The 57,671-nt window shown below is 45.5% G+C and carries 59 protein-coding genes and 5 tRNA genes (2 of these 64 cut by a window edge); 25 read left to right on the top strand and 39 right to left on the bottom strand.

The annotated features are described in order from the left end of the window. The 25 genes from rpoC to D2V93_RS00810 all read right to left on the bottom strand — a co-directional run. Window positions 1-1,310 carry the 5' end (the start) of a DNA-directed RNA polymerase subunit beta' gene (gene rpoC, locus D2V93_RS00935; protein ID WP_072879632.1) on the bottom strand. It extends 2,989 nt beyond the left edge of the window, so only the first 1,310 of its 4,299 coding nucleotides appear in the window; the start codon lies at window positions 1,308-1,310; its stop codon lies off the left edge, out of view. 36 nt (window positions 1,311-1,346) lie between these two features. Then, window positions 1,347-5,156, bottom strand: coding sequence for a DNA-directed RNA polymerase subunit beta (rpoB, locus tag D2V93_RS00930; RefSeq protein WP_072879630.1), 3,810 nt, complete (start codon window positions 5,154-5,156; stop codon window positions 1,347-1,349). Between the two features lie 128 nt (window positions 5,157-5,284). After that, a complete protein-coding gene (gene rplL, locus D2V93_RS00925) occupies window positions 5,285-5,665 on the bottom strand; it encodes a 50S ribosomal protein L7/L12 (protein WP_072879628.1) in 381 nt (126 codons plus the stop codon). 52 nt (window positions 5,666-5,717) lie between these two features. After that, complete coding sequence (rplJ, locus tag D2V93_RS00920; protein WP_119618004.1) at window positions 5,718-6,233, bottom strand: 50S ribosomal protein L10; 516 nt, start codon at window positions 6,231-6,233, stop codon at window positions 5,718-5,720. A gap of 27 nt (window positions 6,234-6,260) precedes the next feature. Further along, window positions 6,261-6,950 (bottom strand): 50S ribosomal protein L1, encoded by a 690-nt coding sequence (rplA, locus tag D2V93_RS00915; protein WP_119618003.1) that lies wholly within the window; start codon window positions 6,948-6,950, stop codon window positions 6,261-6,263. A 20-nt stretch (window positions 6,951-6,970) separates the two neighbouring features. Beyond that, window positions 6,971-7,408 (bottom strand): 50S ribosomal protein L11, encoded by a 438-nt coding sequence (gene rplK / locus D2V93_RS00910; RefSeq protein ID WP_072879621.1) that lies wholly within the window; start codon window positions 7,406-7,408, stop codon window positions 6,971-6,973. Between the two features lie 68 nt (window positions 7,409-7,476). Beyond that, a complete protein-coding gene (gene nusG / locus D2V93_RS00905; protein WP_072879619.1) occupies window positions 7,477-8,028 on the bottom strand; it encodes a transcription termination/antitermination protein NusG in 552 nt (183 codons plus the stop codon). Window positions 8,029-8,036: 8 nt separating this feature from the next. After that, window positions 8,037-8,225 carry a preprotein translocase subunit SecE gene (gene secE / locus D2V93_RS00900; protein WP_151891081.1) on the bottom strand — a complete coding sequence of 63 codons (189 nt, stop codon included), beginning with the start codon at window positions 8,223-8,225 and terminating at the stop codon, window positions 8,037-8,039. A gap of 88 nt (window positions 8,226-8,313) precedes the next feature. Beyond that, window positions 8,314-8,386, bottom strand: a tRNA-Trp gene (locus D2V93_RS00895). Between the two features lie 67 nt (window positions 8,387-8,453). Next, window positions 8,454-9,641, bottom strand: coding sequence for an elongation factor Tu (gene tuf, locus D2V93_RS00890; protein ID WP_072879615.1), 1,188 nt, complete (start codon window positions 9,639-9,641; stop codon window positions 8,454-8,456). Between the two features lie 48 nt (window positions 9,642-9,689). Then, window positions 9,690-9,761 (bottom strand) — tRNA-Thr (locus D2V93_RS00885). An 89-nt stretch (window positions 9,762-9,850) separates the two neighbouring features. Beyond that, window positions 9,851-9,923: transfer RNA gene (locus D2V93_RS00880), tRNA-Gly, on the bottom strand. An 81-nt stretch (window positions 9,924-10,004) separates the two neighbouring features. Beyond that, window positions 10,005-10,087, bottom strand: a tRNA-Tyr gene (locus D2V93_RS00875). A gap of 22 nt (window positions 10,088-10,109) precedes the next feature. After that, window positions 10,110-10,183 (bottom strand) — tRNA-Thr (locus D2V93_RS00870). A gap of 102 nt (window positions 10,184-10,285) precedes the next feature. Next, complete coding sequence (gene hpf, locus D2V93_RS00865; RefSeq protein ID WP_072879613.1) at window positions 10,286-10,588, bottom strand: ribosome hibernation-promoting factor, HPF/YfiA family; 303 nt, start codon at window positions 10,586-10,588, stop codon at window positions 10,286-10,288. Window positions 10,589-10,645: 57 nt separating this feature from the next. Further along, on the bottom strand, window positions 10,646-11,536 hold the full coding sequence (locus tag D2V93_RS00860) for a tyrosine-type recombinase/integrase (protein ID WP_072879611.1): 891 nt from the start codon (window positions 11,534-11,536) through the stop codon (window positions 10,646-10,648). Between the two features lie 97 nt (window positions 11,537-11,633). Continuing rightward, window positions 11,634-11,828: a 30S ribosomal protein S21 gene (rpsU, locus tag D2V93_RS00855; protein ID WP_072879609.1), complete on the bottom strand. Its 195-nt coding sequence runs from the start codon at window positions 11,826-11,828 to the stop codon at window positions 11,634-11,636. 71 nt (window positions 11,829-11,899) lie between these two features. Then, entirely contained in the window at window positions 11,900-13,039 is a 1,140-nt protein-coding gene (locus D2V93_RS00850; RefSeq protein ID WP_119618013.1) for an acyl-CoA dehydrogenase family protein, read from the bottom strand. 34 nt (window positions 13,040-13,073) lie between these two features. Next, window positions 13,074-13,931, bottom strand: a complete 858-nt coding sequence (locus tag D2V93_RS00845) for a ComEA family DNA-binding protein (protein ID WP_119618001.1) — start codon at window positions 13,929-13,931, stop codon at window positions 13,074-13,076. Window positions 13,932-13,947: 16 nt separating this feature from the next. Next, the gene (locus tag D2V93_RS00840) at window positions 13,948-16,011 is read right to left on the bottom strand and encodes an amino acid carrier protein (protein ID WP_072879604.1); all 2,064 of its coding nucleotides are present in this window, start codon (window positions 16,009-16,011) and stop codon (window positions 13,948-13,950) included. A gap of 206 nt (window positions 16,012-16,217) precedes the next feature. Continuing rightward, window positions 16,218-16,445, bottom strand: a complete 228-nt coding sequence (locus D2V93_RS00830) for a PspC domain-containing protein (RefSeq protein ID WP_014033469.1) — start codon at window positions 16,443-16,445, stop codon at window positions 16,218-16,220. Between the two features lie 8 nt (window positions 16,446-16,453). Continuing rightward, window positions 16,454-17,734, bottom strand: coding sequence for a DUF2851 family protein (locus D2V93_RS00825; RefSeq protein WP_119617999.1), 1,281 nt, complete (start codon window positions 17,732-17,734; stop codon window positions 16,454-16,456). Between the two features lie 21 nt (window positions 17,735-17,755). Next, window positions 17,756-18,067: a rhodanese-like domain-containing protein gene (locus tag D2V93_RS00820; RefSeq protein WP_119617998.1), complete on the bottom strand. Its 312-nt coding sequence runs from the start codon at window positions 18,065-18,067 to the stop codon at window positions 17,756-17,758. 84 nt (window positions 18,068-18,151) lie between these two features. Further along, window positions 18,152-18,775, bottom strand: a complete 624-nt coding sequence (locus D2V93_RS00815; protein WP_119617997.1) for a thioredoxin family protein — start codon at window positions 18,773-18,775, stop codon at window positions 18,152-18,154. 5 nt (window positions 18,776-18,780) lie between these two features. Beyond that, window positions 18,781-19,323, bottom strand: a complete 543-nt coding sequence (locus D2V93_RS00810; RefSeq protein ID WP_119617996.1) for a TlpA disulfide reductase family protein — start codon at window positions 19,321-19,323, stop codon at window positions 18,781-18,783. 134 nt (window positions 19,324-19,457) lie between these two features. On the opposite strand from D2V93_RS00810, the gene D2V93_RS00805 reads away from it, so the two are divergent. From D2V93_RS00805 to D2V93_RS00755, 11 genes are all read left to right on the top strand, one after another. Continuing rightward, window positions 19,458-19,904, top strand: coding sequence for a MarR family winged helix-turn-helix transcriptional regulator (locus tag D2V93_RS00805; protein WP_072879593.1), 447 nt, complete (start codon window positions 19,458-19,460; stop codon window positions 19,902-19,904). Between the two features lie 5 nt (window positions 19,905-19,909). Beyond that, the gene (locus D2V93_RS00800; protein WP_119617995.1) at window positions 19,910-20,542 is read left to right on the top strand and encodes an NAD(P)H-dependent oxidoreductase; all 633 of its coding nucleotides are present in this window, start codon (window positions 19,910-19,912) and stop codon (window positions 20,540-20,542) included. A 37-nt stretch (window positions 20,543-20,579) separates the two neighbouring features. Then, the gene (locus D2V93_RS00795; protein WP_119617994.1) at window positions 20,580-21,152 is read left to right on the top strand and encodes a YceI family protein; all 573 of its coding nucleotides are present in this window, start codon (window positions 20,580-20,582) and stop codon (window positions 21,150-21,152) included. Between the two features lie 238 nt (window positions 21,153-21,390). Next, window positions 21,391-22,788, top strand: coding sequence for an anthranilate synthase component I family protein (locus D2V93_RS00790; RefSeq protein ID WP_119617993.1), 1,398 nt, complete (start codon window positions 21,391-21,393; stop codon window positions 22,786-22,788). 2 nt (window positions 22,789-22,790) lie between these two features. Further along, entirely contained in the window at window positions 22,791-23,357 is a 567-nt protein-coding gene (locus tag D2V93_RS00785; protein ID WP_119617992.1) for an anthranilate synthase component II, read from the top strand. A 134-nt stretch (window positions 23,358-23,491) separates the two neighbouring features. Continuing rightward, window positions 23,492-24,487 (top strand): anthranilate phosphoribosyltransferase, encoded by a 996-nt coding sequence (gene trpD, locus D2V93_RS00780; protein WP_119617991.1) that lies wholly within the window; start codon window positions 23,492-23,494, stop codon window positions 24,485-24,487. 201 nt (window positions 24,488-24,688) lie between these two features. Further along, window positions 24,689-25,474 carry an indole-3-glycerol phosphate synthase TrpC gene (trpC, locus tag D2V93_RS00775; RefSeq protein WP_119617990.1) on the top strand — a complete coding sequence of 262 codons (786 nt, stop codon included), beginning with the start codon at window positions 24,689-24,691 and terminating at the stop codon, window positions 25,472-25,474. A gap of 151 nt (window positions 25,475-25,625) precedes the next feature. Continuing rightward, on the top strand, window positions 25,626-26,318 hold the full coding sequence (locus D2V93_RS00770; protein WP_119617989.1) for a phosphoribosylanthranilate isomerase: 693 nt from the start codon (window positions 25,626-25,628) through the stop codon (window positions 26,316-26,318). A gap of 2 nt (window positions 26,319-26,320) precedes the next feature. Continuing rightward, entirely contained in the window at window positions 26,321-27,502 is a 1,182-nt protein-coding gene (trpB, locus tag D2V93_RS00765; protein ID WP_119617988.1) for a tryptophan synthase subunit beta, read from the top strand. Window positions 27,503-27,583: 81 nt separating this feature from the next. Then, on the top strand, window positions 27,584-28,345 hold the full coding sequence (gene trpA / locus D2V93_RS00760; protein ID WP_119617987.1) for a tryptophan synthase subunit alpha: 762 nt from the start codon (window positions 27,584-27,586) through the stop codon (window positions 28,343-28,345). A 34-nt stretch (window positions 28,346-28,379) separates the two neighbouring features. Next, on the top strand, window positions 28,380-29,876 hold the full coding sequence (locus D2V93_RS00755; RefSeq protein ID WP_119617986.1) for a M20/M25/M40 family metallo-hydrolase: 1,497 nt from the start codon (window positions 28,380-28,382) through the stop codon (window positions 29,874-29,876). 68 nt (window positions 29,877-29,944) lie between these two features. Here the strand turns inward: D2V93_RS00755 and D2V93_RS18580 are convergent, their stop codons facing one another. From D2V93_RS18580 to D2V93_RS00730, 6 genes are all read right to left on the bottom strand, one after another. After that, a complete protein-coding gene (locus D2V93_RS18580; RefSeq protein ID WP_177190117.1) occupies window positions 29,945-30,115 on the bottom strand; it encodes a hypothetical protein in 171 nt (56 codons plus the stop codon). Between the two features lie 94 nt (window positions 30,116-30,209). Beyond that, window positions 30,210-30,920: a uracil-DNA glycosylase family protein gene (locus D2V93_RS00750; RefSeq protein ID WP_090336667.1), complete on the bottom strand. Its 711-nt coding sequence runs from the start codon at window positions 30,918-30,920 to the stop codon at window positions 30,210-30,212. Between the two features lie 11 nt (window positions 30,921-30,931). Next, window positions 30,932-33,478 (bottom strand): phosphoenolpyruvate carboxylase, encoded by a 2,547-nt coding sequence (locus tag D2V93_RS00745; RefSeq protein ID WP_119617985.1) that lies wholly within the window; start codon window positions 33,476-33,478, stop codon window positions 30,932-30,934. 174 nt (window positions 33,479-33,652) lie between these two features. Next, window positions 33,653-34,414, bottom strand: coding sequence for a peroxide stress protein YaaA (gene yaaA, locus D2V93_RS00740; RefSeq protein WP_119617984.1), 762 nt, complete (start codon window positions 34,412-34,414; stop codon window positions 33,653-33,655). Window positions 34,415-34,578: 164 nt separating this feature from the next. Continuing rightward, a complete protein-coding gene (locus tag D2V93_RS00735) occupies window positions 34,579-35,607 on the bottom strand; it encodes an RluA family pseudouridine synthase (RefSeq protein WP_072879563.1) in 1,029 nt (342 codons plus the stop codon). 2 nt (window positions 35,608-35,609) lie between these two features. Then, window positions 35,610-36,197 (bottom strand): PASTA domain-containing protein, encoded by a 588-nt coding sequence (locus D2V93_RS00730; RefSeq protein WP_072879561.1) that lies wholly within the window; start codon window positions 36,195-36,197, stop codon window positions 35,610-35,612. A gap of 80 nt (window positions 36,198-36,277) precedes the next feature. On the opposite strand from D2V93_RS00730, the gene D2V93_RS00725 reads away from it, so the two are divergent. The 5 genes from D2V93_RS00725 (at window position 36,278) to D2V93_RS00705 (ending at window position 42,010) form a co-directional block, all read left to right on the top strand. Next, the gene (locus tag D2V93_RS00725) at window positions 36,278-37,252 is read left to right on the top strand and encodes a D-alanine--D-alanine ligase (RefSeq protein ID WP_119617983.1); all 975 of its coding nucleotides are present in this window, start codon (window positions 36,278-36,280) and stop codon (window positions 37,250-37,252) included. 32 nt (window positions 37,253-37,284) lie between these two features. After that, window positions 37,285-37,743, top strand: coding sequence for a pantetheine-phosphate adenylyltransferase (gene coaD / locus D2V93_RS00720; protein ID WP_119617982.1), 459 nt, complete (start codon window positions 37,285-37,287; stop codon window positions 37,741-37,743). Window positions 37,744-37,966: 223 nt separating this feature from the next. After that, window positions 37,967-39,760, top strand: a complete 1,794-nt coding sequence (locus D2V93_RS00715) for a PAS domain-containing sensor histidine kinase (protein WP_245978026.1) — start codon at window positions 37,967-37,969, stop codon at window positions 39,758-39,760. Beyond that, window positions 39,744-40,157 (top strand): response regulator, encoded by a 414-nt coding sequence (locus D2V93_RS00710; protein WP_072879553.1) that lies wholly within the window; start codon window positions 39,744-39,746, stop codon window positions 40,155-40,157. The genes D2V93_RS00715 and D2V93_RS00710 overlap by 17 nt, the downstream gene beginning before the upstream one ends. Before the next feature lie 77 nt (window positions 40,158-40,234). Further along, window positions 40,235-42,010: a M14 family metallopeptidase gene (locus D2V93_RS00705; protein ID WP_119617980.1), complete on the top strand. Its 1,776-nt coding sequence runs from the start codon at window positions 40,235-40,237 to the stop codon at window positions 42,008-42,010. Here D2V93_RS00705 and D2V93_RS00700 read toward each other — a convergent pair. Beyond that, window positions 42,000-42,599, bottom strand: coding sequence for an NUDIX hydrolase (locus D2V93_RS00700; RefSeq protein ID WP_119617979.1), 600 nt, complete (start codon window positions 42,597-42,599; stop codon window positions 42,000-42,002). The two genes, D2V93_RS00705 and D2V93_RS00700, sit on opposite strands and share 11 nt — an antisense overlap. Before the next feature lie 7 nt (window positions 42,600-42,606). Between D2V93_RS00700 and pyrE the strand changes: the two genes are divergently transcribed. Together pyrE and D2V93_RS00690 are read left to right on the top strand one after the other, a co-directional pair. Next, window positions 42,607-43,245, top strand: coding sequence for an orotate phosphoribosyltransferase (gene pyrE, locus D2V93_RS00695; protein ID WP_072879547.1), 639 nt, complete (start codon window positions 42,607-42,609; stop codon window positions 43,243-43,245). A gap of 9 nt (window positions 43,246-43,254) precedes the next feature. Next, window positions 43,255-43,647: an SRPBCC family protein gene (locus D2V93_RS00690; protein ID WP_119617978.1), complete on the top strand. Its 393-nt coding sequence runs from the start codon at window positions 43,255-43,257 to the stop codon at window positions 43,645-43,647. Between the two features lie 103 nt (window positions 43,648-43,750). Here D2V93_RS00690 and D2V93_RS00685 read toward each other — a convergent pair whose 3' ends face one another. Beyond that, the gene (locus tag D2V93_RS00685; protein ID WP_119617977.1) at window positions 43,751-44,497 is read right to left on the bottom strand and encodes a biotin--[acetyl-CoA-carboxylase] ligase; all 747 of its coding nucleotides are present in this window, start codon (window positions 44,495-44,497) and stop codon (window positions 43,751-43,753) included. An 82-nt stretch (window positions 44,498-44,579) separates the two neighbouring features. Here D2V93_RS00685 and rsfS point away from each other — a divergent pair, with 82 nt between their 5' ends. From rsfS to D2V93_RS00655, 6 genes are read left to right on the top strand one after another with little or no spacing between them, the layout of a single operon-like run. Next, window positions 44,580-44,957, top strand: a complete 378-nt coding sequence (gene rsfS, locus D2V93_RS00680; protein WP_072879541.1) for a ribosome silencing factor — start codon at window positions 44,580-44,582, stop codon at window positions 44,955-44,957. 5 nt (window positions 44,958-44,962) lie between these two features. Beyond that, window positions 44,963-46,924 (top strand): ATP-dependent zinc metalloprotease FtsH, encoded by a 1,962-nt coding sequence (gene ftsH, locus D2V93_RS00675; protein WP_119617976.1) that lies wholly within the window; start codon window positions 44,963-44,965, stop codon window positions 46,922-46,924. Between the two features lie 40 nt (window positions 46,925-46,964). Further along, the gene (locus D2V93_RS00670; protein ID WP_119617975.1) at window positions 46,965-47,573 is read left to right on the top strand and encodes an LUD domain-containing protein; all 609 of its coding nucleotides are present in this window, start codon (window positions 46,965-46,967) and stop codon (window positions 47,571-47,573) included. A gap of 3 nt (window positions 47,574-47,576) precedes the next feature. Beyond that, complete coding sequence (locus D2V93_RS00665; RefSeq protein ID WP_072879535.1) at window positions 47,577-48,380, top strand: phosphatidate cytidylyltransferase; 804 nt, start codon at window positions 47,577-47,579, stop codon at window positions 48,378-48,380. Continuing rightward, window positions 48,370-49,035, top strand: coding sequence for a phosphatidylserine decarboxylase family protein (locus D2V93_RS00660; protein ID WP_119617974.1), 666 nt, complete (start codon window positions 48,370-48,372; stop codon window positions 49,033-49,035). The genes D2V93_RS00665 and D2V93_RS00660 overlap by 11 nt, the downstream gene beginning before the upstream one ends. After that, window positions 49,028-49,291, top strand: coding sequence for an acyl-CoA-binding protein (locus D2V93_RS00655; protein WP_072879533.1), 264 nt, complete (start codon window positions 49,028-49,030; stop codon window positions 49,289-49,291). The genes D2V93_RS00660 and D2V93_RS00655 overlap by 8 nt, the downstream gene beginning before the upstream one ends. On the opposite strand, the gene D2V93_RS00650 is transcribed toward D2V93_RS00655, so the two are convergent. The 5 genes from D2V93_RS00650 to D2V93_RS00630 all read right to left on the bottom strand — a co-directional run bounded on the left by D2V93_RS00650 (window position 49,288) and on the right by D2V93_RS00630 (window position 56,619). Further along, complete coding sequence (locus tag D2V93_RS00650) at window positions 49,288-50,556, bottom strand: sterol desaturase family protein (RefSeq protein WP_119617973.1); 1,269 nt, start codon at window positions 50,554-50,556, stop codon at window positions 49,288-49,290. The genes D2V93_RS00655 and D2V93_RS00650 overlap by 4 nt on opposite strands. Window positions 50,557-50,609: 53 nt before the next feature. Then, window positions 50,610-51,443: a sugar phosphate nucleotidyltransferase gene (locus D2V93_RS00645; protein ID WP_119617972.1), complete on the bottom strand. Its 834-nt coding sequence runs from the start codon at window positions 51,441-51,443 to the stop codon at window positions 50,610-50,612. Window positions 51,444-51,448: 5 nt separating this feature from the next. Next, entirely contained in the window at window positions 51,449-52,501 is a 1,053-nt protein-coding gene (locus D2V93_RS00640) for a GHMP family kinase ATP-binding protein (protein ID WP_119617971.1), read from the bottom strand. Between the two features lie 7 nt (window positions 52,502-52,508). After that, on the bottom strand, window positions 52,509-53,897 hold the full coding sequence (locus D2V93_RS00635) for a Gfo/Idh/MocA family protein (protein WP_119617970.1): 1,389 nt from the start codon (window positions 53,895-53,897) through the stop codon (window positions 52,509-52,511). A 97-nt stretch (window positions 53,898-53,994) separates the two neighbouring features. Further along, window positions 53,995-56,619 (bottom strand): valine--tRNA ligase, encoded by a 2,625-nt coding sequence (locus tag D2V93_RS00630; protein WP_119617969.1) that lies wholly within the window; start codon window positions 56,617-56,619, stop codon window positions 53,995-53,997. Window positions 56,620-56,816: 197 nt separating this feature from the next. On the opposite strand from D2V93_RS00630, the gene D2V93_RS00625 reads away from it, so the two are divergent. Further along, window positions 56,817-57,203 carry a DUF1573 domain-containing protein gene (locus tag D2V93_RS00625; protein ID WP_409557881.1) on the top strand — a complete coding sequence of 129 codons (387 nt, stop codon included), beginning with the start codon at window positions 56,817-56,819 and terminating at the stop codon, window positions 57,201-57,203. A 56-nt stretch (window positions 57,204-57,259) separates the two neighbouring features. On the opposite strand, the gene D2V93_RS00620 is transcribed toward D2V93_RS00625, so the two are convergent. Continuing rightward, window positions 57,260-57,671 carry the end of an aspartyl protease family protein gene (locus D2V93_RS00620; protein ID WP_119617968.1) on the bottom strand. The gene runs 929 nt beyond the window's last position, so the window shows 412 of its 1,341 coding nt (coding positions 930-1,341); the start codon falls outside the window, past its right edge — the gene reads right to left on this strand; the stop codon is at window positions 57,260-57,262.

The raw sequence follows: 57,671 nt of genomic DNA, 5'->3' as shown, positions 1-57,671 counted from the left end.
GGGTGTCCTTTTAGGACGTTTTCAAGAATATCCCAAACCACGGGCTCCTTCTTGTCTATGATCTTTTTAGCAGATTTAACGGTCTTTACAATACCTCTTTCGATCAACTTACGGATGATGAACGGTTTGTAAAGTTCGGCCGCCATATCTTTTGGAAGACCACATTCGTACAATTTCATTTCCGGTCCAACGACAATCACGGAACGAGCGGAGTAATCCACACGTTTACCCAAAAGGTTTTGACGGAAACGACCTTGCTTACCTTTCAAGGAATCCGAAAGGGATTTCAATGGTCTGTTCGATTCTGTTTTTACCGCAGATGCTTTTCTGGTGTTGTCGAAAAGGGAATCCACAGCTTCCTGAAGCATACGTTTTTCGTTACGCAAGATCACCTCTGGTGCCTTGATCTCCATCAAACGCTTCAAACGGTTGTTACGGATGATCACCCGTCTGTACAAATCGTTCAAATCGGAAGTGGCAAAACGACCACCATCCAACGGCACCAATGGACGTAATTCCGGTGGGATCACGGGAATCACCTTCATGATCATCCACTCTGGGTTGTTCTCACGGTTGTCCTGTGATTCACGCAATGCCTCAACTACCTGAAGACGCTTCAATGCCTCGGTCTTACGCTGCTTTGAGGTCTCGGTATTGGCCTTGTGACGAAGTTCGTACGACAGTTGTTCCAAATCGATTCGGGCCAATAGGTCGATCAAACACTCGGCACCCATTTTGGCGATGAACTTGTTGGGATCGTTCTCTTCCAAGTACTGATTCTCAGATGGAAGTGATTCCAGAATGTTCAAATATTCCTCTTCGGTCAAGAAATCCAATTTATGGATCTCCTCACCTTCTGGACCTTTGGCAATACCGGGCTGGATGACCACATACCTTTCGTAGTAGATGATCATGTCCAACTTTTTGGAAGGTAGTCCCAAAAGGTATCCTATCTTGTTCGGCAATGAACGGAAGTACCAGATGTGCGCTACGGGTACAACAAGATTGATGTGACCCACACGATCTCTACGTACTTTCTTTTCTGTTACCTCTACACCACAACGATCACAAACGATTCCACGGTAACGGATACGCTTATACTTTCCGCAGGCACATTCGTAGTCCTTTACGGGACCGAAAATACGCTCGCAGAACAATCCATCACGCTCGGGCTTGTGCGTTCTATAGTTAATGGTTTCAGGCTTCAACACTTCGCCACGGGACTCGGCCAAAATGGACTCTGGTGAGGCCAATCCGATGGAGATCTTGTTAAACCTTTTTGGTGCGTTATTGTCTTTTATTCTAGCCATAACAATATGGTGATGATATAATTAATGTATAGTGTTCTATTCTTCCAATCTGATATCCAAGCCCAAACCTTTGAGTTCGTGCATCAATACGTTGAAAGATTCCGGTAAACCGGGTTCTGGCATAGTCTCACCTTTTACGATGGATTCATAGGTCTTGGCCCTACCGATAACGTCATCCGACTTCACGGTCAGGATTTCCCTAAGGGTAGCCGAAGCTCCATAGGCTTCCAATGCCCATACCTCCATCTCTCCAAAACGCTGACCACCGAATTGGGCCTTACCACCCAATGGTTGTTGTGTGATCAATGAGTATGGTCCGATGGAACGTGCGTGCATCTTATCGTCCACCATGTGGCCCAATTTCAGCATGTAGATCACACCAACCGTGGCCGCTTGGTCAAAGCGTTGACCGGTTCCACCATCATATAGGTAGGTATGTCCAAATCTTGGAACACCAGCTTTATCGGTAAGTTCGTTGATATCGTCCAAGGTAGCTCCGTCAAAAATTGGGGTACCATATTTCTGGCCCAATTTCAAACCTGCCCAACCCAAAACGGTCTCATAGATCTGACCAATGTTCATCCTTGAAGGTACACCCAGTGGGTTCAATACGATGTCCACAGGGGTTCCGTCTTCCAAGAAAGGCATGTCCTCTTGACGAACGATACGGGCAACGATACCTTTGTTACCGTGACGTCCTGCCATTTTATCACCTACTTTCAACTTACGTTTCTTGGCGATATAGACTTTGGCCAACTTCATGATACCTGCAGGAAGCTCATCCCCTACGGAGATGGTAAACTTATCCCTTCTCAGGTTTCCTTGGATATCGTTCAATTTGATCTTGTAGTTGTGCAACAGATCGGCCACCAAAGCATTGGTATCCTCATCGGTTGTCCAGCTACCTCCTACCAAGTGGGCGAAATCGTCAACGGCGTTCAACATCTTGATGGTGTATTTCTTTCCTTTTGGAAGTACTTCTTCACCCAAATCGTTGATGACACCTTGCGATGTCTTTCCATTGACCAGACCGAACAATTTCTCGATCAGCACATCTTTTAGTTGTTGGAACTTCACTTCGTAGTCCATCTCCAACCTTGAGATCGCTTCTTTATCCTCGGAACGTTTTCTCTTGTCCTTGATGGAACGTGAGAACAATTTCTTGTCGATGACCACACCTCTCAAAGATGGCGATGCCTTCAAGGAAGCATCCTTAACATCACCTGCCTTGTCACCAAATATGGCACGCAAGAGCTTTTCTTCAGGGGTTGGGTCGGATTCTCCTTTTGGAGTGATTTTACCGATCAAGATATCACCAGGCTTCACTTCGGCACCGATACGGATCATACCATATTCGTCCAAATCCCTAGTGGCCTCTTCGGATACGTTGGGGATATCATTGGTCAATTCCTCCGCTCCCAATTTGGTATCCCTTACTTCCAACGCATACTCATCGATGTGCACCGAAGTAAAGATATCCTCGCGAACCACTTTTTCAGAGATCACGATCGCATCCTCGAAGTTGTATCCTTTCCATGGCATGAAGGCTACCTTCATGTTCCTACCCAAGGCCAATTCCCCTTTTTCGGTGGCATATCCTTCACAAAGTACCTGGCCTTTTTTCACCTTGTCTCCTTTTCTTACGATGGGTTTCAAGTTGATGCTGGTACCTTGGTTGGTTTTTCTGAATTTCACCAATTCGTAGGTCTTGGAATCTTCTTCGAAGCTTACCAAGCGCTCTTCCTCGGTTCTGTCATATTTGATGGTGATCTTCTGTGCATCCACATATTCCACAACACCATCTCCCTCTGCATTGATCAATACCCTGGAATCGGTAGCCACTTGTCTTTCCAAACCGGTACCCACGATTGGGGATTCTGGACGCAACAATGGTACGGCCTGGCGCATCATGTTGGACCCCATCAAGGCACGGTTTGCATCATCATGCTCCAAGAATGGGATCAAGGAAGCGGAAATGGATGCAATCTGGTTCGGGGCAACGTCGGTGTAGTTGATCTCCACTGGATCTACCACTGGGAAATCCCCTTCATCACGGGCGATGACCTTCTCCCTGTCAATGGTCCCATCGTCTTTCAATGGAATATTGGCCTGGGCGATCTTCATACCTTCTTCTTCCTCTGCACTCAGGTAGATGTGTTCTTTCACATCGACCTTGCCATCAACAACTTTACGGTATGGGGTTTCCAAGAAGCCCATGCTGTTCACCTTGGCAAATACGGAAAGTGAGGAGATCAAACCAATGTTCGGTCCTTCAGGTGTCTCGATCGGACACAATCTTCCGTAGTGGGTATAGTGAACGTCACGCACCTCGAATCCTGCTCTTTCACGGGAAAGACCACCTGGTCCCAATGCGGACAATCTTCTCTTGTGCGTAATCTCTGCCAACGGGTTGGTCTGGTCCATGAACTGGGACAACTGGTTGGTACCGAAGAAAGAGTTGATCACGGATGACAGGGTCTTCGCGTTGATCAAATCGATCGGGGTGAACACTTCGTTGTCACGGACGTTCATACGCTCGCGGATGGTACGGGCCATACGGGCCAAACCTACACCAAACTGTTGGGACAATTGCTCTCCAACGGTACGTACACGACGGTTGGACAAGTGGTCGATATCATCGATCTCTGCCTTGGAGTTGATCAACTCGATCAAATACTTGATGATCGTGATGATATCTTCTTTGGTAAGGACTTCTTTGTCCATACCGATGTCCAAGCCCAATTTCTTGTTCATTCTGTAACGCCCTACTTCTCCCAAGGAGTAACGCTGGTCGGAGAAGAACAATTTCTCGATAATACCACGAGCGGTCTCCTCATCGGGCGGCTCGGCATTACGCAATTGTCTATAGATGTGCTCTACCGCTTCTTTTTCAGAGTTGGTAGGGTCTTTTTGCAATGTGTTGTGGATGATGGCATAATCCGACTGTGCATTATTCTCCTTGTGAAGCAGAATGGTCTTCACATCGGCGTCAATGATTTCATCGATATGCTCTTTTTCCAAAATGGTATCACGATCTAGGATGATCTCGTTACGCTCGATGGACACTACCTCTCCTGTATCTTCGTCCACGAAATCCTCATGCCATGTGTTCAGCACCCTAGCGGCCAATTTACGGCCCAATACCTTCTTCAATCCTGCTTTGGAAACTTTTACTTCCTCTGAAAGGTCGAAGATTTCAAGGATGTCCTTGTCCCTTTCAAAGCCAATGGCGCGGAAAAGGGTGGTCACCGGTAATTTTTTCTTACGGTCAATATAGGCGTACATTACACCATTGATGTCCGTAGCAAATTCGATCCAAGATCCTTTGAAAGGGATTACCCTGGCCGAATATAGTTTTGTGCCGTTCGCGTGGAACGACTGTCCAAAGAAGACCCCTGGGGATCGGTGCAACTGGGAAACCACCACACGTTCTGCCCCGTTGATCACAAACGTTCCGCTGGGAGTCATGTATGGGATGGTGCCCAAGTACACATCCTGAACTATGGTCTCGAAGTCCTCGTGCTCGGGATCGGTACAGTACAGTTTAAGGCGTGCCTTCAGGGGAACGCTATAGGTGAGTCCACGCTCGATGCATTCTTGGATGGAATATCTGGGTGGATCTATAAAGTAATCCAAAAATTCCAGCACGAACTGGTTTCTGGTATCGGTGATTGGAAAATTCTCCATGAAGGTGTTGTAGAGACCTTCGTTCCCTCTTTCGTCAGATTTGGTTTCAAGTTGGAAAAAGTCTTGAAATGATTTGATCTGAATGTCCAAGAAATCCGGGTATTCCGGTATGTTCTTAGCGGATGCGAAATTAACTCTTTCAATAGTGTTTGTGAACATCTATGGACAAATTTTGAACGTGAATACTATCTGGGTCGGTGTACGGCTTTATACACTCCTTATTAAAATAGGCTAAGGTCTAACCAAAAAATGGAAAGACCTTAACCAAACTTATATGGGAAAAGCTATTATTTAAGCTCAACTTCTGCTCCTGCTTCTTCCAATGATTTTTTGATGCCTTCGGCTTCGTCTTTAGAAATACCTTCCTTAACAGCTTTTGGTGCGCTGTCAACGATGTCCTTAGCTTCTTTCAATCCAAGACCAGTCAATTCTTTGACCAATTTAACCACTGCCAATTTAGAGGCACCGGCTGCCTTAAGGATCACGTCGAATTCGGTTTTTTCCTCAGCGGCCTCAGCATCACCACCAGCGGCACCGCCAGCAGCAACAGCTACTGCAGCAGCAGCAGGCTCGATACCGTATTCGTTCTTAAGGATGTCGGCCAATTCATTTACCTCTTTTACTGTAAGGTTTACCAACTGTTCTGCAAAATCTTTTAAATCTGCCATTTTTCTATCGTTTAATAAAATTTTAAAATATACTTAGTTTATTGTGCGCGAATTATTTCTCAGATAATGTCTTGAGGATTCCAGCCAGTTTGCCACCACCGGACTTAAGTCCAGAGATAACGTTCTTGGCAGGAGACTGCAACAATCCGATGATATCCCCGATGACCTCTTCTTTGGACTTGATGTTCACAAGTGCCTCGAGGTTCTCGTCACCAACGTAGATCGCTTCAGCTATAAAAGCTCCTTTCAACAAAGGTTTATCTGATTTTTTTCTAAAGTCCTTGATAAGTTTCGCAGGTGCGTTCCCTGTTTCGGACAACATCAAAGATGTATTGCCTTTCAACACGGTGGGAAGTTCACCAAATTCCTTATCGGAGGCTTCCATTGCTTTTGCAAGCAAGGTGTTCTTGACCACCGCGAGTTTAATGTTCGCCTTGAAACATGCCCTTCTTAGGTTGGAAGTGGCAACAGCGTCCAATCCGGAGATATCCGCCAAATAAATATTAGCGGCCTCGGCCAACTGTGCAGTCAAATCTTCTATTACGATTGCTTTTTCTTCTCTTGTCATAGTTAAAATATTGAACTACCAGTTAAATTAAACTGCTTTGGGATCCAATTGAACACTGGGACTCATGGTGCTGGACAAGTAGATGCTCTTCATGTACACTCCTTTTGCTGCGGAAGGCTTCAGTTTCACCAAAGTATCTATCAATTCCTTGGCGTTTCCTGCAATCTTGTCCGCAGAGAACGAAGCTTTACCGATAGCGGCATGCACAATTCCAGTTTTGTCCACTTTAAAGTCAATTTTACCGGCCTTCACATCGGATACGGCTTTACCGACCTCCATGGTCACGGTTCCGGTCTTTGGATTGGGCATCAATCCCCTAGGTCCCAATACGCGACCCAATGGACCCAATTTGCCCATAACGCTTGGCATGGTGATGATCACATCCACATCTGTCCAACCGCCTTTGATCTTATCCAAATAATCGTCCAACCCCACAAAGTCGGCTCCAGCTTCTTTAGCTTCTGCCTCTTTGTCCGGGGTCACCAATGCCAAAACTTTTACGTCCTTACCAGTTCCATGGGGAAGGGTAACCACGCCACGCACCATTTGGTTTGCTTTTCGTGGATCTACACCCAAACGAACTGCAATATCAATGGAAGCGTCAAATTTTACATTGGTTATTTCTTTTACCAAAGCTGATGCCTCTTGCAATGAATAGAGTTTGTTCTTCTCTATCTTGGCATGGGCTTCTTTTTGCTTTTTCGTCAATCTTGCCATTTATAAATTGCTTTGAGATTTTAAAAAGGTTTGGTGCCCGATACTTTTAGGCCCATTGATCTGGCAGTACCTGCTACCATGCTCATTGCAGATTCGATGGTGAATGCGTTCAAATCCACCATTTTGTCCTCTGCAATGGTCTTCACTTGGTCCCATGATACGGTACCGTTCTTGACCCTGTTAGGTTCGCCCGATCCTTTTTTAATCTTAGCTGCTTCCATCAATTGAACTGCCGCAGGTGGTGTTTTTACGACAAACTCGAAAGATTTGTCCATGTAGACGGTGATAACAACAGGCAATACCTTGCCCTGTTTGTCCTGCGTACGAGCATTGAACTGCTTGCAGAACTCCATAATGTTAACACCAGCAGCACCTAAGGCGGGTCCAACCGGTGGCGATGGGTTCGCAGCACCTCCCCTAACTTGTAATTTAACTACCTTACTTACTTCTTTTGCCATTGTTTCTAATTAAATTTAAAGTTGTGTCAATTGGAAGCAACACAGCTTTATCTATGTAACAGCTCTTGTTATACTTTTTCTACTTGCATATAGCTGAGCTCCAATGGTGTCTTTCTTCCGAAAATCTTCACCATCACTTCCAGCTTACGCTTTTCTTCATTGATTTTTTCAACGGTTCCATTGAATCCATTGAAAGGTCCATCAATAACCTTGACCGTTTCACCCAACACAAATGGAATGGATACATTGTCCGTGTTTACGGCCAGTTCATCCACTTTTCCTAGCATACGGTTCACCTCTGATTTTCTCAAAGGCACGGGATCACCTCCTTTGGTTTCTCCCAAAAAGCCGATCACATTGGTAATGGAACGGATAATGTGCACCATTTCACCACCCAAATTGGCCTTGATCATGATATAGCCCGGAAAGTAAACCCTCTCCTTGTTGATCTTCTTTCCGTTTCTGATCTGTACGACTTTTTCGGTAGGCACAAGAACTTCATCAAGGTAATCGCCAAAACCATTACGCTCTACCTCTGTTTCAATATAGCCCTTGATCTTGTTTTCCTGACCACTGACCGCTCTTACCACATACCATTTTTTCTCCAGAACCTCAGACATACCGATCGTTATCCTATTAATTTTTCAAAATACAATCTGATCAACTTACTGAACAGGGAATCCACTCCCCACGTTGCCAATGCGAACAAAATTGAAAAAACTGCCACGATGACCATTAGGTTGGAGGCTTTGCCTTTTTCCAACCAAGTAACGTTGTTCTTTAGCTCCTCGAAAGATTCTTTTATGTAAGTGATCATAATCTTCTTTGAATTATCTTGCATGTTTTGGCCTTGCTCAGCACAGACCAGAGAGAGACTTTCAATCCTCATCATGCTTTTTTCTTTGCACGGGAGGAGAGACTCGAACTCCCGACACCTGGTTTTGGAGACCAGTGCTCTACCAACTGAGCTACACCCGTTTATATTTACACTGAAAGGTATCCCGATGGCTCAGGACACCCTTTAGTGCAATATTTTTATATATGATTAATCTAGAATCTCGGTAACCTGACCAGCTCCTACTGTTCTACCACCCTCACGGATAGCGAAACGTAGACCTACGTTCAACGCGATTGGCTGGATCAAATCAACAGTGATTGTCAAGTTGTCACCTGGCATAACCATTTCAACTCCATCAGGAAGGTTGATGTTTCCTGTTACGTCAGTTGTACGAACGTAGAACTGAGGACGGTAGTTGTTATGGAATGGAGTGTGGCGACCACCTTCTTCTTTCTTAAGGATATAGACCTCAGCTTTGAATTTGGCGTGTGGCTTAACGGAACCTGGCTTACAGATTACCATACCTCTTTTGATATCGGATTTTTCGATACCTCTCAAAAGAAGACCAACGTTGTCACCAGCTTCACCTCTGTCCAAAATCTTACGGAACATCTCAACACCAGTGATAGTGGAAGTCAATTTCTCAGCTCCCATACCAATGATCTCTACTGGGTCACCTGTGTTGGCAACACCTGTTTCGATACGACCTGTTGCAACAGTACCACGACCTGTGATAGTGAACACGTCTTCGATAGGCATCAAGAAAGGCTTATCAACATCCCTTTCAGGAAGTTCAATCCAGCTGTCAACAGCATCCATCAACTGCATTACAGTATCCACCCATTTTTGCTCACCGTTCAAGGCACCAAGTGCAGAACCAGCGATAACGGGACCGTTGTCACCATCGTACTCGTAGAAAGAAAGCAATTCCCTTACTTCCATCTCAACAAGCTCCAAAAGCTCCTCATCGTCCACCATGTCAACTTTGTTCAAGAAAACAACGATACGTGGAATACCTACCTGACGACCCAAAAGGATGTGCTCACGGGTTTGTGGCATAGGACCATCGGTTGCAGCAACAACCAAGATGGCACCGTCCATCTGAGCAGCACCGGTAACCATGTTCTTTACGTAATCCGCGTGACCAGGACAGTCAACGTGGGCGTAGTGACGGTTAGCAGTTTGATACTCAACATGTGAAGTATTGATAGTAATACCTCTTTCTTTCTCCTCTGGCGCATTGTCGATGGAGTCAAAGCTTCTCATCTCAGAAAGACCTGCGTTCGCCAATACGGTTGTAATAGCGGCAGTCAATGTAGTTTTACCGTGATCCACGTGTCCAATGGTACCAATATTTAAGTGGGGTTTGGAACGATCGAAAGTTTCCTTTGCCATTTTAAAATAATTTAATTCTTAGTTTATATTAGTGTACAAATCGTTTTGAGCCAATGAGGGGATTTGAACCCCTGACCTCTTCCTTACCAAGGAAACGCTCTACCCCTGAGCTACACCGGCCTATGGGTTAATCAGGTTTAGAGTTTAAAGTCACAAGCAAGCTCGCAAAAACTTCAACCTTCTTCTTGAAACCAAAGTTTCAAATCTAGAGCGGGAGACCGGGTTCGAACCGGCGACATTCAGCTTGGAAGGCTGACGCTCTACCAACTGAGCTACTCCCGCATTTTTTTTGGGGCCTTCCCCAAAATTTTCAATATTTCAAAAAAGCGTCCCTTTCACCAATTGTTCCGGGAACAATTTCTGTGGGGAGAGCAGGATTCGAACCTGCGAAGGTGAAAACCAACAGATTTACAGTCTGTCCTCGTTGGCCGCTTGAGTATCTCCCCGCCTTATTTTCAGTAACTTACGAGCCGATAGAGGGATTCGAACCCACGACCCCGAGATTACAAATCACGTGCTCTAGCCAACTGAGCTATATCGGCATTTTGTACCTCTTTCGGTCACAAAAAAAGTCCGCTATTTCTAACGGACTGCAAATGTAGAGATATTTTTTTTTAATCAAAATAAAATTTTAAAAATTTTGATCAAGCCTTCGCCCTTAATTTCTCCTTTCGTTTCACCAATTGTCTTTCCAATGAACTGCAGGCCGAATCCACCGCTTCTTCAAAGGTCTTGCACTGTTTTTTCACCATAAATTTATCCCTGGGCACGGAAACCATGATTTCCACTATCTTATTCTCTTTCGTACTGGTGTTGTCCACTTTTAAGAAAACATCCGAATCAATGACCCTGTCATAGAACAATTCCATCTTATCCATTCTTTTTTGGATAAAGTCGATGAGCTTACCATCAGCTACAAAATTTACCGATTGTGCATTTACCTTCATAGGACTTAGTTTTTAGTGCTGCAAGTAGCAGCGGTGTTAAACAAATACAAGAAAAATCTATTTCTTGTTTCTGGGATGGGCCTTTTGATGAACTTTCTTAAGTTCGGCAATGCTATTGTGTGTGTACACCTGAGTGGATGCCAAACTTGAATGGCCCAATAATTCCTTGACCGAATTCAAATCAGCCCCCCTGTTGAGCAAGTGTGTTGCAAAGGTATGCCGCAGTATGTGCGGGCTCTTTTTTACCTTGGGGGACACTAAACTAAAATACTTATTTATAATGCGATAAACAAGTGTTTCATAAATTTTAAGACCGTTTTCTGTTAAAAAAAGATAAAGTGCCCCAGCCCCGTTTTCCACCTCGGAACGTCGCTCCAAATAGCCTTTGATGAGCTCTACAGAAGAAGGCAAAAGCGGAAGGATACGCTCCTTGTTCCTTTTGCCCAAAACTTTTAGGGTACCCCTGTTCAGGTCCACATCGCCCACCTTAAGATTCACCATTTCCGCCCTTCGCATTCCAGAGGTGTACAGTAGTTCTATGATGAGTTTGTCCCGTGTCCCCTCAAAGTCATCCGGAAAGGGTATTTCGGAAAGAATAGTGTCCATTTCGCGCTCGGAGAACGGCACCTCCACCTTCTTCTCGGTCTTGAGCGCCCTGTGCTTCGCCAAAGGTGAAACGGTAATCTGCCCTACCTTCATCAAAAATTTGTAGTAGGCTTGCAGGGAAGATATTTTTCTGTTGATGCTCCTATTGGACATTCCACCATTGGACAGGGAAACGATCCAGTTTCGGACCAGCGGGTATCCCACATTGGTTATGGAAGATATGTCGTGGTGTTCCTCACAAAAAGTGGAAAATTCCCCGATATCACGCTCATAGGCCTTTATGGTATGGGGCGAGTAGTTCTTCTCCAGTTTGAGATACGATATGAAAGCAGGTACGGACATATCCCAAAAATAGCGAAATCCGGCAGGCCTGGGATATAAAACAAAAAAATCCCGTTCCAATTATGGAACGGGATCGTATATATTGTTCAGCTGAACCCTATACTTCTTCTTGGTCCCTTAGACCTTGAATATACTGCGCTTTCTGAATTTGAGCTCTACGCTCTACAGAAGGCTTGGTGAACTGCTGCCTGCTTCGCAACTGGCGCATGGTTCCTGTCTTGTCAAACTTTCGCTTGAAACGCTTCAGGGCTCTATCGATGTTTTCTCCTTCTTTAACTGGTATTATCAACATGGGCTACAACCTCCTTTCTTTTAGAATTTTGGAGTGCAAATATACATTTATTAATTTTTCCCGTGCAAAAATTACTTGAGAATATTTCTTGAAATCACCAGTTTTTGGATCTCGGTGGTCCCTTCCCCTATGGTACAGAGTTTTGAATCGCGGTAAAACTTTTCAACGGGAAAGTCTTTGGTGTATCCGTATCCCCCATGGATCTGAACAGCCTCATTGGCCACTTTCACACAAACTTCCGAAGCATACATTTTGGACATGGCGCTCAATTTGGTCATGGGCCTTCCCTCGTTCTTAAGGAAAGCGGCCTTGTGCAACAGTAGCTCCGATGCCTCTATTTCTGTGGCCATATCCGCCAATTTGAAGGAAATACCTTGGAACTCACATATCGGCTTTCCAAACTGCACCCGTTCCTTGGAATATTTCAAGGCGGCTTCGTATGCCCCTTTGGCAATACCCAGCGAAAGGGCCCCTATCGAAATCCGGCCGCCGTCCAACACTTTCATGGACTGTACAAAGCCATCGCCCACTTCGCCCAAACGGTTGGCATCGGGAATCCTACAATCGGAAAAGATGAGTTCTGCTGTTTCACTGGCCCTCATGCCCAGTTTGTTTTCTTTTTTTCCGCTCGTAAAGCCCGGCGTACCTTTTTCCACGGCAAAGGCAGTCATTCCATGACTGTCCCCCTTCTCCCCTGTTCTGGCAATCACCACGGCGATATCCCCGCTCTTGCCATGGGTAATGAAGTTTTTGGCACCGTTCAGCACCCAATCATCCCCATCCTTCACCGCGGTGGTGTTCATCCCTCCTGCATCCGATCCCGTATTGTGTTCGGTAAGCCCCCAGGCACCGATCCATTCGGCAGTGGCCAATTTAGGGATCCAACGATGCTTTTGCTCCTCATTGCCAAACGATAGGATATGGTTGGTGCAAAGCGAATTGTGCGCCGCCACGGAAAGCCCAATGGAGGGGTCCACTTTTGAGATTTCCTCCAAAATGGCAATATATTCATGGTAGCCCAGTCCAGAACCTCCCAGTTCTTCAGGGACCAGGACACCCATAAAACCAAACTCCCCGGCCTTTTTGAAAACTTCAACAGGAAAGGTCTGTGCCTCGTCCCACTCCATCACATGGGGAAGAATGTATTGTTGGGCAAAATCCCGTGCAGATTCAGCTACCATTTTTTGGGTCTCTGAATAATCAAAGTTCATCATGGATATAGTTTCCGTAACCATTCGTGCAATTTTATAGGGTCAAATATAGCTTAATTCTATCAATCCTTTCCTTTGGAAACGTCTTAACGTTCGCTAATTCGTTCAATGTTGAAAAGGCTCCATTGGCCTCCCTATGCGATACAATTTCCCTTGCCAGGTCTCGATTGATGTACAGCAAAGTTGAAAGTTGCTGTGCTGATGCTGTATTGATATTGATTTTTGCAATATTTGGTGGATGGAGCACCCGAAAGCTGACCAATGCTCTTTTTACGACTTCCGAATCCAGCCCATACACATCGTAGAGTTGTTCGTTCACCAAAACCCCCCCAAGCTTGTCCCTAAAATTGATGATCCTGTCCGATAGTTTTTCCCCGATGCCGTTCACCCGCATCAATTCTTCCTTGGTGGCGAGGTTCAGGTCTTTCGGAACAACGCCCTCCTTAGTTTGCACAAATGGCCCTGATGGCTTTACAGCTTCCTTTTGTCGCCATACCGGAAATTTAAAATATGGGGAGATGGTTTCCAAAAGGGAATCGGAGATCTGGGTCACTTCCTGAAAGTCCGATACGGAATTCACATACTTTCCCTGTTTCCGGAAAGCGACCAATCTGTCCAGTTCGTCTGTGGAGAGTCCAAGCACATACCCTCTATAATCCGTAATGTAGTTAGGATTGAACTGGGCCAGTTTCAAAGTGTCACCTGAAGTGACTTTTTTCAAACTGTCCAATTTGGCCAAGGCCACGGTATCCTCGGTAAATTTTGGCCTGCCTCCAAAAGGTTTTGCCTGTACAACATAATAAACTCCCTGCAGTAGCACGACAAGGAGCAACAAAAAGAAAATCCCACTCCGTTCCTGTTTGTTGAACCTGAAGTGGGATGGTCTTATCATTATTCTAAACCAATGCTTAGCTCTTCGCTTTTTTGAAAAGCTGGTTGGATTTCAATTTTTGCAAATAACCGTCGAGATCTTTTCTCACCTCACCGGACATGATGTACAATCCTATGATATTCGGAAAGGACATGGCCAAGATCATCATATCGGAAAAATCCAATACGGCCCCCAAACTTACAGAAGCTCCCACGACCACAAATACCAAGAACAGCATTTTGTATAGCATTTCAGAGCGCTTGCTCTTCCCAAAAAGATAGGTCCATGCCCTCATTCCGTAGTAGGACCAGGAAATCATGGTAGAGAAGGCAAAAAGGAAAACTGCCAAGGCCAATATATATGGGAACCAAGAAATCTGGCTTCCAAAGGCATCGGATGTCAACTGGGCCCCTGCCATTCCCTCAACTTCATGCATACCGGTAAAGATCAATACCAATGCCGTTAGCGTACACACGACAACAGTATCTATAAAAGGCTCCAACAAGGCCACAAAACCTTCTGAAGGCGGGTTGTTGGTCTTGGCCGTACTGTGGGCGATGGCAGCGGAACCGACCCCTGCCTCATTGGAAAAGGCCGCCCTTTGGAAACCGATGACCAATACCCCCAAAATACCACCTTTTAGCGCAGAAGGACTGAACGCCCCATCAAAAATGGCGGAAAAGGCCGGGCCAATGTTCTGTATGTTCATGATGATAACGGCAAGGGCCGCCACAATGTATATCGATGCCATGATAGGCACTATCTTGCCCGTTACCTTGGCAATGCTGCTGATCCCACCGATGATGACCACTCCGACCAAAATTGCGGTGACCACCCCAAACCAGAATCCGTTGCCCGCCAACATGGGGAACTGTCCTGCCAATTGCTCAAAGGATTGGTTGGCCTGGAACATGTTCCCTCCCCCAAAGGAGGCACCGATGGCCAGCACGGCAAAAACACCTGCCAACACCTTTCCAAAGCCTTTCATGTTTCTTTTTTCGAGACCGTAACGCAAATAGTTCATCGGGCCACCGAACACACGACCATCGGGCAATATGTCACGGTACTTGACCCCAAGCGTACACTCCACAAACTTGGAGGACATACCCAGCAATCCACAAACGATCATCCAAAAAGTGGCCCCTGCACCCCCTAGTGAGACTGCAACGGCAACCCCTGCGATGTTTCCAAGACCCACGGTGCCAGAAACGGCAGTGGCCAAAGCTTGGAAGTGGGTCACTTGCCCAGGTGCATCCGGGTCATCATATTTTCCTTTGGCCAAATCAATGGAGTGCCTAAACCCACGAATGTTGATAAAGCCCATACGAATGGTGAAGAACAAAGCTCCCAACACCAACCAGATCACAATAAATGGGATACCTTTTATAATAGGATCTCCATTGGGATGAACCATGGCGATAGGCTCATCATACTCCACTTCCGCAAAGTAGTGCGCGCCTTGCTCGATGACATGCTCTTGGTTCTCGGAATTGTATATCACTTTTCCCTCCTTCACTTTGTGACGGAGTTTTCCTTTCGCTGTTGCCTTGATGGTAATATCGCCGTTCTTGTCACTGGTGATGATGGCAATATCGTCCCCGACCGCAACATTTTGCCCATCGGTCTTCAGCCATTGCTTCATCACAAACTTGTCCTGGGTCTCATTGCTCCAATCGGGGACCCCGATCAACTTGACATCTGCATAAGCCACGGGATCATAGACTCCGATGGCCGCAAAAGGGTCCCAAAAAAGAACAGACCCCAAAGCGCTTACTGCCGGGGTCATGGTTCCATTAAAAATTTCTGTGATTGACTCTGTCTTGATCTCAAATTCCTTTGTCACGGAATTTCCGGCCGCATCGGTCACCACAACACTATATGGTATTCCTTCCACAAGGCCCTGCGCCCTTTTTGAGGTCAGCGGTGTACTTTGGTTGCTCCATTTATAGGTGTAGGGCTCAACCCCTCCGCTCACTTCAAGTTCAATGGCCCCATCATTAATGTTCGGGGATACGTTGTAGGTTTTGCCATCAACGGTCAACTCCTGTGAAAAGCCCATGGATAGGGCAAAAAATGACATTAGAGTAAGAAAATACTTCATATGTTGGTATTAGTTAGTTTTTGGTATGGTAAAGGCAGCAATATCCAAAAAAAAATCAACGCTATCAAATTTTATGTTTTTTTAACTACGCTATGTGGAAAATTTTGTATTGGCACCAAAAATGAGATGTCATTTCCATTCAACATAGCCACATATGATGCAATCACCTTGATTCATTCAAGAAGTTACATTGGTTTTCAATAGCGTTACAGATCAAAAACAGAAGTGCGCTTTGTATAGATCAAATCCTTGATGCGGAGCCAAAAGGCGATGAAAAGATAGAGTGCAAAACCAAAGCCCAGGGTCACAAAGGTCAGATAGATGAAACTGGTACGCACTACCCTGGCGCGGATTCCCAATCGCTCGGCTATGCGCCTGCAGACCTCGAAGCCCCTTTTCTGGAAATAATAGAGGGTGTTATAGAACAAAGACATACTCAAAATTAGACATTTCTGTTCAATAATTGGGTGCCCAAACTGCACTGCAGGCATTTATTCTTTGCACAATAGTTCGTGTATAGTTCCAATTGGGCCTGGCTTTCCAGAGCATTTTTGGCTTTTGTCCCCAATCGCTCAAAATTTGCAATGATGGAATTGCTCTCTTTTTCCACTTCCGATACCAAGGAGAGCAACTCTTCGTTCCAGTCTTTACCCAATTGTTTGCCATAGCAGAACTTGAGCGGCACAAGGGTATTGATGACCAAAAGGTCGATGAACTTTTTCGAAAGCTTCTTTGCGCTTTTCCGCGAGGTCTTGCCAAAGGTAAAGTGGTCATGCCAATAGGGACTGGCCCCCACATCAAAAATATGGTAGATATCCTTTAGGGAGCGATTGGCCATCAACTCCGAGAATAGGCCCTGCCTGCCATGGTACAGATTGGTCAATTGTGAAATTCTAAGGGTCGGAAAATTGTGCGGCCGGAGACCAAAAAACTCGGGTTTCCCAGTACGTATGGGCAGATCGTACTTTCTGGAGAGATAATCGTATTCCTTTTTGAGCTGCAGGTAATATACATCCGTACAATCCTTTTCATCCAGAAGCCCAAAATGCCCGAACAACAAGCTTTCCAACTGAAAAGGTTCGTTGCTGGTCTTCCTTACAATGGAAAAATCCAATTGCTGTGCCCGTTCCAAAAAGTAGGATCCGTTCACCTTGGATCCAAAATTCTTGGCCAACAATACAAAAAGGACCGCTTCCCAGTCATTGTTCGACCTTTTCAACAGGTCGAGTATGAGACCTGATTTGTGCTCCAACCGTTCGATGTACAATCGGTGAAACCAACTCTCGACCAAAAAAGGGTCGATTGCCCCAAAGTCCTTTTCACAATTGATGAAGCTGGGTTTGGAGTTTTCCAAAAGGCCCTTGTAAGCCACCAAAAGTTGCTCCGGCACATATTGCTTCACCTCCAAGGCTGGAATCTGGGAACCGTCCTTCCTAAAAATAGCAACGTCATCTTCCCAAACTACATGGAGGATGACGCTGTCATAATTTTCATCCGTCTCATGGTGGTGCGCATACCAATCGGATGATTTGATGTGCATTTCCACATTGCCTGCCCAGAGTTGGCCATTGATCTCCACTTGGGCATTGAAAAAGTCGGGGCCTGCGTAGGGATTTTGGGTTCCTGCGGCCTTTATCACCACATTCCCATTGCTCCCAGCGCATAGCCCATTCTTTGGAAGCTTGTTGTGCCTCCAAATAAAATGTAGTAGGTCTTCTCGCATCGATTTGGGATGAATGGAGGTCTACTCTGCCACTTCGCCTTCCCAGTTCATAAAGCCGCCTTCCAGGTTATATGCATTTTCTATTCCTATACTGTTCATGATGGCACAGGCCTGCCCACTTCGGTTACCCGATCTGCAATACACATAATAGTTCTTGGTCTTGTCCAGTTTTTCCAGTTCGTCCAGAAACTCCTGCCCCAAATAGATATCTATATTGGTAGCTCCGGGGATATACCCTTCTTCCACTTCCTCTGGGGTACGCACATCCAATATGAAGGCGTTATCATCATTTTCGAGCTGCTCCGCCCATTCTTCTTGTGATAGATCTGACATAGTATTCTGTTTTTATCTCCTGCAAAAATAAAAATCCGGAGCGTTACTCCGGATTTCCATGTGTTTTATTTTAGCACAGTCTCCTTACTTGATTCCACATCCGATGGCCTTCGTGGTACTTGGATCTATTTCTTTTCCCGCCAACATGGCATCCACCGCGTTTTCCACAAACTTGTCCTTGACCTGCGATGCATCTTGGTAATTGTCATCAATGGCCCCGATGTAACGCACCACATTTCCTTTTGCGGTTTTTTCCAGCAAGAATACGTGAGGGGTCCTGGTGGCCCCGTATTGCGGATATACTTTTTGTCCTTCATCATAAAGGTAGGGGTAAGTAAATCCCTTTTCCTTGGCCCTTTCCTTCATTTCCGCAAATCCATCTCCTGATTTACTATTTGGGTTAATGGCAATGACCGGAACACCTCGGGACTTGTATTTGCGGTCCAATGCTATGATACGATCTTCATAGGCCTTCGCATATGGGCAGGTATTGCAAGTGAAAATGACCAAAAATCCCTTGGCATTGGCATAGTCGGACAAAGACACCATTTTGCCATCCACATTTTTAAGCGAAAAATCGGAAGCAACATCTCCGATTTCATACCCATCACCCACAAGATCTTCTTTTGCGACACTGATTCCCATGGCAAAAGATGCTCCAAAAATGAGCAGTAATACCAAAAAACCTAGTATTCGTTTTGTTTTCATAGTCTTTATTTTGTGAATTTGTTCAACGCTTCGTTCAGTTCCTCATACGTAAAGCCCTTTTCAAAAAACTGCCGCTTATCCTTATTATATATTAAGGTAGCGGGAATACCCCCTCCCCACTCTTTGTCCACTTTGGGGATCCATTCATTTTGTTTGGGATTGTCCAAGATCACCACTTCCGATTGTATCTTTTTATTCTTTACATAAGGTTCCAATCGGGATTTCCACATATGCGGCATATCAAGGCTTACGAGTATCACTTTGACCTTATTTTCCTTTTGCTCCTCCCTGATGCGCTCAAAATGGGGAAGTTCCTCCAAGCAAGGCTTACACCATGTCGCCCAAAAATTGATGATGTAGGTCTGGTCATCTTCTTTGTGGAGGAGCGGTTCCAGGCCCTCAAAATCATAGATGGGAAAAGCGACTTTTTCTTCATTTTGGGATTCCACGGCAACTTCTTGGTTGTCAGCCATATCTTTTGGCTTTTTACCATCACCACAACCCAATGCCAAGGAAGCCATCAAAAACAAAATCAATAACCTATTCATTTACTGCGATTTACACCCATAAAGTTAACCAATGGACTATCCCTTTGATTCCTTTTAACAAAATTTTATCTGTTAAAAGCTAGGTTGAAATCAAAAGATCGACATACATTTGTATATACAAATATTGTTTGTACATGAAAGTGGAGGAAATTATTAAGACGAGTCAAAAGTTGCCTTTGGAAAGCCGGACCCTAATTCATATGACCTTGGTCCAAAACAAAAACAACGAAGCCTTTGCCAATGCCTTGAAGCCTTATGGGATTTCAATGCAACAGTTCAATGTGCTCCGAATCCTAAGAGGACAACAGGGGAAACCTGCCAACTTGAGCACCCTTAACGAACGTATGGTGACCAAAATGAGCAATACGACACGTTTGGTGGACAAACTTTTGGCCAAAGGATATGTGGACCGGTCGGTTTGCCCATCGAACCGGCGAAAGGTGGAAATCATCATCACGCAATCCGGTCTGGAGTCACTTTCAAAAATGGACAAGGCTGTTGCTGAAGCCGAAAAGAATGTTGTAAAAAATTTCAGCAAAGAGGAATTGGAACAATTAAATCACCTATTGGATAAATTTTAAATATAATGAACAGCGTAATTGAACATAGAACCTGGCGCTATGCCACCAAACAATTCGATCCGTCTAAAAAAGTATCGGACCAAGACTTGGAAACCCTGTTGGAAGCCACTCGATTGAGCGCTTCTTCCTACGGATTGCAACCCTATCACATTTTTGTGATCTCCGATCAGGAGACCAAGGAAAAATTGAAACCTGTTTCTTGGAACCAATCCCAGATCACTGATGCATCTCACCTGATTGTTTTTGCCAATGCATCAGATTTTGGCGAGGAATTGGTGGATGATTTTATCGAAAACACCAGCACCACCAGAAGTATTCCCTCTGAAAACCTTAAGGGATACTCCGATTTCATGAAATCCAAATTGGTGTCGCTCCCCAGCGAGACCAAAAGCAATTGGACTGCCAAGCAGGCCTATCTTGCCTTTGGCAATTTGATGCAGGCGGCCGCAGAATTAAAAATTGACACATGCCCCATGGAAGGTTTTGAAGCGGATAAGTACAACGAAATTTTAGGCCTCACCGAGAAGAACTTGAATGCTACCGTGGTGCTTACTATTGGCTACCGTTCAGAGGAAGATGCCACCCAACATCTACCCAAAGTGAGAAAATCGACAGAAGAATTATTTACCCTTATATAAATCAATAACAATTAAAAACAGAAATTTTAAAACAATCATGAAAAAGACAATCTTAAGTTTAGCCCTAGTTACCCTTTTTGGAGCTTCTGCAGTTGCAAACCCGATCAAAAAAGAAACCAAAGAAGTGAAGACTTCCGAAAGCAACGTAACCTGGAAGGGCTACAAAGTTGGGGGTTCCCACACAGGAACTATTTCCCTAAAATCAGGTGCCCTAGAGTTTGATGGTGAAAAATTGGTAGGTGGTGAATTCGTGGTGGATATGACCAGCATCAACACTACTGACTTGGAAGGCGATTACAAAAACAAGTTGGATGGCCACTTGGGTTCTGACGACTTTTTTGGCATCGAAAAACACCCCACTGCCAAATTGGTGTTCACTAAAGTGAAAGCTACCGGCAAAAACTCGTATGCAGTTACCGGCGACCTTACCATTAAAGGCACAACCAAACCTGTAACTTTTGATGTATCCGTTTACGGTGACAAGGCCACAGCCTCTTTGAAAGTGGACAGGACCAACTATGATGTAAAATACGGTTCCGGAATCATTGGTACCGCCAAGGACAAATTGATCTATGACGAGTTTGATTTGGTAGTTGACCTACAGATGTAGCCAGCCCATGTTTAGTGTGTGAAAATCCCGTTCAGGAAATTCTTGGGCGGGATTTTTGATTTTACACAAAACAATGTTTGCCCGTTAAAAATTCCTCCCTATATTTGAGGCAATGAATACTAGAACAGCAAATAATTGGTGGTGGAACAACTTACTTCAAACGTCGTGAGCTAAGTCCCCATTATAACCATACAAGAGGCTTGTCATCACGACAAGCCTTTTTCTTTTTTAGGACAAAATGAAATATACTTTAGAAACACATTACAAAAAAATCTTGGCGGACACCATCACCCCGGTGAGTGTCTACCTTAAGGTAAGGGACAAGTTCCCGAACAGCATTTTGCTGGAAAGTAGCGATTATCATGCCAATGACAACAGTTTCTCGTACATCTGCTGCAATCCCATTGCCTATATCAAAGTGGAGAACGAGACCATTACCCAACAATTTCCCGATGGTAAAAAAGTAGAGACCCCCATTGGTTCTGAAACGGATGTGACCGAAGTCATCCACAACTTTGCCAAACAGTTTTCGGTGACCCAAAACGGTTTCAAGTTCATCAACAATGGCCTGTTTGGCTATATGGCCTATGATGCGGTACGGTATTTTGAAGACATCGAGATTTCAAAAAAAGACGATTCCGTAAGCATACCCGATATCTATTATGCAGTGTACAAGAACATCATTGCCATCAACCATTTTAAGAACGAAGCCTATCTTTTTGCCCATTGCTATGATTCAGAAAGTAATGTGGATGAAATTGAGCAGCTTTTCAACATACGCACCTTTTCCTCTTACAATTTTAACAAGGATGGGGAGCCCAAATCCAATCTAAAGGATGAAGAGTATATGGACCATGTGGAACTCGCCAAAAAACATTGCCAACGTGGGGATGTATTTCAATTGGTTTTATCAAGGAGGTTCACGCAAAAATTCAAGGGGGATGAATTCAATGTATACCGTGCCCTACGTTCCATCAACCCCTCCCCTTACCTCTTCTATTTTGATTATGGCAACTTTAAAATATTTGGTAGCTCGCCCGAGGCACAATTGATCGTGAAGAATGGCAAAGCCGAGATCCATCCCATTGCCGGCACCTACAAACGTACCGGGAATGATGAAAAGGATGCCGAGCTCGCCAAACAATTGGCCCAAGACGATAAGGAGAACAGCGAACATGTGATGCTGGTAGATCTGGCCCGAAACGACCTCAGCCGAAATGGAAATACCGTCAATGTGGAAACCTATCGTGAAGTGCAATACTTCTCGCACGTCATCCATTTGGTATCCAAGGTCACCGGGCAAAAAAAGAAGGACATCAGCACCATGAAAGTGGTGGCCGATACTTTCCCGGCAGGAACTTTGAGCGGCGCACCCAAGCACATGGCCATGCAACTCATTGAAAAATATGAAAAAACCAGTAGATCCTATTATGGTGGGGCCATCGGGTTCATGGATTTTGAAGGCAACTTTAACCACGCCATCATGATCCGTACCTTTTTGAGTAAAAACCATGAACTGCACTATCAGGCAGGAGCCGGGTTGGTTGCCGCATCTAACGCCGAAGACGAGCTACAAGAAACCTATAACAAACTGGGCGCTTTGAACAAAGCCCTTGAAATTGCCGAAACAATCTAACCATGGGAAGGAAGATTTTAATGATAGACAATTACGATAGCTTCACCTACAATTTGGTGCACTATCTGGAGGATTTGGATTGCGAGGTCACCGTAAAACGGAACGATCAGCTTACGTTGGATGAAGTGGAACCGTTCCAATACATTGTGTTGTCCCCCGGCCCAGGTATTCCAGATGAGGCAGGTCTTTTGAAGGACATCATCAGAACCTATGCCCCTACCAAAAGAATTTTTGGCGTCTGCCTAGGACTGCAGGCCATCGGTGAAGTGTTTGGTGGCACCTTGATAAACCTGGACAAAGTATATCACGGTGTTTCAACTACCATCACGGTGACGAAAGACGACCCCATTTTCAAGGGAATGCCAAAAAACCTTCAGGTGGGAAGATACCATTCCTGGGTGGTAGATCCCAACGTTCCCGAAGTACTGGAAATCACCTCGGTGGATGAAAACGGGCAGATCATGTCGCTTCGACATAAGGAATATGATGTGACCGCAGTACAGTTTCACCCTGAATCTGTTTTGACCCCAGAAGGAAAACAAATGCTTAAAAATTGGTTGAATAGCTAGTAATATGTGATTCCTGCAGTACCCTGAGCGTAGCCGAAGGGAAAGCAGGAATCCAAATAAACCTAATTGAATAAAAGACTCCACATCATGCTTCGACTCCGGTCAGCATCCATGTGGAATGACAAAATACTGAAATGAAAGAGACTTTAAACAAACTGATCAATCACGAAATATTGCCCAAGGAAGAGGCCAAACAGGTATTGGTAAACATTGCCAAAGGGGATTACAATACCTCCCAGATTGCTGCATTCCTTACCGTGTATATGATGCGGAGCATCACCATTGAAGAGTTGGAAGGATTCCGCGACGCCCTTTTGGACCTTTGCTTGGCTGTGAACCTATCGGATTACGACCCCATCGATCTCTGCGGAACCGGGGGTGATGGCAAAGATACCTTCAACATTTCCACTTTGGCCTCTTTTGTAACGGCCGGAGCAGGAATTCCCGTCACCAAACACGGCAACTACGGAGTTTCTTCCAAATGTGGAAGTAGCAATGTCATGGAATTTTTGGGCATCAAATTTAGTAATGATGCCGATTTCCTGAAAAAGTCCATCGAGGAAGCAGGTATTTGTGTGCTGCACGCACCCCTCTTCCACCCTGCCATGAAGAACGTAGGCCCTATAAGAAAGGAACTGGCGGTAAAGACCTTTTTTAATATGTTGGGGCCCATGGTGAACCCCGCTTTTCCAAAAAACCAGATGGTAGGTGTTTTCAATCTGGAATTGGCACGGATGTATGGCTACCTTTATCAAAATACCGATAAAAAATTCACAGTACTCCATGCCTTGGATGGTTATGATGAAATTTCCTTGACGGGAGACACGAAGACCATCTCCAATAATTCAGAGGCCATGTTGACCCCAGCGGATTTTGGGGTAGAAAAAGTAACCCAAGAAGAGATTACAGGTGGAGAGGACATTTCCGAATCTGCCCAAATCTTTATGAACGTACTACAAGGAAGAGGCACCGAGGCCCAGAACAATGTGGTCTGTGCCAATGCAGGCATTGCCATTGCCACCGTGAAGGGGATTACGCCAAAAGAAGGATTTGAAAAGGCCAAAGAATCACTATTGGGCGGAAAAGGATTGGAGGCGTTGAAAAAGTTGCAAAAATTGAGTGAAAATTAGTGCCATCTCGAGCGCAGTCGAGAGAATTTAATAGATTCTTCACTTCGTTCAGAATGACTAAAATATGATGCTGAAGTTTCCTGAGCAGAGTTGAAGGAAGACAATAATCCAAAAAGAGATTCTTCACTTCGTTCAGAATGACAAAGTAAAAAAAGACGTCATGCTGAACTCGTTTCAGCATCTCATTATCATAAAAAATAAATGAACATATTAGATAAAATAGTTGCCGACAAACGCAAAGAGGTCGATTTGAAAAAATCCTTGATCACCCTTCCCCAATTGGAAGCTTCGGTGATGATGGAACGTACTTCAGTTTCCTTGGCTGCCTCCCTGCGGAAAAGTAATACGGGCATTATTGCCGAGCACAAAAGGCGTTCCCCATCCAAATCGGTCATAAACCAAAACCTGAACGTGCAGGATGTGGCCAAGGGCTATGCCGACGCTGGCGTTTGTGGCATTTCTGTATTAACGGATGGAAAATATTTCGGTGGTTCGTTGGATGATTTGGTTCTGGCGCGGGCATCCGTGAACATTCCACTTTTGCGGAAAGAATTCATCATAGATGAGTACCAGATTGTGGAAGCCAGGGCTTATGGAGCCGATGTGATTTTGTTGATTGCGGCCATTTTATCTCGAGAGGAGATTAAAACGTTTTCTGAAACCGCCAAAAGTATGGGATTGGATGTTTTGTTGGAAGTCCACAACGAAGAGGAACTCCATAAATCCATCATGCCCAGTCTGGATATGTTGGGCGTGAACAACAGAAACCTGAAAACCTTCGAGGTAAGTTTGGATACCAGTAAAACCCTATCGGAACAGATTCCAGATGACTTTGTAAAAGTGTCCGAAAGTGGTATCAGTTCCATTGAAGCCATTCAGGGGTTAAGAGAATTTGGGTACAAAGGCTTTTTGATCGGCGAGAATTTCATGAAAACAGATAATCCTGGCGTCGGTGCCAAAGCATTTATTAATGAATTAAATAAATGATGTCATTTCGAAATGAGCGAAGCGATTGAGAAATCTAAATGAAGATTTCTCACATTCGTTCGAAATGACCAGCAAGGAAAAATAATGTTATTTCGAAATGTAAGATTGAGCGCAGTCGAAATCTAAGTGAGAAATAACCAAGAAGAATAAAATGAAACTAAAAGTTTGTGGCATGAACCAAAACCCCATAGAGGTGGCACAACTGCACCCCGACTACCTGGGTTTCATTTTCTGGGAGCCTTCCTCACGGTATTTTGGGGGAGACATGCCCACGTTCCCGAAATCCATTAAAAAAGTAGGGGTGTTCGTGGATGCTTCCGTGGAAGAGGTTATGGTAAAAGTTGCACATCATCATTTAGATGCGGTTCAACTTCATGGCAAGGAAAGTGTTGAATATTGCAGCAATCTTCGTCATGCTGAACTCGTTTCAGCATCTCAAAAGGATGGGACCCCGAAACAAGTTCGGGGTGACGGGTTGGAAATCATCAAAGTCTTTTCCATTAAGGATGATTTTGATTTTTCAATATTGAAGAATTACGAATCCGTTTGCGATTATTTTCTTTTCGACACCAAGGGAAGACTGCCCGGTGGCAACGGATACACTTTTGATTGGTCCGTTTTGGAACGCTATCCCTCCACCAAACCTTTTTTTTTAAGTGGGGGAATCGGATTGGATTCTGTGGATAAATTGAAAGCATTTTTGAACAGTCCGGCTTCACAATATTGCTTCGCCATAGATGTGAACAGCAAATTAGAAATCGAGCCCGGACTAAAAGACATACCGTCATTGAAAACATTCATCAATGAACTCACTGACGACTTACAACTTAAAACTGACAACTGATTATGAGCTATCACGCTGATGAAAGAGGCTATTACGGGGAATTTGGAGGGGCATTCATCCCTGAAATGTTGTATCCCAATTGTGAGGAACTACGGCAAAACTATCTCCAGATTATGGCCGAACCTTCCTTTCAGGAAGAATTCCATCAATTGCTGAAGGATTATGTGGGCCGGCCAACGCCCTTATATTTTGCGGAACGCCTATCCAGAAAGTATAACACCAAGATTTACCTGAAACGGGAAGATCTTTGCCATACCGGTGCGCACAAAGTCAACAATACCATCGGACAGATCTTAATGGCAAAAAGGTTGGGCAAACACCGTATCATTGCCGAGACCGGTGCAGGTCAGCATGGGGTGGCCACAGCAACCGTTTGTGCCCTCATGGGTATTGAGTGCGTGGTGTATATGGGTGAAATAGACATTGCCCGTCAGGCCCCCAATGTGGCCCGAATGAAAATGTTGGGCGCTGAGGTACGGCCTGCCACTTCGGGCAGTAAAACACTTAAGGATGCCACCAACGAGGCCATCCGTGATTGGATCAATAACCCTGTAGATACCCATTACATTATCGGTTCGGTCGTGGGGCCACACCCGTATCCTGATATGGTGGCCCGATTTCAATCGGTCATTTCTGAAGAGGTAAAATCCCAATTGTTGGAAAAAGAGGGCCGTGAAAACCCGGATTTTGTGGTGGCTTGTGTAGGGGGTGGCAGTAATGCCGCCGGAGCTTTCTATCATTTTCTGGATACTCCCGAAGTGGGCATCATTGCCGTGGAAGCGGCAGGAAAAGGCATCCATTCCGGGGAAAGTGCCGCTACTTCTGCCTTGGGCAAAGTAGGCATCATCCACGGGAGCAAAACGCTGTTGATGCAGACCCCGGACGGACAGATCACGGAACCCTACTCCATTTCCGCGGGATTGGATTACCCCGGTGTAGGACCCTTGCATGCCCATTTATACACTTCGGGTCGCGGGGAATTCATTTCCATTACGGATGATGAAGCCATGAAAGCCGGATTGGATCTGTGTAAATTGGAGGGTATCATTCCAGCTATTGAGTCCTCACACGCCTTGGCCATTTTTAAAGATCGGAAGTTTAAGGAAAATGATGTGGTGGTGGTGAACCTTTCAGGCCGTGGGGATAAGGATTTACAGAATTATATCGATTATTTTAATTTATAACTGTCCCCTTGAGGGGACTTCAGGGGTGTTTTCACATCCCCCGTACCCCCTTCAAAGGGGGATTAGACACAACATATCATGATGAATAGAATCAAACAAAAACTACAGGAGGACAAAAAAATCCTATCCATATATTTTACCGCAGGTTACCCTGCTTTGAACGATACGGTAAAAATCATCCAAGATCTGGAAAAGAGCGGTGTTGATCTAATCGAGATCGGATTGCCCTTCAGTGATCCCTTGGCCGATGGTCCTACCATCCAAGCAAGTTCTACCGCAGCACTTAAAAATGGGATGACCACAACTTTGCTCTTTGAGCAATTAAAGGATATCCGTAAATCGGTTTCCATTCCGCTGATTTTGATGGGCTATTTCAATCCTGTGTTGCAATATGGTGTTGAGACCTTTTGCCAAAAGTGTGAGGAAATAGGCATCGATGGGCTCATTCTTCCTGATTTGCCCCTTGACGTGTATCAAGAAGAATATGAAACCATTTTCAAAAGACACGGTTTGATCAATGTATTTTTGATTACCCCACAGACCAGTGATACTCGTATCAAAGCAATCGATGATGCTTCTGAAGGCTTCATTTACATGGTGAGTTCCGCTAGCACTACCGGGGCCAAGGAAGGTTTCGGTACGGAGCAAGCTTCTTATTTTGAACGCATTGCAGGAATGAATTTAAAAAATCCGCAAATTGTCGGGTTCGGGATCAGTAATGCACAGACCTTCCAACAGGCCACCGCCAAGACAAAGGGAGCTATCATTGGTTCGGCCTTCATCAAACATTTAACACAAAATGGGGTGGACGGAATCAGTGATTTTGTGGGTCAAATTCGTTAAATTTCAACTTTTATAATGAACCCTATTTTGTCCCATGAGAAAAATCATTTCGTTCCTTTCCCTTATACTTTCATTTTCCCTTTTTGCCCAAGATGATGTTGCCGTAAAATCCCAAGTGGCCGATGCCATCAACGAGCTTCAGGAGTTCATTGCCATCCCCAACGATGCCTTGAACCCTGATGATATTGACAGGAATATCATGTGGTTGAAACGAAAGTTCGGGGAGCGCGGATTCAACACTGCTGTTTTGGATACGGATGGACTTCCATTGTTCTTTGCTGCCACCCCGGTGGACAATGAAAAACCCACGGTCTTGATCTACATGCACTTGGATGGGCAGTCGGTGGACCCTAGCAAATGGGACCAACCCGACCCTTATAAAATGGTGCTGAAAATGCCTGAAGGCGATAGCTTCACCACAGTCCCTTTTGATGAACTGGGGGAGGATATCAATTACGATTGGCGCTTGTTCGGTCGCTCCACTTCGGATGATAAATCACCCATTGTGACCTTGTTGAACACTTTCGACCTATTAAAAAATGATGGAAAGGATATCCCGTTCAATGTAAAGGTCATCTTGGACAGTGAGGAGGAGAAGAGCAGTAAACCCTTGCCCAAAGCCGTAAAACAGTACCGCGAACTGTTGGAGGCCGACTTTCTGATGATCGTGGACGGTCCCGTGCATGCCACTGGCGTACCGACCATCGTATATGGCTGCAGGGGCATCACTACACTTTCCCTGACCACCTATGGTCCCATTAAACCGCAACACAGTGGCCATTATGGAAACTACGCCCCTAACCCTGGCTTCCAATTGGCCCAATTGTTGGCCAGCATGAAGGATGCCGATGGCAAAGTGACCATTCCCGGGTACTATGATGGGATTACCCTTGACGAGGCCACCAAGGAAATCTTGAAAAGTGTTCCTGACAGCGATGAAGAGATTGCTGAAAAACTACAGTTCCGATCAGCGGAAAAAGTAGGCGGTTTTTACCAGGAAGCATTGCAGTATCCCTCTTTGAACATCCGTGGGCTGGGTTCCGGATGGATCGGGGAAAAGGCCAGGACCATTGTTCCCGAGAGTGCCACCGCCGAACTGGACCTTCGTCTGGTAGTTGAAACCGACGGAAACCGCTTGAAAAAATTGGTGAAGGACCATATTGCCCAACAAGGCTTCAAAGTGTTGGACCACGAACCCTCCAAAGAAGAACGCATGCAGTATGACAAAATAGTCACCGTCAAAGAAGGGAGCGTCACCGATGCGTTCCGCACAGAACTGGACAACCCTTATGGTCTATTCTTGACAGAGACCTTAAAAAACACCTTCGGTTCCAATGTGGTACAGATACGCACCATGGGCGGAACAGTCCCTATTGCCCCTTTTATCAATGAACTGAAGATTCCCGCCTTTATCGTCCCGATGGTCAACCCCGACAACAACCAACACAGTCCGAACGAAAATGTAAAGATTGGCCAGTTGGCCTATGGCATCAAGATGTTCTATGGTATTCTATCGACTCCAAAAAGCTAAAAATGGTAACTTGAAAAAACAAAAAGGCCCATATATATGGGCCTTTTTTATTTGAATCTGTCCAAACACTAGTTTTTCTTTTGCTGACCAGGAGCATATGCCTTTGCACTCTTTGCCCCGGTTATTTTTTTGGCCTGTCCTGGAGGAATACCATTCTTGTTGGCATGGATGTGCGCAGAACATGAAGCCATAAGCATAACAACGAAAATGATTCCGATCAATTTATGGATTGATTTCATTTTTTTGAATTTTAGGTTTTGTGATTTAAGTATATACGTAGAAAGGGATTTAAAATTGTCTTAACCAAATCGTAAAAGTTCTAAAAAATCGGGTTTATTGGTCATTTTCAAAAAAAGCACGGTACTGCATCACTCTGAAATCCAACGTATTGAATTCAGGATTTATAGCCTTGAGGTCTTTGTAGGCCTGTAAACTTCCCACTGCACGATTGGCAGTACCCGAAGGAGCGGTCAGGGATACGGTTTTTATGGTTCTCGACTGCGCTCGAACCGACATTGGACTTAAATCCGTTGGCAATTCAAATTGATGGACCCGCGGCACTTCATCATTCACCACATCCAATTTCAGGTCATGTTCCTTCAGTTGTCTTCGAAAGAAATATTCCGGGCCGTTCTTGCTGTTGCCTCCCATAAAGAGAATCGTATGGATGTTCGCATATTTCTTGAGGTATCCGACCAAATCCCGAAGTTCCACATTTTGCATCCCAAGATCGGAGGCATCAATTTTGGTCCGTTCGGCACTTGCAACAATATCACAGACCCCAATTTTGTGCTTACGGAGGAATGTTTCCCGCTGCGAAATGGCCTCAAACGTGGTCTCATACTTTAACCCTAGTTCAAAGATTCGATCCAAAATGGGCCAAAGCATCCCATTGCAGCTCCCATAACAGAAATCGACATCTTCTTTTTTGAGATCACCCGTAGTGAAGCGGGGCGGCGGCAAGGTTCCCACAATCAATTTGGTGACCTCTGGGAATAAAAAAGGTTCGTAGGGGTGTGTATGTTTGAATGGTTTATCCACCAGCCTTTTTTGCCCTACGCCGAGTTCCTACTAGCGTTGATGTTCCCGTAGAGAGAACGTGTCACTATCTTTTCGTACAGTTCCTTGAATTCCGAATCCTGTGTAATGTGATACAGGGCATTCTGCTGGATCACCAAAAGGGGCAGCACTATTTTTTCCCTGATCTTTACCGATTCCCTTGATACCTCCTCATCTTCCATCAAGATCTTGAGCCCGGAAATCTGGAGGAGCATTTTCTTGGAAAGTTGGAACTCTTGATGGAGTATGTGCCAAAACTCCCCAAATTCGGGATCGTCCTTCATGTAACTGGTCAGGTTAAAGTTGGTCTTGGCCAAGGACATCATACTGTTGTGCATCAATGCCCTGAAAAAGGGGACTTCCTTGTACAACTTCTTGACCTCGTTGAGCCTTCCTTCGTTCTTGAGTTGCTGAATGGCCGTTCCAAGACCGAAATATCCGGGCACGTTCTGTTTCAACTGGCTCCAGGATCCCACAAAGGAGATGGCCCTAAGGTCCGACAGGGTCAGTTTTGCCTTGTTGCCCCTCTTGCCCGGCCTACTGCCAATGTTCGCTTTGGTGTAATATTTCAAGGTACTGCGGTGCTCCAAATATGGAATGAACTTTTCATGCTGCTTCAGTGCATCGTATTTATCAAAACTCAAATCCGAGAGTTCCTCGATCAGTTTACGCTGCGCAGCGGTTATGACAAGCTCCTTTCCAAAAATATTGTTGCTGAGCCCTGCGGTGAGCAACTGTTCAGAGTTGTGCTTGAATTGTTCCTTGGTGCCATAGGTACTGGTTATGGTCTGCCCTTGGATGGTCAATTGGATCTCATGGTTGGCCACATCTTTGGTCTGAGCGGCATAGAACCTGTGGGTCTTGCCCCCTCCCCTTGCTGGTGGTCCTCCCCTTCCGTCAAAGAAAATGGCCTTGATCCCGTTCTTCTTACAGACCTTGCTCAGTGTTTCCTTGGTCTTCAATATGGACCAGTTGGCCTTCAAATAGCCCCCATCCTTGGTACCATCGGAAAATCCGAGCATGATGGTATGCATTTCGTTTCGTTTCTCCAGATGCTTTCGATACTGCGGAATGTCAAAAAGGGTCTGCATGACTTCTTCGGACACTTCCATCCCTTTCATGGTCTCAAAAAGGGGAACAATGTCAAAGGTGATGTCCTTCTCGTCCCAACCGCACCATCTGAACAATCCGAAGACGAACAATACGGCAAAAATATCCTCAGAATTGCTGATGATGTACCGATTGCATCCATCTTCCCCGTTCGTTTTCTGTATTTCCTTCAGCTGTTGGATATTGGCAATGGTATCTTTCACGATTTCATCATCAAAATCAGCGGCATCCAACTTTAGGTTTTTTTGGAGCAACCACTTCACTAGGTCCTTTTCCTTCAGTTCTTCCAAATTTTCTTTGATGGCTCCTTCCTTTTTTAACACCGTTTCCACCACCAATTTATGTTTGCTATGGTCCTGACGGATATCCAAAGTGGCAAAATGGGTCTTGAAGATATGTACCTTGTCCGTGAAACTATCCAAAAGGTCCAGGTACAATCCGTGGTAATCCGCTATCAGTTTTTCCCTGATGTCCTCCAGATGCCCAATGATCTCCGCATAGGTTATGGGAACCGTGGGATCGAACATTGCCTTGTAGAGTTTGTCGCTCAGTTTAGTGAGGTCGTCCTGCATGCCCTTGAAAGTGAGTTTTTTTCGGAGTTCCTTCAATTCGTTATAATAACATTTCATCAAGGTGAGCCTTAGTTCATCGGCCACTTTTCGGGTAATGTCCGCCGTAACATAAGGGTTCCCGTCACGGTCCCCACCTGGCCAAAAGCCCAGTTTGATGATGTTGTAGTTCTCAAAGTCCTCGTCCTTGATATTACTTTTCACATATTGGTACAGCTCACCAACGGCATTGTAATAGGTATTTCGGAGGATGTAGATGATGTTCTTGGCCTCGTCCAAAGGGGTCGGCTTTTTGGCATTGATCAACGAGGTGAGCCCCAACTGCTGAAGGGTCACATCGATGTCATAGATCCTGTCCTCGTCTATGAGCGAACGCAGCTCGGCGATAATGTCCAAAACAGCGGGGGTATAGAACTGTGTGGGGTGTGCCGTCAAAACGATCCGTGCACTGAAGGTGGACAGTTTTTTGGAAACCTTGTCCCAATTCTTGGTGCGGTTCACCAATTCAAAGTAATCCTTAATGGTGAGCGAGTTGCTGTATTTTTGGAGCTGGGGAAAGGCAGAATCTTCCACACTATCATAGAGCACCACCTGACGTTCCACGTATTGGATGATGCGGAACATAAAATCCAGGCGTTCCCTTTCGTCCTTGATATTGGCGAAGTTGGTGAAAAAGACCTCCAAAATCTCTTTGGGGTCCTTGCCTTCCCTGAGTCCCCTTTCGCACTGATCGAGCAAAACGGGAATGAGGATCCCCACATTTTCAATATTCTTATACGGCAAGCTCAAGAAAAGGCTGTTGTATATATTGAACTTGTTGGTGACCGACTTTTTGAACTCTTCTAACCGTCTGGACTGCTGCATGGATTTTTCGGTGTTAGTGTTTGTATGTTGAACGATGTCCCCAAAGATCGTGATTATAGCATAATCTTTGGGTCAAATTTGAATGTATCACAATTTAGGGCATGTGTCCCATAAACGTAACAGCACACCCCATTTTTCCAAAACATAGGAAATCTGGCAGTTTTTCCCAAAAAATTACCGCACAAAAACCGGCTCGTTGGGTTTTTGGGTATGCTCCTGGCTGAACGTATAGTCATCACGATCAAAACCTTTGATGTCCTCCAAGGTCTTGGCATCGGTGTCCAGGATATAGCGCACCATGGACCCCCTGGCTTTCTTGGCGAAGAAACTGATGACCTTTAGCTTGTCGTCCTTCCAATCCTTAAAAATGGGTGTGATCACGGGCACCTTCAGTTTTTTCTCATCGACTGCCCCAAAATATTCGTTGCTCGCCAGATTGATGAATAGTTCGCCATCCTCCAACTCGGCGTTCAGGTGGTCGGTGAGCTGTTTTTTCCAAAACTCGTGCAGGTTTTTTTTGCGGCCCACCTTCAATTGAGTCCCCATTTCCAATCGATAGGGCTGGATCAGGTCCAAAGGCTTCAAAACTCCATAAAGACCGGACAAAATCCGGAGTGTGTCCTGTAATTGGTCCAATTTTTTCTCCGGAATGGTATAGGCATCAAGGCCTTGGTACACATCGCCATTGAAGGCATATACGGCCGGTCTGGCATTTTCTGGGGTGAAAGGGGGCTCGAACTGTTGGTTGCGCTCCCAGTTCAGTTGGGCCAGATTATCGGAAATGGACATCAACTGGGAGAGTGCCTTTGGTTTTTTATTTTTCAGGACCCCGTTCAACTTTTGGGCTTCCTCCAAAAACTGTGGCTGGCTATATTTCGATGTGGGCAATGCCGTTTCAAAATCGAGCGACTTGGCCGGGGATACAACAATTTTCATGTGTTCTAATTTTACTGTTTTTAAAACTCGCCTGAACATTTTGATGGGCATCAAGAATGGTCATGGCTCATTCCATATACCTCAATTTTTGGTAAAAATAATGAAGGATTGGATTTAATGGAAAGATACGCAAAAGGTGTTTTCAATCTTAAGATTGAAAGAAACTATGATTCGTGGTGTTTGGCATATCCGCGCCATTTTTCGATACAGTTGACCATGTCTTCCGGCAATTCGGTGTTGAACCGCATGAACTCTCCCGTCACGGGATGTTCAAAGCCCAGGGTCTTGGCGTGCAATGCCTGTCTGGGCAATACCTTGAAGGCGTTTTCCACAAACTGCTTGTACTTGGTAAAAGTGGTCCCTTTCAATATCTTTTCCCCACCGTAGCGTTCATCATTGAAAAGCGTATGCCCAATATATTTCATGTGTACCCGTATCTGGTGGGTCCTGCCCGTTTCCAATCGACACGAGATCAGGGTAACATAGCCAAACCGCTCCAGCACCTTGTAATGGGTCACGGCTTCCTTGCCATCCTCCCCATTGGGATAGACCATCATCTGCAAACGGTTCTTGGGGTTTCGCCCAATGTGCCCCTCAACAGTTCCTTCGTCTTCTTCCACATTGCCCCAGACCAGTGCCACGTATTCCCGTTCGCTGCTCTTGTCAAAAAATTGCTGTGCCAAATGGGTCATGGCCCTTTCCGTTTTGGCGATGACCAACAATCCCGAAGTGTCCTTATCGATACGGTGGACCAATCCCGGCCTTTCCGAGCTATTGTTGGGCAGGTTTTCAAAATGGTACACCAATGCATTGATAAGTGTACCTGAATAATTGCCATGCCCCGGATGGACCACCATACCTGCCGGCTTGTTCACCACCAAAAGGGAATCGTCCTCATAGACAATATCCAATGGAATGTTCTCTGGGGTCAACAGAAATTCATAGGGAGGGTGCTCGAACATGACCTTTACCTCATCCCCGGCTTTTACCTTATAGTTTTGCTTTACTGTGGTGCCGTTGACCCAGATATGGCCCTGCTTGGCCGCCTGTTGGATCTTGTTACGGGTGGCATTCTCTATAAAGTTCATCAAGAATTTGTCCACACGGAGTGGTTCCTGCCCTTTGGAGGCCACGAACCTGTAATGCTCAAAAAGTTCGTCTTGGGAGAGTTCTTGGTTGTCCTCGATATCCATGATTATTGGGAATCTGCCTGTACACGTGCACTTTCGGGTATGGTCCCGTTCCCACAGATCAGTTCGATCCTGGAAGTCTTGGGCAACTTGTCACCTGGCTTTACGTATTTCCCTTTGAACTTCATATTGTAGACCATGTCCTTGCCCAGTTGGTCTATGTAGGTCACCCGTTCCACGTCCAATCCCACGGCTCTGAGCATAGCCGTTGCGTTGCGTTGGGTGACTTGGATGATATCGGGTACGCTCACTTTTTTGTACCCGGATGGGTTCACCGTAAAATAAATTTTCCTATTGGACTTTACCTTGTTGCCCGCGGGTGGGTTCTGGTCCAAAATGGAAAATCTCGGATAATCGGGATTGTATTCGGACGAGTCTAGCACCTGATAGCGCAACCCTGCTTCCTCAACTGCTTTTCGCATTTCTGCGACCGACATTTTTGAAAAATCCGGAACCTCTACAAACTCACCGTGGTTGGTCGTGCCTTTGAGCCATTGCAAGGTGGCAAAAACAATCACAACTATGGCCACCACGGCCAGTCCCAACTGGATGAGGAACGTTTTACTTTTCAAGAACTCCAAAAAATTTTTCATGCAGAAAACCTTATCGGAACAAATATAGGAAAGCCTTCCCTTTTTTCTTTACTTTGGCAAAGCGATATTTTGAAAAGCAGATGAAAAAGAACATTGCCATTATTATGGGCGGCCACTCCAGTGAATACAATATTTCCATCAAGAGCGGCAACGTGGTGCACAAATTTTTGGATGCCCAAAAATACAATACCTACCGAATCGTGATCAGTAGGGAAAAATGGGTCTATCTTGACGCTTCCAACGAAGAGTTCCCAGTGGACAAGGCAGATTTCAGCATCCGACCCAATGGCACTAAAATCCATTTTGACTGTGTTTTCAATGCCATCCACGGCACTCCAGGTGAGGATGGATTGTTGCAGGCCTATTTTGAACTGCTGGGCATTCCCCATACCTCCTGCAACCATTACGAATCGGCCCTCACCTTTAACAAAAGGGACTTGCTGAGCACGTTGAAACCCTATGGTGTGCCCTGCGCCACTTCCTATTACCTGAACAAGGGGCAGGCCGTGGACGAGGCGGCCATTGTGGAAAAAGTGGGACTCCCTTGTTTTGTAAAGGCCAATCGGTCCGGCAGCAGCTACGGGATTTCCAAAGTGTACCAAAAGGATGAACTGGCGGGGGCCATAGACGCGGCTTTCAAAGAGGACAGCCAAGTGATCATTGAATCTTTTTTGGATGGTACCGAAGTATCCGTGGGCGTGATCACCTACAAGGGCGAAGTGACCGTATTGCCCATTACCGAAATAGTCTCCGAGAACGATTTTTTTGATTTTGAGGCCAAGTACATGGGAAAATCACAGGAAATCACACCAGCCCGCATATCGGCCGCACAGGAGACCAACGTGAGGAAATTGGCAGAGTTCATCTATAGGACCTTGGGACTGAAAGGCTTTACGCGAAGTGAATTCATCTTTATCGGGGATGTGCCCCATCTTTTGGAGGTCAACACCACACCGGGACTTACTGAAGAGAGCTTACTGCCCCAACAGGCCGGCGTGTCAGGGATTTCCTTGGAAACCTTGTTTGATAGTGCCATTGAAGAGGCCTTACGATAGAAAACCGTATTTTTGGATAAAACCTTTCAACCATGAGACGTGCAGTGTTCCCCGGTTCCTTTGACCCCCTTACCCTAGGGCATTACGACATCATAAAAAGGGGTGTTACGCTCTTTGATGAGTTGGTGATCGCCATTGGAATCAATGCCGACAAAAAATACATGTTCTCTTTGGAGGAACGCACGAAGTTCATAGAGGAAGCCTTCAAGGACGAACCCAAGATCAAGGTGATGACCTATGAGGGCATGACCGTGGATTTCTGTAAAAAAATAGGGGCGACCTTTATTCTGAGGGGGCTTCGCAACCCTGCCGATTTTGAGTTTGAGAAGGCCATAGCGCACACTAATCGAAAACTGTCCGAAATAGAGACCGTGTTCTTGTTGACATCATCAGGAAAATCCTACATAAGCTCCTCCATAGTAAGGGACGTTATTCGCAACGGGGGAGATTACACAGGTTTGGTTCCCGACACTGTTGTGGCCAATTTCTGATATTTCCATCCCGCACTTTCTTTCTTTTCATATTGTTGTCCGGAAAATTTGCCACAATTATTGACATTTGTCAAGAAAACAACATTTTTCGACCCTTTCACAACAATAAATGAGTAAGCTGATGCAATACACTTACATTGGTCAGAAATTTCTTAATAGCATAAAGTTTCCCTAACACCCCCGAGTTTTGAAAGCAGTCGAGAGAATTGCCCAACATTACTTATTGAAACAGTTACCCAAAGCCACGGCCCTTGTGGCATTGGATGGCACGGTAGTGGATGCCTCCGATTCATGGCTGGATGTTTTTGGGGTCAATCCAAAAGACTGTTCGGAGGTCAATATCTTTCACCTCTACGGAGAAAGTGGTCTACTGAAACAAAAGTTGCAAGAGAGCAAATCATTTTCCTTCAGGCACGGTATCGAAAATAAAATGGAGGAGAATTGGTTCGAGAGCACCTTTGCCCCATGGTTCGATGAAAAGGAAAATGTGATTGGGTCCATTATACAGACCGATGATATTTCCCGTGAGGTGGAAAAGGAAATGGAGCTTGAAAAGACCAACAACATACTAAAGATCAAATCCGAGGTGTCCCAAGTAGGTTGTTGGGAGTATACCCTAGCCACAGAGGAGCTTTTCTGGTGCGACGAGACCAAAAAAATCCACAATGTGCCCCTATCCTATAAACCAAATGTGGCAGATGCCATTGCCTTTTACAAACAGGGGTACAGCCGCAACAAAATATCGATGCTGTTCCACAGTGCCATCAATGAAGGGACACCCTTCAATAAAAAATTGACCATCATTACCCAAAACGGGCAAGAAAAATGGGTGAGTGCCACTGGAAAACCTATTCGCGAGAACGGAAAGATCGTTAAATTGCTCGGGACCTTTCAGGACATCAACGAACAAGTCACTTCAGAAACCCGGATAAAGCACCACCAACAATTACTGACCGCCCTCATTGATAACCTACCGTTGAACGTGTTCGTCAAGGATTTGGATTCCAGAAAGATATTGGTGAACAAGGCCGAATGCGACTATTTGGGAAAAAGTACCAAGGAACTCATTGGCAAAACCGATTTTGACCTGTACGAAAAGGAAGTCGCAAAAATATCACGGGAAGAAGACCTTGAGGTCATCAGAACCTTAAAGCCAATGTTGGGAAAGGAGACCATCAACATCAAGAAAGATGGAAAAATCACTAATTTCCTTACATCCAAGATACCCCTCTTCGACCTGGAAGGAAAGATCAGTGGTCTTATAGGCATAGGCATGGACATTACCGCCATGAAGAAAAAGGAGGATCAGTTGAGAAATTTGATCAACATCACCTCTGTCCAGAACAAAAAACTCATCAATTTTGCCCATATCGTATCGCACAACCTGCGCTCGCACTCGGCAAACTTTTCCATGTTGTTGAAATTTTTGTCCGAAGAACAGAACGAAGCAGAAAAGGCCCATATCATGAACATGCTCAACCAGGCATCCGACAGTTTGTTGGAGACCTTGGAAAACCTCAACCAAGTAGTGGACATCAACACCAATGTGACCCTGAGCAAACAACCGCTCAACTTGAACGAAAGCATTGATAAAGTGCGAAAAAACCTTTCCGCTTTCCTGGAGAAGAACAAAGTGAAGATCATCAACAACATCCCACAGGATATGATCGTGTGGAGCGTTCCCGCCTACTTGGACAGCATCATCCTGAACTTGGTGACCAATGCGGTAAAATACAGCAGCCCCGAAAGAAGCCCTGTCATCACCATGGATGCAAAAAAAAGGGACAAAACATTAATTTTCAGCGTATCGGACAATGGTCTGGGAATAGACCTTGAGAGATACGGCGATAAAATATTTGGGATGTACAAAACGTTCCATAATAGGAAGGACGCCAAAGGCATCGGCCTTTACATCATAAAGAACCAGATAGAGGCCATGGGCGGAAGTATAACAGTTAACAGTGAAGTGGACAAAGGCGCTACCTTCAACGTATATTTCAATGAAGAAAGTAAGTAGTATTTTTATTGTGGACGATGACCCTATAACCGTATTTGGCATCAAAAAGGTATTGAAACCTGTGGCCATTTGCGATGATGTGCAAATTTTCCAGAACGGCAAGGAAGCCTTTGATGCCCTTAAGGAAAGGACAGAGCACGAACAGAGCATCCCCGAGGTGATTTTTTTGGACATCAACATGCCCATCATGGACGGTTGGGACTTTCTGGAAGAATTGATAGGCCTGGACATCAAGGAGCGCATTATCATCAACATGATCACCTCTTCCATTGATCCCCTTGACTACCAAAAGTGGAACGAGTTCAAGGACAAGTGTCCACATACCCTCAATTTTAAGAACAAGCCCATATTCAAAATTGAGACCAGCGATTTGGACAACATCGATATGGCCTCATAAGCAGATAATTCGTTATTTTTGGGACTGCAAAAAGGTCAATTTCTTTTTGGCTCTACTTATAACAAATACGTGGCACCTTGAAACACATCCTCTTTTTTACAGTCCTGCTCCTATTCTTATCCTGTGAGACCAAAACACAGAACAAGGAAACCTCATACCAGACCATTTACGAAGCATCGGGTGAGAAAGAGACCGCCACCTATGCAGAAACCATCGATTTCTACATAAGATTGGCGCGTGACTTTCCACAGATAAACATACATACCATTGGAAAAACGGACAGTGGGCAACCTTTGCACATGGTGACCTTCAATCCGGATGGGGACTTCAATTTTGAGAATATCAGAAAAGAAAAATCGATCATCCTCATCAACAACGGCATACACCCTGGGGAAAGCGATGGCATCGATGCCACCATGATGCTCTACAGGGACCTGGCCACCAAGAATGTACCGGCACCGGAAAAAACGGTATTGGTCACCATACCCATCTACAACATTGGAGGGGCACTCAATAGGAACTCGACCACCAGGGCCAACCAAAATGGGCCTTTGGAATATGGCTTCCGGGGAAATGCCCTCAACTATGACCTGAACAGGGACTTCATCAAAATGGACTCCAAGAACGCCAAGACCTTCGCGGACATCTTCCATTTGGTAAAGCCCGATGTATTCATAGACAACCATGTGAGCAATGGTGCCGATTACCAATACATACTGACCCATTTGTTCACCCAGCACAACAAATTGGGCGGAGATCTTGGGGAATATCTCTACAATTCTTTCATGCCCGGTATAGAAAAATCGTTGGCGGAAAAAGATTGGGACATTACGCCCTATGTCAACGTTTTCAACATGCCTCCAGAATTCGGGTTTAGCCAATTTATAGACCATCCCAGATATTCCACTGGCTATACCACACTTTGGAGCACCTTGGGACTGATGGTGGAAACCCACATGCTGAAACCTTACAAACAAAGGGTGGATGGCACATACGAGATCATGGAAAGCTTGATCGCCGTGGTGGAAAAAGAACATGAAAACATAAAGAACCTGCGCAAGGAGACCTTGGAAAAAAACTTGGACCTTGCCGAATATTACCTGAACTGGCAGGTGGACACCACGCAAAGTTCCACACTCCAGTTTAAAGGATACGAAGCAGAACGGTTTACGAGCGAGGTGACCGGACTTCCACGGTTAAAATATGACCGAACAAGACCCTTCACCAAAGAAGTGGTATATCAGGACCAATATTACCCCACCGACACTGTTCCCGTTCCCGATGCCTACATCATAAGGCAAAGCCAACAAAAGGTGATGGAGAGATTGGATGCCAACAAGATCCAATATTTCAAATTGGACAAGGACACTACGCTCACCGTGGAGACCTACACCATATTGGAATACGATACCCGAAACACTCCATATGAGGGCCATTACCTGCACTACAATACCAAAGTTGAAAAAACGACCAAAAAAGTCACTTTTAAACCAGGAGATTTTGTAGTCCCCACCCGTCAACCGGGCATAAGGTACCTTTTGGAAACCTTGGAACCACATGCCGTGGACTCCTTTTTCAACTGGAACTTCTTTGACACCTTCCTTCAGCAGAAAGAAGGTTTTTCGCCCTATGTCTTTGAAGATGTTGCCTTGGAGATGCTACAGAAAGATTCCATTCTGCGCCAAAATTTTGAGACCAAAAAGAAACTGGACCTCAATTTTGCGAACAACTGGTACGCACAACTGGATTGGATTTTCCAACGTTCCGTGCATCTGGAGGAAGCCTATCTCTCCTACCCCGTGTACAGGGTGGCAAAGGGCAGTGAGGCTTCTGGCATATTGGCTAGGAAATAAATGGATCGTCAAACAATATCCTGATATTGTTGTATGAATTTTTAAGGGCCTTCGCTGCTTTTTCAGGGCCTTTCCATTTCACCTTTTTGATACCTTCGGCCTTCTCGGCGACCAATTTCCCATTGTAGTCAGTGGACATCAAAAACCAATGGGTCTGTTTCAATTGGTATTCCCCATTCCGTTTGAAAACATGGTAGGTGGTGCGCAGAAATTTTTCAATCACCAAGCCTTTCACCCCGGTCTCCTCTTCTACTTCACGGATAGCGGCATTTTCAATGGATTCCCCTTTGTCCACCTTTCCCTTGGGCAGGTCCCATTTTCCATTTCGATGGATGAAAAGCACCTTTCCCTTTGGGTTCACCACGAAACCACCACCTGCGACCACCACAGGTATCTTGTGCATGAAAAGTTTGAGTATCCTATCCCCATCCGGATGGTACAGGTAGGCCTTTTTCAATTTTTTTTTGGACAAAAGCTCAATGGCCTCCATTATGGAATCCCCATCCATGGAGAACAGGTTGCCGTTGGACTTTTCTGGGCGCTCGTTTGTTAAGATCAGTGGGGACTCATTAACAAAAACTTCATACATTTGCGCAATGGTTTTAGATAAGGGAATTGCTAAAAAGACAGCAGAGCTGCTTTTACAAATTAATGCAATAAAGTTGGAACCCGAAAATCCCTTTACATGGGCATCTGGGTGGAAATCCCCAATTTATTGCGACAACAGGATTATGCTCTCCTACCCGGAAATCCGGAATTTTGTGAGAGAGGAAATGGCCAAACAAGTGGAAAACCTCTACGGAAAGCCCGACGTCATCGCCGGTGTGGCCACAGGTGCCATCGGAATAGGTATTTTGGTGGCCGAAGCCTTAGGACTTCCCTTCATCTATGTGAGGCCCGAACCCAAATCCCATGGGCGTCAAAACCAAATTGAAGGCCAATTTGAATCCGGCCAATCCGTTGTGGTCATCGAAGACCTCATCAGCACCGGAAAAAGTAGCCTCAATGCCGTTAAGGCCCTTAAAGACCAAAATGCCAAAGTGAAGGGCATGTTGGCCATATTCACTTATGGCTTCCCTGTGGCCACCACCAATTTTGAACAGGAAGGTGTGGAACTGCACACCCTCTCCGACTACGAACACTTGGTGGAACAGGCCTCCGAGACCCATTACATCAAAGAATCACAACTGAAGACCCTGTTGGAGTGGAGATCCAATCCACAGGAATGGAAATAAACGAACACCATGCACATAGAGACCTCCAAAAAGAAAGTATCCAAGAACGATAAGGACATATTTGACTTCCTCACGGACATCAAAAACTTTGAGACCCTGATGCCAGACAACATCGACAAGTTTGAGGTTCTGGATGAAAACACCTTCAAATTTGCCCTAAAGGGCATGCCGGAAATCGTTCTTAGGTTGAAGGAGCAAAGCCCCAACAACAAAGTGGTCTTGGGCGCTGCCAGTGATAAACTGCCCTTTACCCTGACTGCGGACATTACCTCTTTGGGTGAAAATGAAAGTGAGGTCGGATTGAGTTTCGAAGGTCAGTTCAATGCCATGATGGCCATGATGATCAAATCGCCCATCACCAATTTCATGGAGACCCTTTCCAAAAACTTGGGCAAAATGTAATAGAAGTTGAAGGCAGATCAGTGACATCTGACAGTGTTTCATTCAAGTTCAAACATCAAGTTCAAAAAAGGGAAGTGCCAAGTCCCTGAAACCAAACAACAATTCAGTAGAGCAAAGTCACCTCCTTCAGGTCAAATTCCTTGAAGATTCGATCTTCAAGTTCCACAACGAGCTTGCCCGTGGATGATACCCCACGGATGAATCCCATGAACAGTTCGCCATCGGCATCGGTAAAAGTGGAAGGTTTGTCCTTCCTGAACAGATGTTTTTCATAGCTTGGCAAAAGTTGGGCCATCGTTTTCCCTTCCATAACATCCAAATGCCCCTGTAATTTTTCCAGGATTTGGTTCAGAAGTCCGTCCAGATCATAAAAATGGCCAGTAATGGATTTTAGGGAGGCCGCCCTGTCCAGATTTTCAAAACGTTCTTGGTTCACGTTCAGCCCAATCCCAATGATCGAATGTTGCACCCACTGCCCTTTTAGGGCATTCTCGATCAAAATGCCGCAGATTTTAAAGGAACCTGACATAATGTCGTTGGGCCATTTCACCTTCAAATTGGGTATTTCATACGCCTCCAAAGCATCGCAGACCGCTAATGACACCCCTATGTTCAACAAAAACTGCTGCTCTGCCCGCAACGAATCAAAGCACTTTAAAACACTGAATGTCAAATTTTTACCTCCTTCAGATTCCCAAGCAGAACCCATCTGTCCCCTACCCTTAAGTTGTTTGGTGGCCACTATGGTAGTGTAATCTTCCAATGGGCCGGAAGACTGTAACAGTTCCTTTAAGAATACGTTCGTGGAATCCGTGGCATCAAGTTTGATTATCCGAGTATGTTCTCCCAATGTGGTACGCCTTATCGATTTGTTAAAAACTAAGGCTAAGAAAACAAAAAAAATATAACTTTGTAAAAACTAAAATTTTTGAATGCAGAAAACGAAAGCCAGCGCAGATGAACTGATTGCCTTGATTTTGCACGGGATAGAAGACGTAAAGGGGGTTGATATCAATCTACTGGACCTAAGGGAAATCGAAAACACAGTTTGTGACTACTTCATAATCTGCAACGGTACTTCCAACACGCATGTCAATGCAATTGTTTCCTCTATCCAAAAAACCGTAAGCAAGGCCATCCAAGACAAGCCTTGGCACATTGAAGGTTCCGAAAACGCAGAATGGGTATTGATGGACTATGTAAATGTGGTGGTTCATGTATTTCAAAAACACATCAGGGAATTCTACGACATTGAAGGACTTTGGGGAGATGCCAAGGTAACGATGGTGGAGAGCAGCTACAATTCTTAAAAAAAATGGCAAAAGAAAACAATCCAAATACCCCTAAGAAACCCCGTTTCAGTTCGTGGTGGATATACGGCGTGGTCATCGCCCTGATCATAGGCTTCCAGTTCTTTGGAGGAAGTAGTTTCTCCAGTACCGAGAAAACCACGACTTCAGAACTACAGGAATTTTTACGCAATGGTGACATCTCCAAGATCGTCATCATCACTAATACCCGACAGGCCAAGGTGTATCTCACCGAAGAGGCCCTCAACAAAGATGTGCACAAGGGTGTGGCCAAAAAACCCCTTTTCCCTTCCTCCAGTTTAATGCCACAGTATATCCTGGACTATGGGGACCTACAGATTTTCCAGAACGAGATCACGGAGATCAAGAAAGAGAACAACCTGGACACCATTGTGGAATTCGACACCGAATCCAATGTCCTGGGCGATCTATTGCTGTCCTTGTTACCTTTTGCGCTGATTATTGCCATTTGGATCTATTTGATGCGTAGGATGTCAGGAGGTGCCGGGGGAGGTGCCGGAGGACAGATCTTCAACATCGGAAAATCCAAGGCCAAACTATTTGATGAAAAGACCGATACCCGCACATCCTTTAAGGATGTGGCTGGATTGGAGGGTGCCAAGGAAGAAGTGCAAGAGATTGTGGAATTCCTTAAAAACCCTGATAAATACACCTCTCTCGGAGGAAAAATACCCAAGGGAGCCCTTTTGGTAGGACCTCCGGGAACAGGTAAGACCCTTTTGGCCAAGGCCGTGGCCGGAGAGGCCAAAGTGCCCTTCTTCTCACTGTCCGGTTCCGATTTCGTGGAAATGTTCGTGGGTGTTGGTGCCTCTAGGGTACGTGACCTCTTCAAACAGGCCAAGGACAAGTCACCTGCCATCATCTTCATTGATGAGATAGATGCCATTGGACGTGCCAGGGGCAAGAACAACTTTACAGGCTCCAACGATGAGCGCGAGAACACCTTGAACCAATTGCTCACCGAGATGGATGGTTTCGGAACCAATACCAACGTCATCGTATTGGCCGCCACCAACCGTGCCGATGTATTGGACAAAGCCTTGATGCGTGCCGGACGTTTTGACCGTCAGATTTATGTGGACCTTCCCGATCTAAACGAAAGAAAAGAGATTTTTGAGGTGCACTTGCGCCCCATCAAGACCGCGGAGACATTGGACTTGGACTTTTTGGCCAAACAGACCCCAGGTTTCTCAGGTGCTGACATCGCCAACGTATGTAACGAGGCTGCCCTTATTGCTGCCCGTAAAGAGAAAAAGGCGGTGACCAAGCAGGATTTCCTCGACGCCGTGGACAGGATTGTCGGTGGTTTGGAGAAAAAGAACAAAATCATTACCCCCGAAGAGAAAAAGACCATTGCATACCACGAAGCCGGTCACGCCACCGTAAGCTGGATGTTGGAGCATGCCGCACCTTTGGTGAAGGTCACCATAGTTCCACGCGGACAATCGTTGGGAGCAGCTTGGTACCTACCCGAAGAGCGCTTGATCGTTCGTCCGGAACAGATGTTGGACGAAATGTGTGCCACCATGGGAGGAAGGGCCGCTGAGAAGGTCATCTTCGATAAGATTTCCACAGGAGCTTTGAGCGATTTGGAAAAAGTGACCAAACAGGCCAGGGCCATGGTCACCATATATGGTCTCAACGACAAACTGGGGAACATTACCTATTACGATTCATCCGGCCAGAACGAATATGGGTTTACCAAGCCATATAGCGAGGAGACCGCCCAACGGATCGATCAGGAAATTTCCAAAATGATAGAAGAGCAATACCAAAGAGCCATTAAATTATTGGCCGACAATAAGGACAAACTTACCGAGCTTGCTGACAGGCTTTTGGAAAAAGAAGTTATCTTTAAGGACGATTTGGAAAAGATTTTTGGCAGAAGGCCTTTTGAAAAAGAGGAGGAGAAACTGGAACCTGCCGATAAGCTGGACGATCAATAGCGTTCAAACTGAAATAGGAAAAATGCACTCGATACGTTAAATGGGAGTTTTTAAGAAGATTTTCGGAGGAGGAAAAAAGGTTTCCAAGGAAACTTTGGAAACCCGTGGAGACCATATGCCCGATCTGAAAATTCCCATTGACGAAAAGTTTACGATCTATTTCAAGAAAAACGGGGGCAAGTTCATCTATTGCGAGGATTTTTCAGAAATATCCGAAGCGTTGAAAAATATCATTTCGGAGAACGACTGGCAAAACCATATGCTTTACTCCCTCAATCCCAGACTGGAGAGCCGCTTTGCCTCAGAAAAACTTGAATTTACCGACAAAAGGCAGGAAAGTGATATTTTCTTCACCACCTGCGAACACCTTGTCGCCCACAACGGCTCCATTTTGGTGTGCTCCAACCAGATCAAGGAAAAGAAATTGGACGAACTCCCCTCCAACTTGATCGTGTTTGCCACCACCAGTCAGTTGGTGGACTCCATCAGCGGGGCACTCAAGATCATCAAGGAAAAATATAGAAAAGATATTCCCAACAATATCACCACACTAAAGCATTTTCAACCCACACCGGAGAACAAGGACGATTTCCTTTCCTATGGAAGTGCCTCAAAAAATGTCTATCTTTTACTCCTGGAAGACTACTAGTACATGAAAGAAATTTTAAGGCGCTCCATAACGGGGGTCATCTATGTGGTGCTTCTCTTGGGAGCGGTTTTTTTAAGTTCGGATGCCTTTGACTTCCTCTTCATGGCTTTTGGACTGGCTTGCCTGTACGAATTCAAACGGATCGTAAAGCTTAAGGGATACTATATCTTTATAGCCTATCTGGCGTTGTGGTGGATATTCATTTATCTTGTTCGGGACGGTGCACTGGTTACCCTTCTCATGCTACTGACCATAACGGTGGACTTGGCGCTTCTCGCCTTTCTTTTCTCCAAAAGACCAAGAGAGTTCACTGAGCTCCAAAAATTCATCATTGCCGTTTTCTACATTGGTGGCGGATGTATCTTCCTGACTATGATCCCCTATAAGGATGATGCCTTTGCCCAATTTTTGATCATGGGTATCTTTATCCTGATCTGGGTCAACGATACTTTTGCCTATTTGGTGGGGAGGGCCTTGGGCAGAACAAAATTGTTCCCTGCAGTTTCCCCAAAAAAAACCATTGAAGGTTCTGTAGGAGGTCTTATTTTTGCACTGGTGGCCGCATACATCCTATCTTGGTACGAAACCAAACTTAGTTTAATGGAATGGATGGCAATGGCCACCCTGATCGTGGTTGCGGGAAGCCTTGGCGATTTATTGGAATCCAAATTCAAACGTATGGCGGGAGTGAAGGACAGTGGTGCCATCCTTCCCGGTCATGGTGGGGTTTGGGACCGATTGGACAGCTTGGTGTTTGCTTCACCATTTGCATATTTGATACTTAATATTTTCTCCTATGTTTCATAAAGAGGGTCAAAAAATAGTCATTTTTACTTTTTTTCTTGTGGTCGCCGCCATATTCGCCGCACAGTATTTGATAGATGTGGAATGGGCCCGGTTCACCATACAGATTGCCGCCCTTTTTATCCTGATCGCCATCCTCCAGTTTTTCAGGAACCCCAAAAGACCCGTGACACCCAACTTTGATGAGATCTTGGCACCTGTGGACGGCAAGGTCGTGGTCATAGAGGAAGTGGACGAACCTGAATATTTTAAGGAACGGAGAAGACAGGTCTCCATTTTCATGTCACCCGTAAACGTGCATGTCACCCGATACCCAGCCAGCGGGACCGTAACCTATTCCAAATACCATCCTGGGAAATATTTGGTGGCCTGGCACCCCAAATCCAGTACCGAGAACGAACGTACCACTGTAGTTCTACATACCCCTAAATTCGGCGAGATCGGGTACCGACAGATTGCCGGTGCCATGGCGAGGCGTATTGTCAATTATGCGGAAGAGGGCGAACAAGTAACGCAGGGTGAAGATGCCGGCTTCATCAAGTTTGGATCAAGGGTAGATCTTTTATTGCCCTTGAATTGCAACATCACCGTAAAACTGAACCAAAAAGTGACCGGGGCCAAAACCTGTATTGCATCTGTAAGAAGAGAAGATGATTGACGAAGCTTTACATAAAAAATTTGATGAGGCAGTGGCCTTTGTAAACGACTACACCGAGCCCTTGCCCGCGGATCTTCTATTGAAACTGTATGCCTACTTCAAGATTGCCAACCGAAATTTTGACAATCCAGGCAGCAGGACACCATTGATCAATGCCTTTAAGGCCAATGCATTGTTTCAAGCAAAGAACATGGGCCGAAAAGAGGCCATGGAAAAATACATTGAACTTGTCAATTCGGAAATAAGGACACTTTAAGACGCCAAATTGGTCGCCTCATATGGCCTTTCAAAATAGGTGAAATAGACCCCACCAAAAATGGTGATCAAAAAATAGATTGCCACTGAATAACTGGCCATTGGCAAAAAAGAATCGATCCCGAACCAATCCTTGGTGAAGAAAATCAAGGCCAGCCCCGCCACTCCCCGGAACACTTCGATCCAGACAGCATATTTTTTTCGGTCCATCAAGGTCGTGTACCCATAGACCCCGACAAAAACAAAGCCCCCGAACAGCAAAAGTCCATCAAAACCTATATTGGAATAGTTGTAGAACATAAAGAGCATCAGAACTGTGGTCAATATTAATTGGAACAATGCATATGCCTTGAGCGAGTTGGATGCTTCAGGCCTGTATTTCTCGAAATTATAGACATCCTCAATGATTTCCACCGGATGGGATTCCTTCACATCCGCAGGTCGCCACCCAGTGGGCATGAACCAAATCCTCAGTTTGTCCCAATAACTCTTGGTCCGCCATGCATCCTTCATAAGTCGCCACAAATGCTGAAAATTGATGATGATGGGATTCCACGTGTTGGCAGGTTTCAAGACACCATATTGGGGCGGTACCTCATCCAACTCCTCCTGGAATGTTCCGAACATCCTGTCCCAAATGCAAAATATCTGCCCTAGGTTCTTGTCGATGTATTCCTTGTTGATGGCATGATGAACCCGATGCTGCGAAGGGGTAACGATCACGTACTCCAACCATCCCATTTTTCCGATATGTTGGGTATGGTACCAAAACTGGGCAAAAAGATGGATGGGCGCCAAAACAGCGATGACCTCATGCGGAACTCCAAGAAGAGCAGCAGGGATCAACAGCAGCGCATAATAGCCCAAAAGATTGGAAATGGGCTGCCGAAGGGCACAGGCCAGATTGAATTCTTCACTGCTGTGGTGAATGACATGCTGGTTCCAGAAAAAATTGATGTGGTGGCTGAGCCGATGGTTCCAATACCCCGCAAAATCAAGCACTATGAAGGCCACCACCCAGACCAGCCAACTTGCCTTGATCTCGGTAAGCGCCAAATGTTCCAATAAAAATGGATAGCTGACCAAGACGAGTACAAGCCCCAAAGAATCTTTTACCACATTGGTCAATCCAGAGCTGAGGCTGCTCACGGTATCCATCAAGTTGTGCTTCTGGTTTTTCACAAAACGGCCGTAGAGCACTTCGAAAAGTACCAGACCTATAAAAAAGGGAGTGGCATATAACAATGCCGTTGCATACGATTCCATTCCAAAAGTTTAAAATTTTACTCGCTGCAAGTATGGGGCTGTGCACCATGAAGTTACTCCAAATTTTTGAATAATTGGATATCGTTGGCATCGGTCAGGTCCGGAATGTGTTCCAAACGTGGAATACAGAGCACACTTTGTGGGTCGTCCACCACCAAATTGCCTACAGCCTTGGGCAACTCCTTCTCGTCCCGGACCGGATCTAGGGGACAATTTTGCAAATAGGGATAGATGTCCGTGCCGTAAAAACTGAAAATGTTCATACTCACCCTGAGTTCCCCTGTATCATCCATATAATTGGGAATCTCCTGTGCGGACGGTTTTTCAATAATTTTCTTCAAAAAACCATCTTCGGAAATATCCATGACCGCAAATTTCGAGATACGCTCGTCCGTAAACTCAAATCCGGAACTGGCATAGCTGATAAGTGCATTGGCTGCTTTTCTTTCACCCCTCAAATCTTTGAGGGCCCCTACGGAATACAAATTGTCCCCGTTGCAGACCGTGAAAGTGGAATTTTTGAGCACTGGATATTGGTCCAAACATTGCTGAAGTGCATCCGCCGTGCCCAAGGGCTTTTCCCTTTCCCCGGGGACTTGTTGAATGGCTATGAACACCTGCAGTCCAGATGGCAAACCACCTTCGTCCACTAGGTTTTTGAAAGCCTTATTCCCAGGACTGGTGATCAAATAGAGGTTTTCATAACCCGCCTCCTTGGCATTCCTGACCAGATAAAACAAAAAAGGCTTTCCGTTTTTTCCAACGGGAATAAGGCTTTTATGCGGAATGTGATCCATCACACCCTTGTTTTCCCGATCTGATGACAGACTTCTTTTCATTCGGGACGAAGCCCCTCCTACCATGATCACCAAACTATTGTTTTCCATCTTCGTTATGCTGTTATTTCAACTTCGTACACTGCTTTGGCACCGGCATTCAGAAACGCTTCCCGTACTTTTTCCTTGACATCGCCAGTGACCATGGCCACCATACAGCCACCACCGCCAGAACCTATGGTTTTTGCCCCAATGGCCCCTGCCCTTCTGGCTGCTTCCATCATCCGCACCATTTCAGCGGGAGTATTCTGGATCTGTTCCTGAAGGATTTTTTGGTGACTGTTCATCAAATCCCCCAATTTTTGAAGGTCGGGCAGTTCCTTTTGCAACTCCTCCTTGGCTTCGAGGGTGATTTGATAGTTATGGATGGCCGCATACCAATGGTCCTGAAATTCATTGGGAACCGATTCCAGGTATTTTTGATAATCGCCCAACACAGATTCCTTCAAAACAAATTCGGGATGGCTCCTTTTCACGGCATCGACCGCGTTTTGGGCATAGACACGGGCATTCTTGAGCACTTCGAGGGTCTTTTTGGCCAAGCCCGATTCCGCCACCAGCAATTGTCCCATGTTCCCCACCAACCGTTCACTTTTTCCACTTTCTGTATCGATGTAGAGCAAACCGCGCTGCGCAATGGTATATTGGTCCATCAATCCGCCTGGGGAATCGAAGAAAACTACTTCGGCTTCATAGGCCCATCTACCTACTTGAAAATCGGTTGTTTCATCCAATTTAACATTGATGGCCACCAAAAAACGAATCCAGGCCACCAACAAGGCCGAGGAACTGGAAAGACCTGCATTTACCGGAATATTCCCCGAGATTTCGACGGTATAGCCTTGCCTGTAACGAAACCCTTCATTCTTCAAAACGGCCATGGCCGAACGGAAAAAATCACCGGGCCGGACATTTTTTAGGTCATCGTCCAAGGCAATGAAGTCTTCTTCTCCCAGATCAAGGAGTTTCAGAACAAATTTTCCTTCGGCATTGGGCCGGGCCGTTATGTTGATATATCGATCTATGGCACCTGCAATTACCGGAAGTCCCAAATAATCTTGATGGTCCCCATAAAAGCAGATACGTGCCGGAACTTGTATTTGAATCATGTGATGGTCAGCTTATAATGTCCAAGGGCACGGTTTCTTTCCAGCTGCCCCTTGTAAAATCAGGAAAGGGTTGTGGAGCGCCCCCACTGGCCACGGAGCGTTCACTCAATGGCGAAACGGCACTCCAGAGACAACCTTCATAGACGTTTTGGTCCAAGGGAAGTCCTTTTTGGAGGCATTCCACGATACGATAGACCATAATCCCATCCATTCCGCCATGTCCACTGCCCTTGGCAGCTTCATTCAACCTTTTGTATAGTGGGTGATCGTATTTCTCATATAATTTTTCCAATTGCTCGCCCTGCACCCAAGAATGATGGTCCTTGGTCAACCCCTCAACGCCTCCTTCAAGTGCGACACGGGTCGGAAATCCGGCCAATGTACCTTTGGTACCCTGGATCAAGTTCAATCTGGAATAGGGTCTGGGACTGGTTTCGTCCCATTGCACCATAATGGTCCTTCCCAAATTCGTTTTGATGATGGAAGTGTTCAAATCCCCACCCTTGAACTCCAATTGGTTCCATTTATGGTCTTTTGGATAGTTCTTTTCCGCATAGAGCTCCCGGCCCCTTGATGGGGTGGAGAAGGAAACTAGACTGCCAAAGGTATCCTCTCCTCGGGCCAAATTCATGTATTGGGCAACAGGTCCCAAGCCGTGGGTCGGATATAGGTTCCCATTTCTTTTGGCATAATGATGGGTGCGCCAAGAACCGGTTCCCCTTTCCTGTTCTTCCATCTGCCACCGCAATTCATGGATATAGGCGGCCTCACCATGTAAAATCTCACCGATCACCCCTTGCCGGCACATGTTCAAAAACATGAGTTCATCACGACTGTAGTTCACGTTTTCCAACATCATACAATGTTTTTGGGTACGCTCACTGGTGTCCACAATGTCCCACATTTCCTGGATGGTCAATGCGATGGGAACCTCCACAAAGGCATGGGCACCCTGCTCCATGGCTCCGATGGCCATAGGGGCATGGTTCACCCAGTTGGTGGCAATGAAGACCACATCTGGCCGTACCTCCTGCAACATTTTTCGCCATTGGTTTTCATCCCCCCAATATTGCGCTATGTTTTTATGCTTGTTTGACCCGCCTGCTTCTTTTACCCACTGCGTCTTTTCCTTTACTAAATCTTCGTAGAGGTCACAAATGGCAACAACTTCCGTACCTTCCAAGGCTGCAAAGAACTTGGCGTGAGTACCTCCCCTGGCCCCTACCCCTATGAAGGCGGCACGGACCTTGGCAATCTTTGGAGCGGAAAAACCGCCCATATAGGCTGATGAAATGGGTCTTTCGGATGCTGCACGCAAATAATTGGGTGCAATCGCCACAGCTGCAGCCGTTAAGGAAGTTTTTTGAATAAAACTTCTTCTATTGAGGTTTTTCATGGGCAATAAAGGGTGTTGGTTCTAATCCATTCCAAAGTAAAAAAAATAAAAAGGGAAGCTGGCTTCCCTTTTCAAAAATCGTACAAATAACCAAAGGTTATTGTAAACTGGCCAAGCTTTTTTCCAAAGTCTCTATCTTGGCCTCGGCATCGGCAGCTTTTTTTCGTTCGATGGCCACCACCTGTTCAGGCGCATTGTTCACAAAGCGTTCGTTGCTCAATTTCCCTTGCACCGATTTCAAAAAGCCTTTAGTATAATTAAGTTCTTCCTTGATTTTTGCAATCTCCGCCTCCACATCGATGGCCCCACTGATGGGAATGAAATACTCGTTGCTCTTCACCCTAAAGGTCAGTGCACCATCCAAACTGGCGTTTGCAACCTCAAATTTGGACAGGTTCCCCAACTTCCGAATAATGGCATCCATTTGATTGTCCACTCCTTCCGTGTTCATCATGAAAAGTTCCAAGGCATCTTTTTGGGGAATGCTCTTTTCCTTTCGGATGGTCCTTATACCAGAGATCACCTCGGCAGCGAAATCAAATCCGTTGATGAGTGTTATATCCACTTTACCAGGTTTTGGCCATTGGGACACAATCAACGCTTCTTCCGGGGTTCGCTCCGCAATGTGTTGCCAGACTTCTTCGGTCAAAAATGGCATGAATGGGTGCAGCAGCTTCAAATTTTCTTCAAATAGCTGTATGACCGCATCAAATGTTGCCCTATCGATGGGCTTCTGGTAATCCGGTTTCACAATTTCCAACAACCAGGAACAGAAATCGTCCCATACCAATTTATAGATGGCCATCAGGGCATCGGAAATGCGATATTTGGAAAAATGGTCCTCTATTTCCACCAACGTTTGGTCAAACTTGGCCCTGTACCAATCCACTCCTACTTTTGCTGCTTCAGGTTGTGGAATATCGGCAACCTCCCATCCTCTTATCAACCGGAAAGCGTTCCAAATCTTGTTGGCAAAGTTGGAACCTTGTTGGCAAAGTGCCTCATCGAACAACAGATCGTTGCCCGCGGCTGAGCTCAAGAGCAGTCCCACACGAACGCCGTCGGCCCCAAAATCCTCGATTAATTTTAACGCATCGGGCGAATTTCCCAACGATTTGGACATTTTCCTGCGTTGTTTGTCCCGAACCAATCCGGTCAGGTATACATTTTCAAATGGTCGTTTTCCGCGGTACTCATATCCGGCCATGATCATACGGGCCACCCAGAAAAACAAGATATCGGGGCCAGTGACCAGATCGTTGGTCGGGTAATAATAGTCCACCTCTTCATTGTCCGGTTCCAAAATGCCACCAAACACGCTGATGGGCCACAGCCATGAGGAAAACCAAGTGTCGAGTACGTCTGGGTCCTGGCGTAGGTCCGATTGTTGGACTGCTGGATTTTTGGATTGCGCTAGTTTAAGTGCTTCTTCAGGCGTTTCAGCAACCACAAAATCATCCTTCCCATCGCCATAATAGTAAGCCGGAATCTGCTGTCCCCACCACAACTGGCGCGAAATGTTCCAATCACGGATATTTTCCATCCAATGGCGATAAGTGTTGTCAAATTTGGATGGATATAGTTTGATATCATTCGTTTCCAGCACACCTTCGAGGGCCGGTTTGGCCAATTCTTCCATTTTCAGGAACCATTGATCGGATAGTCGGGGCTCAATGACCGCTTTGGTCCGTTCCGAAGTGCCCACTTTGTTCATGTGCTGCTCCACTTTGACCAAATAGCCTTTTTCTTCCAACTCCTTCGCAATTTCCTTTCGGACCACAAAACGATCCTTTCCTTCGTAGTGAAGTCCAAAGGAGTTGAGGCTCGCATCTTCATTGAAAATATCGATGACCTCCAAATTGTGTTTGTCCCCAAGGTTTTTATCATTCTCATCGTGGGCCGGGGTCACTTTAAGGCACCCGGTCCCGAATTCCATATCCACATAGTCATCCTCAATGATGGGAATCACACGACCACAGATGGGCACAATGGCCTTTTTGCCGCGGAGGTGATGATATCTTTCGTCATTGGGGTTGATGCATATCGCGGTATCACCCAAAATGGTCTCCGGGCGGGTGGTCGCAATGGTCACTTTTTCGTCGGAACCTTCTATGGTATAGGCCAAATAATACAGATTTCCCTGTCTTTCCTCATAGATGACCTCTTCATCGGACAAGGTGGTCTTGGCCTCTGGATCCCAATTCACCATTCGGTACCCCCTGTAAACCAACCCTTTATTGTACAAATCCACAAAAACTTTGATTACCGAGGCTGACATATCGTCATCCATGGTGAACTTGGTTCGGTCCCAATCACAAGAACAACCTAACTTTTTCAACTGCTGAAGAATAACACCACCATACTGGTTTGTCCAGTCCCAGGCATGTTTTAGGAATTCATCCCTGGATAGGTTGGCTTTGTTGATGCCCTCATCCTTTAATTTGGCGACCACTTTGGCCTCCGTGGCAATGGAAGCGTGGTCCATTCCTGGCACCCAACAGGCATTTTTGCCCAAAAGTCTTGCTCTTCGTATCAAAACATCTTGGATGGTATTGTTGAGCATATGTCCCATGTGCAGTACCCCGGTCACGTTTGGTGGGGGAATCACGATGGTATAGGGCTCCCTTTCATCTGGTTTTGAACTAAAATATCCATGCTCCGTCCAGTAGGCATACCAGTGCCCTTCAACCCTTTGGGGTTCATATTTTGATGGAATCTCCATTTTTCGGTACAGTTTTTGTTAAATGGCTATGGATTGGTCTTTATTGAAGGGAAACACAATGTTAATTTAATGCAATTCTCCTGATGGAAGCCAATCCAGAAATACGAAACAAAAATAAGTAACGTTATTACATAACAAAAGAATTTTGGATGCAGGTGACAAAACATCTACATTTGAAATTCACCCAAAAACCAAAAATGATGAAAAAAACTGTACTCATGCTGTTTGTCGGGCTTCTATCTTTAGGGATATATGCCCAGGAAACTGCTAAGATTGAATTTAAGAGCGAGACCATCGATTACGGTGAAATTGAAAAGGGAAGCGACGGTGTCCGGGTATTTGAATTTACCAATACCGGGAATGTTCCATTGGTGATCAGCAGCGTAAAATCAAGCTGTGGTTGCACCATCCCCAAAAAGCCTGAAGAACCTATCATGCCTGGAAAAACTGGGAAGATAGAGGTGAAATATGATACCAACAGGGTAGGCCCCATCAGAAAGGCCATTACGGTGACCTCGAATGCGGACACTCCTACCAAGGTTCTAAAAATAAAAGGGAATGTAAACGGCCCAGGAGCTAAGTAAGTAAAAAGAAAATTATGACCCTATCCCCGGAAAGCGATTGTTTTTCGGGGATTTTTTTAGTCATCATCGAAGACCTTCTTGAGCACAAAGGAGAACATGAGGTCCTTGTTGTATCTCTCGATATGAACTTTGATGCGCTTACCTTCTTTTTCGTTCATCATTTTGAGGATTTCCTGTAGCTTATATCGGTGGATGCTCTTTCCATTGACGGCCAAAATAACATCCCCCTCACGCAGTCCGGCCTCTGCAGCTGGGCTTCCGGCCCTAATACCAGACACAATGATCTCCGGCACCAAACTGAGCCTGGTCTTGTTCTCCAATAGGATTTGGACATTCCCAAAGGTAGAGTCGTCATCTTTTACAATTCCGCCGGACCCGGCAATACTTTCGGCAATGTACCGCAGTCCGTTGTGCTGGAGTTGAATTCCTGCCAGATTGTATTGAAAAGGCTCTTTAAAGTTACCGTTC

This window comes from Flagellimonas taeanensis (assembly GCF_003584105.1).
Lineage (GTDB): Bacteria > Bacteroidota > Bacteroidia > Flavobacteriales > Flavobacteriaceae > Flagellimonas > Flagellimonas taeanensis.
The sequence above is the reverse complement of the archived record's forward strand: the minus strand, read 5'-3'. Positions and strand labels throughout refer to the sequence as shown.

Bases quoted from the DNA above. Each gene is read 5' to 3' on its own strand.
- rpoB (WP_072879630.1), bottom strand. From the start codon at position 5,156: ATGTTCACAAACACTATTGAAAGAGTTAATTTCGCATCCGCTAAGAAC.
- rplL (WP_072879628.1), bottom strand. From the start codon at position 5,665: ATGGCAGATTTAAAAGATTTTGCAGAACAGTTGGTAAACCTTACAGTA.
- rplJ (WP_119618004.1), bottom strand. From the start codon at position 6,233: ATGACAAGAGAAGAAAAAGCAATCGTAATAGAAGATTTGACTGCACAG.
- rplA (WP_119618003.1), bottom strand. From the start codon at position 6,950: ATGGCAAGATTGACGAAAAAGCAAAAAGAAGCCCATGCCAAGATAGAG.
- rplK (WP_072879621.1), bottom strand. From the start codon at position 7,408: ATGGCAAAAGAAGTAAGTAAGGTAGTTAAATTACAAGTTAGGGGAGGT.
- nusG (WP_072879619.1), bottom strand. From the start codon at position 8,028: ATGTCTGAGGTTCTGGAGAAAAAATGGTATGTGGTAAGAGCGGTCAGT.
- secE (WP_151891081.1), bottom strand. From the start codon at position 8,225: ATGATCACTTACATAAAAGAATCTTTCGAGGAGCTAAAGAACAACGTT.
- tuf (WP_072879615.1), bottom strand. From the start codon at position 9,641: ATGGCAAAGGAAACTTTCGATCGTTCCAAACCCCACTTAAATATTGGT.
- hpf (WP_072879613.1), bottom strand. From the start codon at position 10,588: ATGAAGGTAAATGCACAATCGGTAAATTTTGTAGCTGATGGTAAGCTC.
- D2V93_RS00860 (WP_072879611.1), bottom strand. From the start codon at position 11,536: ATGTCCGTACCTGCTTTCATATCGTATCTCAAACTGGAGAAGAACTAC.
- rpsU (WP_072879609.1), bottom strand. From the start codon at position 11,828: ATGTTGATAATACCAGTTAAAGAAGGAGAAAACATCGATAGAGCCCTG.
- D2V93_RS00850 (WP_119618013.1), bottom strand. From the start codon at position 13,039: ATGAACTTTGATTATTCAGAGACCCAAAAAATGGTAGCTGAATCTGCA.
- D2V93_RS00845 (WP_119618001.1), bottom strand. From the start codon at position 13,931: ATGATAAGACCATCCCACTTCAGGTTCAACAAACAGGAACGGAGTGGG.
- D2V93_RS00840 (WP_072879604.1), bottom strand. From the start codon at position 16,011: ATGAAGTATTTTCTTACTCTAATGTCATTTTTTGCCCTATCCATGGGC.
- D2V93_RS00830 (WP_014033469.1), bottom strand. From the start codon at position 16,445: ATGTCTTTGTTCTATAACACCCTCTATTATTTCCAGAAAAGGGGCTTC.
- D2V93_RS00825 (WP_119617999.1), bottom strand. From the start codon at position 17,734: ATGCGAGAAGACCTACTACATTTTATTTGGAGGCACAACAAGCTTCCA.
- D2V93_RS00820 (WP_119617998.1), bottom strand. From the start codon at position 18,067: ATGTCAGATCTATCACAAGAAGAATGGGCGGAGCAGCTCGAAAATGAT.
- D2V93_RS00815 (WP_119617997.1), bottom strand. From the start codon at position 18,775: ATGAAAACAAAACGAATACTAGGTTTTTTGGTATTACTGCTCATTTTT.
- D2V93_RS00810 (WP_119617996.1), bottom strand. From the start codon at position 19,323: ATGAATAGGTTATTGATTTTGTTTTTGATGGCTTCCTTGGCATTGGGT.
- D2V93_RS00805 (WP_072879593.1), top strand. From the start codon at position 19,458: ATGAAAGTGGAGGAAATTATTAAGACGAGTCAAAAGTTGCCTTTGGAA.
- D2V93_RS00800 (WP_119617995.1), top strand. From the start codon at position 19,910: ATGAACAGCGTAATTGAACATAGAACCTGGCGCTATGCCACCAAACAA.
- D2V93_RS00795 (WP_119617994.1), top strand. From the start codon at position 20,580: ATGAAAAAGACAATCTTAAGTTTAGCCCTAGTTACCCTTTTTGGAGCT.
- D2V93_RS00790 (WP_119617993.1), top strand. From the start codon at position 21,391: ATGAAATATACTTTAGAAACACATTACAAAAAAATCTTGGCGGACACC.
- D2V93_RS00785 (WP_119617992.1), top strand. From the start codon at position 22,791: ATGGGAAGGAAGATTTTAATGATAGACAATTACGATAGCTTCACCTAC.
- trpD (WP_119617991.1), top strand. From the start codon at position 23,492: ATGAAAGAGACTTTAAACAAACTGATCAATCACGAAATATTGCCCAAG.
- trpC (WP_119617990.1), top strand. From the start codon at position 24,689: ATGAACATATTAGATAAAATAGTTGCCGACAAACGCAAAGAGGTCGAT.
- D2V93_RS00770 (WP_119617989.1), top strand. From the start codon at position 25,626: ATGAAACTAAAAGTTTGTGGCATGAACCAAAACCCCATAGAGGTGGCA.
- trpB (WP_119617988.1), top strand. From the start codon at position 26,321: ATGAGCTATCACGCTGATGAAAGAGGCTATTACGGGGAATTTGGAGGG.
- trpA (WP_119617987.1), top strand. From the start codon at position 27,584: ATGAATAGAATCAAACAAAAACTACAGGAGGACAAAAAAATCCTATCC.
- D2V93_RS00755 (WP_119617986.1), top strand. From the start codon at position 28,380: ATGAGAAAAATCATTTCGTTCCTTTCCCTTATACTTTCATTTTCCCTT.
- D2V93_RS18580 (WP_177190117.1), bottom strand. From the start codon at position 30,115: ATGAAATCAATCCATAAATTGATCGGAATCATTTTCGTTGTTATGCTT.
- D2V93_RS00745 (WP_119617985.1), bottom strand. From the start codon at position 33,478: ATGCAGCAGTCCAGACGGTTAGAAGAGTTCAAAAAGTCGGTCACCAAC.
- yaaA (WP_119617984.1), bottom strand. From the start codon at position 34,414: ATGAAAATTGTTGTATCCCCGGCCAAGTCGCTCGATTTTGAAACGGCA.
- D2V93_RS00735 (WP_072879563.1), bottom strand. From the start codon at position 35,607: ATGGATATCGAGGACAACCAAGAACTCTCCCAAGACGAACTTTTTGAG.
- D2V93_RS00730 (WP_072879561.1), bottom strand. From the start codon at position 36,197: ATGAAAAATTTTTTGGAGTTCTTGAAAAGTAAAACGTTCCTCATCCAG.
- D2V93_RS00725 (WP_119617983.1), top strand. From the start codon at position 36,278: ATGAAAAAGAACATTGCCATTATTATGGGCGGCCACTCCAGTGAATAC.
- coaD (WP_119617982.1), top strand. From the start codon at position 37,285: ATGAGACGTGCAGTGTTCCCCGGTTCCTTTGACCCCCTTACCCTAGGG.
- D2V93_RS00710 (WP_072879553.1), top strand. From the start codon at position 39,744: ATGAAGAAAGTAAGTAGTATTTTTATTGTGGACGATGACCCTATAACC.
- D2V93_RS00700 (WP_119617979.1), bottom strand. From the start codon at position 42,599: ATGTATGAAGTTTTTGTTAATGAGTCCCCACTGATCTTAACAAACGAG.
- pyrE (WP_072879547.1), top strand. From the start codon at position 42,607: ATGGTTTTAGATAAGGGAATTGCTAAAAAGACAGCAGAGCTGCTTTTA.
- D2V93_RS00690 (WP_119617978.1), top strand. From the start codon at position 43,255: ATGCACATAGAGACCTCCAAAAAGAAAGTATCCAAGAACGATAAGGAC.
- rsfS (WP_072879541.1), top strand. From the start codon at position 44,580: ATGCAGAAAACGAAAGCCAGCGCAGATGAACTGATTGCCTTGATTTTG.
- ftsH (WP_119617976.1), top strand. From the start codon at position 44,963: ATGGCAAAAGAAAACAATCCAAATACCCCTAAGAAACCCCGTTTCAGT.
- D2V93_RS00670 (WP_119617975.1), top strand. From the start codon at position 46,965: ATGGGAGTTTTTAAGAAGATTTTCGGAGGAGGAAAAAAGGTTTCCAAG.
- D2V93_RS00665 (WP_072879535.1), top strand. From the start codon at position 47,577: ATGAAAGAAATTTTAAGGCGCTCCATAACGGGGGTCATCTATGTGGTG.
- D2V93_RS00660 (WP_119617974.1), top strand. From the start codon at position 48,370: ATGTTTCATAAAGAGGGTCAAAAAATAGTCATTTTTACTTTTTTTCTT.
- D2V93_RS00655 (WP_072879533.1), top strand. From the start codon at position 49,028: ATGATTGACGAAGCTTTACATAAAAAATTTGATGAGGCAGTGGCCTTT.
- D2V93_RS00650 (WP_119617973.1), bottom strand. From the start codon at position 50,556: ATGGAATCGTATGCAACGGCATTGTTATATGCCACTCCCTTTTTTATA.
- D2V93_RS00645 (WP_119617972.1), bottom strand. From the start codon at position 51,443: ATGGAAAACAATAGTTTGGTGATCATGGTAGGAGGGGCTTCGTCCCGA.
- D2V93_RS00640 (WP_119617971.1), bottom strand. From the start codon at position 52,501: ATGATTCAAATACAAGTTCCGGCACGTATCTGCTTTTATGGGGACCAT.
- D2V93_RS00635 (WP_119617970.1), bottom strand. From the start codon at position 53,897: ATGAAAAACCTCAATAGAAGAAGTTTTATTCAAAAAACTTCCTTAACG.
- D2V93_RS00630 (WP_119617969.1), bottom strand. From the start codon at position 56,619: ATGGAGATTCCATCAAAATATGAACCCCAAAGGGTTGAAGGGCACTGG.
- D2V93_RS00625 (WP_409557881.1), top strand. From the start codon at position 56,817: ATGATGAAAAAAACTGTACTCATGCTGTTTGTCGGGCTTCTATCTTTA.